The following is a 56,877-nucleotide window of genomic DNA, read 5'->3' on the forward strand; positions in this document are numbered from 1 at the left end:
CGGGCGGCACGGCCTGCGCGGGCGGCACGGCCTGCGCGGGCGGCACGGCCTGCGCGGGCGGCGCGGCCTGCGCGGGCGGCGCGGAGGTGGGCGGCGCGGCGGACGCGGGAGGCGCGGAGGTGGGCGGGGGCTGGGCGGGTGGTGGGGGTAGGGGTGGGGCGGTGGCGGTGGTGGCGGTGGTGGCCGCGGCGGCGGTGGCGGCGGCGGTGGCGTCCCCGGCGGCGATGAGGGCGCGGACCGACACCAAGCGGGCCATCTCCGCGTCGTCCGGCATGTCGAGCTCGGCGAAGCGGGCAGCCAGCTCCCACGCCCGCCGCGCCACCGTCCGGGGCGCCGCGCCCCGGGCCAGGTCGGAGCGCAGCCGCATGAGCTCGGCCCGCCGCGCCCAGGCCGCGCTCCCCCGCCGGCGGAAGTGCGTCTCGGCCCGCCTGGCCCAGTCGCGGGCCTCGTCGTGCCGCCCGGCGTCGAGCGCGCACTGGGCTCTGGCCAGCTCGGCCTCGGCGTAGTCCTGCATGAGGCGTTGCCTGCGGAAGCCGTCGATGGCCTGGTCGAGGGTGTGGCCGGCCTCGTCGGTGAGGCCGACGGCGAGCAGGGCGCGGGCCCTGTCGAGGGCGAGGACGGGCAGGAAGCCCGGGTTGACGTCCTGGTAGAGCCGCTCCACCCGGGCGAACACGCGCAGCGCGGCCGGCACGTCGCCGAGCAGCAGGTCGCAGTAGCCGTCGTTGTGCAGGGCCTTGGCGGCGATGACGGGGTGGTCGTGGGTGTGGGCGAGGTGGGCGCTTCTGCGGGCGTCGTCCCTGGCCTGGCGGATGCGTCCGGTGGTGAGGTGGATGACGGAGCGGTTGAGGAGCACTCTGGCCAGCTCGACGCGGTCGCCGTCGAGGAGCAGGGGGGCGGCGATGTCCAGCTCGCGCAGGGCCTGGGTGCTGGAGCCCATGCGCAGGTGCATGAGGCCGCGCTGGGCGTGGACGATGGCCAGCTCCCCGGCGGGGGCGCGGCGCTGGGCCTCGTCGAGGAGCTCCATCCCGAGCTCGGAGCGGCCCTGCTCGGCTTCGGCGTGCGCGAGGCTGATCAGCAGGCGCGCCACCAGCCCGTCATCTTCACCGTCATCACGACCGCTGTTCCAGGCGAGCAGGTCGAGGGCCTGGCGGAGCCGGCGGGCGGCAAGGGCCGGGCGGCCGTTGTCGGTCGCCTCGACGCTGAGCCTGTGCAGCCGCTCCGCTTGTTCGCGGAGCGGGTCCGCCCGCCCGCTGTCGCGCATCCGGCCTCGCGGTTCTCAGAGGATGAGTGAGGGTGTCACCGCCAGTATCGTCGCCTGCGCAGGATCATCAAGTCCCGGTTCATCCAGCCCCTGGCGCACCACGAGTTGCGACAGCCCGCGCGGCACCACGTCGAGCACGAACCGCCCTTGGTCGTCGGCCCTGACGACGTGGGCGCCCTCGCCGCAGCGCAGCTCGACGAGGTGGTCGCCGGGCGGGGCGAGCCAGCCGTCCACGCGGACGGCGTGCTCGTCGCGCGCGCTGACGCTGATCATGATGGTGAGGATCTCGCTGTCGAAGGTGATCGTCCGGCTGTCCTCGCCGCCGCGTACGCCGGCGGGCAGCAGGTCCTCCTCCTGCGGTCGCAGCACCTCGAACTCGGGTGATTCGAGGGCGCGTTCGAGGGCGAGAGCGAACTGGAGGCGTTCGACGAGGGTCGCGGGCACGGGATCCACGACGCGGTAGACGCCGGCGATCTCCTCGGCGAGGTGCTGGTCCTCGGGGGTGATGTGGGGGTGGTCCCCCTGGGCCGTGTTCATCAGGAACTCCAATCCGGGTCCTTCGCGAGCAGGAGGCGGAGCTTCGCGAAGCACCGGCCGCGCGTGGGCCCGATGCTGCCCAGCGGCATGTCGAGTGCGGCGGCCACCGCGTCGTAGTGGGGGCGGGGCACGAAGGCGATGATCCTGAGCAGCTCGGCGCACCGCCTGGGCAGGCTCTCGACGGCGTGCCAGAGGGCGCGGCGCCGCTCGTCGTCCACGAGCAGCTCGTCGGGGGTGAGGACGCTGTCGGGCAGTTCGTCGAACGTGTCGTCGCCGGGCAGGTCGTCCTTGCGGGAGACGCGGCTGACCCGCCAGGCCTCGCGGCGGGTGGTGGTGACGAGCCATTCGATGAGCGCGCCAGGCACGGAGATGGCGTGCAGGTGCCGCAGGAGCGTGAGCCAGGTGGTCTGGATGACGTCCTCGGCGGCCTGCTGGCTCAGGCCCTGGTTGCGGGCGGTGTGCCAGAGCACGGGGGTGAGCTCGGCGACGATGGCGTCGAGCGCGTCGCTGTTGCCTTGGCGCGCCTCGACGAGCAGCGCGGCGAGGCGGTCGCGGCGCTGGGCGCGGGCGGTGGGCGCACGTTCGAGTGCGGGGTCGCCGGTCATCAGATCGCTACGATTTCCGGCCGCGCGACCTTGTCGTTGATCATGGTGTCGATGACGGTCCTGGCCCGTTCGACCGGGTTGACGCCCACCTGTCCGATGGTCTTGGTCAGCTCGGCGGCGATGACGCCGGCGATGATGGGTGCGGCGAACGAGGTGCCGCTCCAGGCGCAGTGCGCGCCCACGGCGTCGGCGTCGAGCGAGGCGCGCTCGCCGACGCTGAGCATGGCGTTCTGGGCGCCGCGGTACTGGGGCGGGAAGGTGCTGACGACCATGGCGCCAGGCGCCCGCCACCGTACGGCGGGATGCTCGTTGCTGAAGATCGCGATCGTCCCGTCGGGGTTCTTGGCGGCGACGCCGAGCATGGGCGCGAGCGGCGGCCCCTGGACGGCGGTCTCGGAGAGGGCGGCCAGGTAGAAGGGCCGGGTGGTGGCGTAGTTGCCGGCGGCGTTGACGACGATGACGCCGCGCGCCCGTAGCTGGTTGACCTTGTCGAACAGCGCCTGCATGGCCGCGTCGCCGGTCTCGGCGAACCCGCCGAAGGAGCAGCACAGCACGTCCACGGCCTGTCCCTGGTCGAGCAGCCACAGCAGGCGGTCGAGGGCGGCGTGCACGGCCTCGCCGGGGACGACGCCGTCGCTGTGCATGACCTTGTACATCAGGACGCGGGCGTCGGGCGCGATCTGCGCGATGAGGCCGGCCAGCATGAGGCCGTGGCCGGTGTGCGAGTTGAGGGTGCCGATGAGCGGGTTGGGCAGGTGGCCGAGGTCCTGGTGGCCGACGAGCCTGGCGATGTCGCGGCCCTGGTAGGCGGGGTGGCTGTCCTGGATGAGCTGCTGCCCGTCGGGATCGACGGTGAGGAACGCGTCGGGGTCGGTCACGGGCTTGAACCAGGGGTGGTCGGCCACCCCGGTGTCGAGGGTGACGACGGTGATCCTGGGCCCGCCGAGCTCGTCGGGCGAGCGCCGGGGCGGCGGGCCCGCCACGACGGTGACGGGGATGCGGCCGTAGCCGGGCCGGCTGCCGCCGCCGGGCTCCTCGATGACGGCGTGGCCGCTGGTGGCGGGCTCGCCGCCGAGGTTGAGCGAGCCGATGCCGCTGGTGGCGGAGCCGACGAAGAGGTGGTCCAGCGAGATCTTCTCGATGCCCTCCCTGTCGGTGAGGACGTCGGGCTCCTCGCGCAGGGCTCTGCGCAGGGCCCGGAGGGCGGGCCAGGCGTCGGCCTTGACGTCGCGCTGCCCTTCGGCGACGGTCAGGACGGCCGGCTCCCAGGTCATCTCGCGGACGGGCTCTCTGCGGCGGGCGCGTTCGACGCTCTCCTCCGACAGTCGCAGCCCGACGCCGCCTAGCGCCGCGTTGATCCAGTCGGTGTCGTCGCGGCTGGCGAGCAGGTGCGCGGGTACGAGGAGCACGTCCGCGCGGTAGACCGTCGAGTCGGGCCTGGTCTCGCCGTCGTCCAGGCCGACGGCCCACGGGTCGAGCACCTTGGCTCCGTGCCGGTCCAGGATCTCCCTGGGGAGGTCGATGCCTCGCCAGGGCGGCCCGAACCTCTCGCCGTCGCCCGGCTTGGCGCCTTCGGGGATGTAGTCGATGGTCATGCGCCGTCTCCGTTCTTCCCTCTGTGGCCTACGAGAGCGGAGGAGGCGCGCCGATACCCGTTGCGAGATAACGGAATGGTCACGATCGCCGGATGATTGCATGCTTGCAGAAACTTTCCGCAAAGTCCTTGCAATGCCTGACGGCGCTAGGTAACTTCCGGGCAATCCCCCCGAAACTCCAAGAGAGTGCACCATGAAGCGACTGAAGGCAGGCATCGCCGCCCTGTTCACCATGGCGGCCGTTCTCGCGGGCACCGGCACAGCGCAAGCCGCCCCTCCCGGCGACAGGGACGTGATCGCCAACCTGTGGAGCTGGAACTGGAACTCGGTGGCCAGGGAGTGCACCGACCACCTCGGCCCGGCCGGCTACGGCGGCGTCCAGGTCTCGCCTCCCCAGGACTCCCTCACCAGGGGCGGCGCCGTCTGGTGGGACGTCTACCAGCCCGCCGGCTACACCCTGACCAGCAAGTTCGGCAACGAGAGCCAGTTCGCGGCGATGGTGCGGGCCTGCCACGCCGCGGGCGTCAGGGTCTACGCGGACGCGGTCATCAACCACATGACCGGCCAGGGCAGCACCAGCTACGGCGGCGCGAGCTTCGGCAAGTACACCTACCCGGGCCTCTACTCGCCCGCCGACTTCCACTACTACTCCGAGGACTGCGGCAACACCGACAACCTCATCCACGACGGCGACTACACCGGCAGCGCCCGCAACGTGCAGAACTGCGAGCTGGTGGGCCTGTCCGACCTGGAGACCGAGGAGGAGTACGTCCGCGGCGCCATCGCCGGCTACCTCAACAAGCTGATCGGCCTGGGCGTGGACGGCTTCCGCGTGGACGCGGCCAAGCACACCAGCCCGGCCGACCTGGGCAACATCTACGGCAGGCTGAGCGGCTCGCCGTACATCTACCAGGAGGTCATCTACGGGTCCGGCGAGGCCGTCCAGCCGGGCCAGTACACCGGGATCGGCGACGTGCTGGAGTTCCAGTACGGCCGCTACCTGCGCGAGAAGTTCTACGGCAACATCTCCGACCTGCGCACGTTCGGCGAGAGCTGGGGCGGCATGCAGCCGTCGGGCCGGTCCGTCACGTTCGTCGCCAACCACGACACCGAGCGCGGCACCGGCGCGCTCAGCTACAAGGACGGGGCGGCGTACCGGCTGGCCACCGTCTTCCAGCTCGCCTGGAACTACGGCACGCCGCAGGTGTACGACGGCTTCACCTGGAGCGACAGGGAGGCGGGCCCGCCGCACACGAACGGGTTCGTCCGCGACGCGGTGTGCGGCAGCGGCTGGGAGTGCCTGCACCGCGACCCGGCGATCACCGGCATGGTCGGCTTCCACAACGCCGTCAGAGGCACGGCGGTCGCCAACTGGAGCGCCCCGAACGGCAACGTGATCGCCTTCAGCCGCGGGACCAGGGGCTGGATCGCGATCAACAACGGCACCGGCTCGCACGCGGGCACGTTCCCGACGGGGCTGCCCGCGGGCACGTACGCGAACGTCGCCGGCTCCGGCACGGTCACCGTCAACGGCGGCGGCCAGGCGACGGTCACCGTGCCCGCCAAGGGCGCGGTCGCGATCGTCGCCGGTGGCACGACCACGCCGCCCGCCCAGGTGCCGGTCACGTTCAACGTCAACGCCACCACGACCTGGGGCACGAACGTCTTCCTGGTGGGCTCGATCGGCGAGCTGAAGAGCTGGAACCCGGCCGAGGCCGTCCCGCTCTCCTCCGCCGCGTACCCGGTGTGGAGCGCCACGGTGACGCTGCCCGCGAGCACGTCCTTCGAGTACAAGTTCATCAAGAAGGACGGCTCGGGGAACGTCACGTGGGAGAGCGGCGCCAACCGCGCCTACACGACCGGCTCCTCGGCCGCGACGATCAACGCCACCTGGAAGTGATCACGCGCCGATGGCGGCGCGCAACATGGGCAGGGCTCGTTCCAGCGCCCGCTCCCAGTAGGGCCAGGTGTGCGTGCCCGCCCCGTAGAAGTCGGTGGTGATCTCCGCGCCGGCCGCCCGCGCCCGCTCGGCGAACACCGTCGCCTGCCGCAGCAGCGCGCCCTCGAAGTCGCCCGTCGCGCCCGGCGGGTCCAGCGGCCCCGGGTCGCCGTTGCCGCAGGAGACGTAGAGCGGCACCCCGCCCAGCCTCCCCGCGAGGCGGGCGGGGTTGTGCGCGTCCCACGCCCGGCCGTCCGGCTCGCCCCACAGGGCGGTGGTGTCCTCGCCGTTCTCGCTGAGCAGCCGCCGCACGCCGGAGCGGTCGCCGGTGGTGTCGAGCACGCCGGAGAAGGACGCGGCGGCGCGGAACAGGCCGGGGTGGCGGGCGGCGTACACCATGGCGCCCAGCCCGCCCATCGACAGCCCGGCCACCGCCCGGTCGGGGCCCGCCCCGAACTCGGCCTCGATGAGCGGGATCAGCTCCTCGATGTGGAAGGTCTCCCAGCGCGGGCCGCGTACCCAGTCGGAGTAGAAGCCGACCCGGCCGCCCTCCGGCACCACCACGATGGCGGGCAGCGTGTCGGTGAGGCGCTCGGCGCCGCCCTCGTCCACCCAGCCGAGGTGGCCTGCGCCGCAGCAGCCGTGCAGCAGGTAGAGCACCGGCCACGGCCCGGAGCCCGGGGTCCAGCCGCGCGGGAGCAGCACGCGTACCGGCGTGCGGCGGCCGAGGGCGCGGGAGGACACGGTGAGCGCCCGCCCGCGCTCGCCCGCGCGCTGCTGCTCGACGATGCGCACGCCGTCCACCTGCGGCTCGGGCAGCACCGGAGCGGGCGTGCAGCCGCTGAGGGCCAGCACCGCGAGCGCCACCGCGAGCGCGGGCCCGCCCATGAACGGGGCCCTCACCGCTCGGCCAGCGGGTCGAAGCCGCGCAGCATCATGCCCTGCCCGCGCGAGTGGTGCACGTCGTCGGCGGGCCGGTCCTCGGGGTCGCGGAACTGGACGAGCAGCGTCGTGCGGGCCTCGCCCGACCGGTTGACGCCGGAGCCGTGCACGGTCAGGTAGCTGAGGAACAGCACGTCGCCCACCTCCGCCTCGACCGGCACCGCGTCCTCCAGCGGCCACCGCTCCGGCGGCAGGTGCCAGCCGCCCTCCTCGACGTGCGGCAGCGGCCCGTGCTTGTGGCTGCCCGGCACGACCCGCACGCAGCCCTTCTCCTCGGGGGCGTCGTCGAAGTGGAAGACGGCCGCGGCGACCGTGTGGCGGGTGTGGGGGAAGTGCGCGGCGTCCTGGTGCAGGGGGAACGGGGAGCCCTTCCCTGCCGGCTTGACGAAGATCTTGGTGTGGTGGAGCTGGACGTTCGGCGACCCGATCAGAGCCGCCGCCACGTCGGTGAAGCGGGGGTCGAGGATGAGCCTGGCGAACGCGGCCGAGTGGAACTGCGCGTCGTGGCAGTGCCGCAGCTCGGTCGCGCCGCCCGCCAGCCGTCTGGCGCTGCCCCACGTGGGGTCGTACGGGCGTAACCGCGACAGCACCGCGTGGCACTCCTCGCGGTAGCCGCGGGCCTCGTCCTTGCCGAGCAACCCTCTGACCAGCAGGTAGCCGTGATCCCGGTAGAACCGGGTCATCGAAGCATCACTCATCCCACACTCCCGGTGCCGCGCGGTCCTCCTCACTGTGTGCCCGCGCGGCGGCCGGGGGAAGAGTGGCGGCCCGCGCCGCCACCCCTCCTGTTCGCTACCGGCAGGTCACCGGGTAGACCGCCCGCATGGACGGCTTGTCGTGGTTGAGCACCTCCAGGACGACCGTGCCGTCCTTGCGCTCGGGACGGTCCCAGTTGGCCGCCTGGACCTCCAGGATGCCGCTCTGGCCGACCTTGAGCGTCACCGGCGCGGTGGGGTTGCCGTCCGTCACCCAGCGGAAGGTGATCTCCGTGCCGGGGGCCGCGGCGAACGCGCCGTGCGCGGTGACGTACGGGGCGTCCACGCAGTCACCGTGATAGGCGACCGGCCACAGCTCGGTGATCTCCACGGTGCCCGGGGTCCTGTCCTTGCAGGTCCAGGTGTAGGCCTCCTGCATGAACGGCTTGTTGTGGTTGAGCACCTCCAGGCGGACGACGCCCGCGCCGCTGGTGCGGGCGGAGCCGTACCAGAAGTCGCCGATCTTGCTCTTGACGCCGGGCCTGAGGGTCTCGCTCCTGAGGGGGCCGGGCTTGCCGTCGATGACCAGGCGGTACTTGACCTCGGCCTCGCGGTCGGTGGTCACCAGGCCGTCGGCGCGCAGGCCGTACGAGCTGTCGCAGACGCCGTGGAAGACGGGCGTCAGCAGGTAGTGGAAGGTCAGCTTGGCGTCGCCGGGCTGGTCGGTGCAGGTGAAGCGGAAGTCGCGCGTCACCGGCTCCGCCGGGCCGCCCTCGGTCATCAGGCCGAGCGTGTGGCTGCCGGCGCCGGTCCGCTCCAGTGACCAGGTCGCGGTGACGTCCTGGGCGCGGGGCTGGTCGGAGGCGGCGAAGTCGAGCACCTGCTGCTGCCACTTGTTGCCGTCCAGGATCCACCAGTACGTGACCTTCGCGGCGGGGCCCGCAGGGAGCGCGACGCGGCCGGTGGCCTGGTAGGCGACCGGTTCGAGGCATTCGCCCGCGTAGTCGCCGGGGGTCAGGGCCGTGATGCTCGGCACCGGCTTCTGCGCCGGGGGCGGGGTCGGGGTCTGGGTGGGGGTCGGCGTGGGCGTCGTGGGCGGCGGGCTCGTCGGCGGGGTGGTCTTACAGGTGACCTGGTACGCCGCCCGGCCCGAGTCATGGCCCGCCGTCAGCAGCCGGATCGCCTTCCAGCCGCTGGTGGAGCTGCCCACCCCCATCGGGAGCACGACCTGGCGGCTGCGCGGCCCGCCCGCGGCGAAGTACAGCGACTGCGCCGGCCCCTCCCCCGTGGCGCTGTCGATCCACTGGAAGTCCACCTCGGCGGGGGTGCGCGACACCTGGATCGTGCCGGTGAAGCGGACCGTGGCAGGGCACGCGCCGCCGTAGGAGGGCGGGTCGGCCGTCACGGACGCGGCGGCGACCAGCGGCTTGCCCGGCCGGGCGGGCAGGTGGTGCCGGTCGTCCCAGACCGTGACCGGGCCCCGGCAGGTGACGCTGAATCTGGCCTTGGCCGACAGGCCCTTCCTGCCCAGGATCTCGACCGCCTGCCAGCCGGAGGTGGTGCGGTCGAAGGTCTGGCGGTCCCGCACGACCACCTTGCGCGTGCCGCTCACGCGCACGCCCTTGACGGCGCTCCTGCTGCCGTCGCCGCGCACCCAGCGGTAGCGGACGGTGCCCGTGCCCTTGGCGGCCACCACGGCCGAGAAGCCGACGGTGGTGGGGCAGCCGCCGGACTGCTTGGCGGGGCTCGCCTTCACCTGCGCGACCTTGACGACCGGCACGGCGGCGGAAGCGCCTGTGGTGGCGGCTGTGGTGGCGGCTGTGGCGTGCGGCGGGTTGGCCAGCAGACCGCTGAGCAGTGCGGCGCCCAGCAGCAACGCTGTCCTTCTCATCTCAGGGGGTCCCTTTCTCTGCTTGTGAAGGGACCACGATCCTCAATCGGCCTTGGACGTCACTTGGAACCCTCTTGAAACCCGGGGAGTGCTTAACTGGGATCCGTAAAACGTTTCATCACGATCTTTCCGGAAGGTCACCTTTGGACTACGAACGCCAGCCGTACAGAAGGTGCGGCCGCAGCGGACTGCTCCTGCCCGCCGTGTCGCTCGGCCTCTGGCACAACTTCGGCGAGGGCAAGCCGCTGGAGACCCAGCGCGCCATCCTGCACAAGGCCTTCGACCTCGGCATCACGCACTTCGACCTCGCCGACCGCTACGGCCCGCCCATCGGCGCCGCCGAGGCCGCCTTCGGCAGGCTCCTCCCGCGGTCGCTGCGCGACGAGGTCGTGGTCACCACCAAGGGCTTCAACCCCATGTGGGACGGCCCGTACGGGGTGGGCGGCTCCCGCAAGCACCTGCTGGCCACCCTCGACCGCTCGCTGACCCGGCTCGGCCTCGACTACGTGGACATCTTCTACCTGCACCGCGACGACGAGGAGACGCCGCTGGAGGAGCAGGTCGCCACACTGGACCACATGGTCCGCACCGGCCGCGCCCTCTACGTCGGCGTCTCGAACTTCTCCCCCGAGCGCACCGCGCAGGCCGCCCGCCTGCTGCGCTCCCTCGGCACCCCGCTGCTGGTGCACCAGCCGTCGTACTCGCTGCTGAACCGGGGCATCGAGGAGTCGCTGCTGGGCGTGCTGGAGGAGGAGGGCGTCGGCTGCGTGGTGTACTCGCCGCTGGCGCAGGGCCTGCTGACCGACCGCTACCTGAACGGCATCCCGGCCGACTCGCGGGCGGCCGAAGGCCGGTTCCTGACGCCCGACCGGGTGACGCCCGAGGTGCTGTCGTTCGTGCGGTCGCTGGCCGAGCTGGCGGACTCGCGCGGGCAGACGGTCGCGCAGCTCGCGCTGGCGTGGGCGCTGCGGGACCCGCGGATCACCTCCGTGCTCGTGGGCGCCTCCAGCCCTGAGCAGCTCGAGGCGAACGTGGCGGCCGTGGACCGGCTCGACTTCACCGAGGACGAGCTGGCCGCCATCGACCGGGCCGCCAAGGAGTCCGGCGTCCAGGCGTGACCTCCCCGGCGGGCGGCCATGGCATCACCGACTCAGTGCCGCCCGCCACCCACCCGCTACTCGGCCCGCCACCCAGCCTCCCGTCCCGGCCGCGTTCAGGACGGACCGCGTTCAGGACGGGCCGCTTTCCGCCGCGATCAGGGCGCGGACGGCGGTCAGGGTGTCGCCGAGGGTGGCGTGCACGACCTCGCCCGGCCGGGCCAGCCGCGCCTGCCACCGCACGTCCGCCACCCGCGGATACCCGGGATCGGCCCCCACCACGATCCGCCGCGCCGGGTTGTCCAGCGCCGCCCCCAGCTCCAGCAGCGCGATCGGCTGCGTGCTGTCCCCCGGCGGGAACCAGAACATGGTCAGCACCTCAGGCAGGTGCAGGTGGTGGTGCTCCCAGGCGATCTGCACGGGCGTCTCCCCCGGGTCCCCGATCGGGAAGTCACGGCGGCGCGGGTTGAGCACGACCGCGCCGGCCCGCCCGAGCGCCCGCGCCGCCTCCCGCTGCCAGTCCGCCACCCCGGTGATCCCGCCGGCCAGGAACACCGCGGGCGGGTCGCCGGGCGCGGGCTCGTAGTAGTCGGGCGCCTCGTAGTACGCGCTCACGGCGGCTCCTCCGCGACTTCGGTCTCGGCCCGTACATCCATCGATGTACCGGCGATTTCGCTCCCCGGGATGACGGGGAGCGGCCCGCGCGCCAGCACCCTGGAAGGTGTGGACAGACGCATCGACGCCCTGGACGTGCTGCGCGGCGTGGCCATCCTCGGCACGCTGGGCACCAACATCTGGATCTTCACCGACCCCGCGGGCCCGCTGGCCCCGCTGAGCTTCGGCGGCGACCCCGGCGTGGTGGAGACGTTCCTGCGGTTCCTGTCCAACGGCAAGTTCCTCGGGCTGCTCACGCTGCTGTTCGGCGTCGGGCTGGAGCTGCAGTATCGCAGCGCGGCGCGCAGGGGCGTCCCGTGGCCGGGCCGCTACCTGTGGCGGGCGGCGCTGCTGCTCGCCGAGGGGGCGCTGCACTTCGTCCTGGTCTTCGAGTTCGACGTGCTGATGGGGTACGCGGTCACGTCCATGATCGTGGCGTACCTGATCGGGCGGAGCGACCGGGTCGTCACGGCCTGGATGGCGGGGGCGGGCGCGCTGCTCGTGGCGCTGGTGGGCCTGGCCACGCTGGCCCTGCTGGCGCTCCCGCCCGGCGGGACGGCGGCGGTCGCGTACCCGCAGGGCTGGCTCGACCAGGTGCGGCTCCGCCTCGACAACCTTCTGGTGTTCCGCGCCGAGCTGATCTTCATCGTGCCGCTGGGCGTCGTGCTGTTCCTGCTCGGCGCCCGCCTGCTGCGGGCCGGCGTGTTCGAGGAGCGCGGCGCGCGGCTGCGCGGCAGGCTGATGGTGATCGGCCTCGGCCTCGGCGTGCCGCTGAACCTGGTCACCTCGTTCGCGGGCCCCGCCTGGTTCATGGTGGACCGCTACCTGCTGGCGCCGCTCGTCGCGCTGGGCCTGCTGGCGCTGGTCACCTCGATCGTGCACGGCATGAAGGGCGCGCCGGGCGTGCTGCGCAGGGGCCTGTCCGGCGTCGGCCGCACGGCGCTGTCCTGCTACGTGTTCCAGAACGTGGCCGCGAGCGTGCTCTGCTACGGCTGGGGCCTCGGCCTGGCCACCCGGTTCGACGCGCTGCGGCCCTGGTGGGTGCCGGTGGCGTGGGGCGGGATCTGCGTGCTGTTCATGGCGCTGTCGTCGCTGTGGCTGCGGCGGTTCGAGCGGGGGCCGCTGGAGCTGGCCTGGCAGTGGGCGTACCAGGCGCCGTTCGGGACGCGCGCCCCCGCTGAGCGGTAGACGGTCCCGTTCGCCTGGAGGACGATCTACGTTCACAACCCAGCCCGAACCATCCCATAAATTGCCTCTTCATGACTTTTGACACTGTTTCCCGACGGTCCCTGCTCGCCGGCGCGCTCGCGGGCGCGGGCCTCACCGTGCTCGGCGGCTCCCCCGCACACGCCACGGGCCGCAGGGCGCCGCGCGTGTTCATCGCCACGAACGAGCCGTGGGGCACCTACCACGCGGCGCCGCTGCTGCCCGAGGCGCGGCGGCTGGGCTGGGAGTTGACGCAGCTCGTGCCCGACCGCACGGGCGTCAAGCCGGGCGATCCGGTGCCGGTCGCGCTGCTCGACGAGGTCACCGACGCCGACCTGCTCGTGGTGACGGGCGCGGGCGACTGGCCCGCCGACTGCGCGGCGCGGCTGCGCCGGGTGCCGCTGGTGGCGAGTTCGCTGGCCTACCAGTTGCCGGTGGAGGCGCCGAGGGCCAAGGAGTTCAGGGGACGGCTGCGCGCGATCACGGCTTCGTCGCCGGCGGAGGCGAAGGTGTTCGACGACTACCTGGGCGTGCGCCGTCCGATCGAGGTGGTGGGCTCGCCGCAGACCGACGACCTGCCCGCGTACGCACCCGAGGCGGGCACCGTCCTGGTGCTGACCAGCGTCACCAAGTCCAGCCAGACGGGCGGCTCGGCCCCGGGCACCGAGCTGCTGCTGGCCGCGGCCGAGCGGCTGGCGGCGGCGGGCAGGCACATCCTGGTCGGCCTGCACCCGCGCGAGGACCGCACGCTCTGGGAGAAGTACGAGATCAGCACCGTCGCCTCCGTGCAGGCGTCGGCCCGCGCCGAGGCCGCGATCGGCATCCCCGGCACGGTCTTCCCGCTGGTCGCCGCAGTGGGGGTGCCGCTGGTGGGCTGCACGGACCCGGCGCTGCAGATCCCGGACTACCTGCTGAGCGTCTGCTCGCACACGATCACCTCCGCGGACTCCGCCGTCACGGCCGTGCAGACGGCCCGGCCGGTCTCGCGCAAGGTGCTGTACGAGGCGGCCGGGCCCGTGGGCGGCTCGGCCCGGCGCCTGTTCAAGGTCTGGCGCAAGGCGGGCCTGCGGGCGCACGCGGCCTGAGGCGGGCGGGCGGCGGCACGCGGAGTGAGCCGAACGCGCGAGACGTGAGGCGGGCGGCGGGGTGTTGACGTGGCGTCCGCGAGCGCTTACGGTTCCGGCAGTCGGTGAAACTATCGACACAATTCCGAAACTTTCGGAAGTCGTGTCGCCGCGCCCAAGCCATCCCCACGGCACCGGAGGTCATCGGTGAAACCCTTGATCATCGCCCTCGCGCTCGTCCTCGCCGCCCCGCTCCCCGCAGCAGCCGCCCACCCGCGCCCGCCGCGCGACTTACGCCAGCTCTCCCAGCAGACCGGCATCAAGATCGGCTCAGCGGTCGACATCGCCGCGCTGCGCGCCGAGTCCGACTACCGCAAGACGCTCAACCGCGAGTTCAACCACGTCACCGCGGAGAACGCGATGAAGTGGGAGTCGGTGGAGCCGGAGCGCGGCGTCTACACCTGGGACGACGCCGACACGCTGGTCGAGAGCGCGCGCCGCAACCGCCAGCAGGTACGCGGCCACACCCTCGTCTGGCACAACCAGCTCCCCGCCTGGCTCACCGCGGGCGTCGCGGACGGCTCGATCGACGACGCCGAGCTGCGCGACATCCTGCGCGACCACATCACCACGCAGGTGCGCCGCTACAAGGGCAAGATCCGCGCCTGGGACGTGGTCAACGAGGTCGTGGAGGAGGACGGCACGATGCGGCAGACCATCTGGCTGCAGCACCTCGGCCCCGGCTACATCGCCGACGCCTTCCGCTGGGCGCACCGCGCCGACCCGCACGCCAAGCTGTTCATCAACGACTACAACCTCGAGTGGAACGCCCCCAAGATCGAGACCACGTTCTCCCTGGTCAAGGAGCTCCAGGCGCAGGGCGTGCCCATCCACGGCATCGGCTTCCAGGGCCACCTCGGCATCCAGTACGACTACCCCGGCGACTGGGCGAACGTCATGCGCCGCTTCGCCGGCCTCGGCCTGGAGGTCGCGATCACCGAGCTGGACGTGCGGATGGAGCTGCCGGTGACGCCCGAGAAGCTGGCCACCCAGGCCACGTACTACAGCCGGGCCATGACCGACTGCCTCAGCGTCAGGGCCTGCCGCGAGATGACCGTCTGGGGCTACACCGACCGGCACTCGTGGGTGCCCGGCTGGTTCGACGGGGAGGGGGCGGCGTGCCTGCTGGACGAGAACCTGGCGCCCAAGCCCGCGTACAACGCACTGCTCGCGGTCAAGAGCCCCCGCTGACGGAGACGCCGGGGCGCCGCGGCCCTCGCTGACCGGGACGCCGAGTCGCCCCGGCCCCCGCTGACCCGGACGCCGGGTCGGCACGGCTCTCCTTGACCGGGATGCCAGGTCGGCGCGGCTCCTCTTGGCCGGGATGCCGGGTCGATCGCGGTGTTCTGGATGACCGGGCACCTTCCGCCGACGGTGCCCGGTCGCCGCCCAGGTCCTCACGATCCTTCACACCCGCGTGAGGACCTGGGCCCCGCCGTCAGGGCGCCGGATCGAGCCGCTGGAGCAGCCCGTACACGAACCGGGCGCGATGCGAAGAGCCGCCGTGGCAGAAGTCGACCGTCCAGTGCTGCGGAGCGGGCCCGTCGATCTGCACGGCGCCGGGAAAGCTCGCGACGACGTCCGCCACCACGCAGGCCCAGGGCGCCAGCCCGGCGAAATCGGTCGCGACCGGGCCGGACGGGCGGACGAACCACTGGTTCCACAGCTCGCCACCGGGCCCGACCAGCGCCTCGTAGGCCAGCCCCGGCCAGGTCGGCAACGTCCAGCGCAGCACATCGCAGGTGAGACTTCCGGCAGGCCTGTGGCCGCGGTGCGGCGGCGGGCCCAGCGCCCTCCGCAGCGCGCCGGCCCCCTTGGGCGCCCTCGGCGCGTGGGTAAGCCGTGTCCAGTGGGCGTGGGCCTCGCGCAGCTCGGCGCGGGTGGCGCCGATCCGGTCGAGCGTCTCCTCGACCTTCTCGGCGTTCACGTCGCGCATGCGGTGCATCAGCGTCAGCTCGAACTCGCGTACCCCGAAGGCCATCGCCCCAGCTTGCCACCCCCTACGGGGCGTCGTGCCCGGCCAGGCCGTTGGAGCTGTCGCGGGAGGTGACGACGTCGGCGAGGGTGATCTCGCTGAGCAGCGCGTTCTCGTGGCTGCGCAGCCGGTCCCAGATCTCGGCGAGCGGCGCGGCGGCCGGGGAGAAGGGGCGCAGGGCCTGCTCTGCGCCCTCAGTGACGCGGATGACGTCGGCCAGCGCGATCTCCCCGGCCGGCCGCGCCAGCCAGTAACCGCCGTCGGGACCGCGCTGACTGCGGATGAGGCCGGCCCGGCGCAGCTGGAGCAGGATGTTGTCGCAGAAGCGACGGGGGATGTCCTGCGTGGCGGCGATGTGTTCAGCGTGCACCGGGCTGTCGGCTACGGCCAGGGCGAGCATGGCGCCCAGGGCGTATTGGGTGCGGGCGGAGATTCTCATGGGCCGGCTCAGGCGGAGGCCGTTTCCTCCTCTGTTCCCGTACGCTGGCGCAGCTCGTTCTCCACCGCCTCGACCGACTCGTTGGCCTTGTCGCGGCGGTACTCGCGCACCGAGTAGACGATCGCGGCGACCCAGATGACGGCGATGACGATGTAGGCCACGGTCTGGACGCCGCTGGAGGCGTCGATCCAGTCGCTGCGCAGCAGGGTGCGCACGTTGGTCAGCACGATCACGCCACCCACGGCCGAGCCGAGGATGCGGGGCGGGATGTGCCGGACGAGCCAGGCGGCGATCGGCGCGGCGATGACGCCGCCGAGCAGCAGGACGGCGACCCAGGAGAAGTTGATGTTCTCCGAGCCGATGCCGACGAAGAAGCCGACGCTGGCGGCGATGGCGACGAGGAACTCGCTGGCGTCGATGGAGCCGATCACCTTGCGCGGGGCCAGGCGTCCGCTGGCCAGGATGGCGGGGGTGCCGACCGGGCCCCAGCCGCCGCCGCCCGTGGCGTCCACGAAGCCGGCCAGCAGGCCGAGCGGCGCGAGGAAGCGCCTGCGCAGCGGCTTGCCCAGGTTGCCGCGCGGCAGGCCGAACGCGGTGAAGCGGATGAGGATGTAGACACCGAGGGACAGCAGGATGATCGACATGACCGGGGCTGCGATCTCGGTGGACAGGCTCGACAGGAACGTCGCGCCGGCGAAGGCGCCGACGGCTCCCGGGATGCCGATCTTCGCGACGACCTTCCAGTCGACGTTGCCGAATCGCCAGTGGGAGATGCCGGAGGCAAGCGTGGTGCCGATCTCGGCGAGATGGACGGTGGCGGAGGCGGCCGCCGCGTTGGTGCCGATGGCCAGCAGCAGTGTGGTCGACGTGACGCCGTAGGCCATGCCTAGGCTGCCGTCGACAAGCTGGGCCGCGAGGCCGACCAGCCCGAGCAGGATGAGCGCTCGCACGATCTCCCCTTCCCTACGATTCCTACTATACAAGTAGGAATCATCATTAAGGCAGACGGGCTCACTGTCAACCCTCGGTATGGGCACAGAAAGATGACGCCCAAGGGGTCGCGCCACCCCTTGACCACCAGCGGCTTCAGCGCGCCTCCGCCGCCGCCACGTCCACGGTGAAGGGGGCGGTGACTATGCGGTCGGCGGTGGCGTACTGGATCCAGGCGAGGTAGCGGCCCGGGGCGGGGAAGGTGAAGGTGAAGCGCACCCGCGATCCTGGGGTGCCCATCTCGTGGACGTGGCCGAAGAAGCCGCCGGTCTCGTCGCGGAGGAGCAGGTGGCCGGTCATGCCGAGCCACGGGCGGACACCGGGCGGGGTGTCCAGCTCGATGGTGGTGGGGCGGCCCGCGATGGGGGTGGCGGGCTGCAGGCGCGGTGTCGCAGACGTGGCGGGTGGCAGGCTCGGCGTGGCGGTGGCACCAGGATGCGGCGAGGCGGGCGTGGCGGGCTGCGGTGTGGCGATCGCATCAGGCTGCGGCGCGTCGGGCTGCGGTGAGGCGGGCGTGGTGGCGGGCGGTGAGGTGGCGGTGGTTGCCGCGACCTCGAAGTGTGCCGGGAGGAGTTGCCCGCCGGAGTCCTCCCGTTCCAGCTCGACGTACGCCAGGTAGCGGCCGGGCCGGTCGGCGCTCAGCCTGACCTCCAGCCGTCCGGGAGCGGTGCGCAGAGGATGGACGTGGCGGAAGTAGCGGCCGTCCTGGCTGGTCACGACCACGTGGGCGAGCGCCTCGTGGTGGGCGGTGAGGTCGTCCACGGGCCGCCCGGTGGAGCCGTCGATGAGATCCACCCGCAACGTGAACTCCTCCCCCGCCCCCGGCCGCGCGGGCACCGTCTCCACCCGGGACTGCACGTACGGACGCCCCTGCGCGGCAGTGGACGTGGGAGCTGCGCCGTCGGGCGGCGGGGCGGGGAGGCCGGGCTCGAACACGATCACCATGGCGGCCACCGTCACCCCGGCGGCGGCGCCGGCGGCCAGCGCCATCGCCCTGCCCGGACGGGCGGTCGCGCCGGTGAGCAGGCCGCCGACCAGCAGCATCGCGGCCAGGAACAGGCCGCCGTAGATGAGCAGCTCACCCATCGACTCGCGTTCGACCAGCACGCGGAACGGGATCACCGCCGTCTCGTCCCCCGCACGCAACGTCAGCTCGTGCGGGCCCGTCCGTTCCACCCTGAGCTGTGTGTACGCGGGATCGGCCGCCGCCTGGGCGGCACCGGTCACCGAGTGGCCGTCCTCGACCGAGCGGATCTGCAGGCTGACGGGCAGGCCAGAGACCGGCTGGTACGCGATGACGCCGACGCTCAGCGGCCCCGGCACCCGGGACGTCCCCTTGATCACCACCGTCACCTCGGCCCCGGCGATGGTCTGCGCGATCCGCAGATCCGCCCCCGCCGTGACGGTGTGCGCCGAGGCGGGGGCGGCCGGCCCGAGCACCGCGCCGGCCGCCGCCACCACAAGAGCTGCGGCCGGCCGCAACACTCGGGCGGCAAGCCACGAAGAACGGACGGGCCCTGGAGCACGCCCGACGAGCCACACCGTACGGACGGCGGGCCCTGGAGTGCGCCCGGCGAGCCGCAGCGTACGCACGGCGGCCCATGGAGCACGCCCGGCGAGCCGCAGCCTACGCACGGCGGCCCATGGAGCACGCCCGGCGAGCCGCAGCGTGCGCACGGCGGGCTCTGGGGCCGAAGCGGCGAGCCGTGGAGTGCGGGCGGCGGGCCCTGGAGCGCCGGCGGCGAGCCGTGGAGTGCGATGGATCATGCCCGCCCGGCGTCGATGGCGCCCGTCGCGGCGACCGCGTTGGGCAGGAACAGCGCCCCGAGCGCCAGCCCGATCAGCCCGGCGATGACCGGCGCCCCGGTCCACAACTCGGGCACGGCGGGCAGCCCACCAGCCGCGACCGACGAGATCCCGATGTAGAGCGTCCAGGTGGCGAACGCCGACAGCCCGGCGAACGCCCAGTAGGCGCCACGCCGCTCCCCCGACGGCCGCAGCCACCGGATCAGCAGGTCGCTGACGAGCCCGGCGACGACGAACGACACCAGCACCGGCACGTTCTGGAACTCCGTCTGGGCCCCCGGCATGAGCACGGCGATCGTGTACATGACGGTGACCGAGCCGAACGGCAGCACCCACCGGCGCGCCAGCAGCAGCACGGGGCTGAGGACGACGACGTTGGTGATGACCATGGCCAGGGCGAGCCGGTCGGCGCCCGGGTCGTCCACGGAGGAGAACGCCTCGACGATGCGGGCGGAGCGGTACTGCATGGCGTCGCCGTACGAGAGGAAGAGCGACACCAGGGTGGTGGCGAACGCGAGCCCGATCAGCGCGGGCAGCAGCCGGCCGAGTGTCGGGCGGGCGCCCACGTCGGGGGCGTTCCACACGGAGCGGAGCGGTGTGGTGATGATGAGGAGCATCGTCACGATGAGCCCCAGATGTGAGGGGCTGAAAAGAATGTCGAGGCTCGTTTCGATGCCCAGAATGGTGTGCCACATCATGTCGGCGAATCCGAAGGCGGCGAACGCGGGGATGGCCACCAGCCCGGCGAGATATCCCGTGGGCACGGCCGCCAGCCCCTGCCTGCCGTCGCGCACGTTCCGCCACACCTGCCAGAGGATCCAGCCGGAGACCACCGCGAACCCCGAGTAGAACACCGCGTGCCACGGGGTGAAGAACGTCTCCAGCTCCGTCAGATTGGTGTGTGCCCAGGCGTCGATCATCAGCCCGACCCCGAACCACACCCCGAGCAGCGCCGTCACCAGGTCAGTTCTGGGGGACACCCATCCTCGGGGCTGCCCCGAATCCACCAGTAATCGCCGGATGCCGGCGTCGGCCAATGCCACGTTGCTGACTCCTTTCCGTCAGAGTGAATCTATCTATATCGAGCGGAGAGAAGGACCAGAAAAACGGCATGCGGATTTCACGGTGCGTACCGGCACGAACACGTTTCATCGAATGTCCGGCATATCCTGTATATGGCGTCGAAGCGTATTCGGGGAATCACGTAGAGCCGGACGCCCGGCCTCACGGGTTGAGAACGGTGGGTTTCCTGCGGGATGCTGGGACGTCGGATGATGTTCACTCGGGGGTCGGATGAGGTCACTGCGAATCCTGCGCTGGCTGCCCTTCGTCGTCATGCTCGGGGTCGCCCTCACCGACCTGCTGGCCGGTGAGAACCTCGTCTTCCTGCCGCTGCTCACCCTCGGCCCCGCCTTCGCGTCCGTGTCGGGCGGCGTGCGCCGCACCGCCGCCGTCGGCGCCGTCGCGCTGGCGCTCTGCGTGCCCATGGCCGTCTACAACGACCTGCTGTTCACCTTCGAGAACAACCTCACGGTCATCAGCATCGTGGGCGTGACGGCGGCCAGCATGCTGGCCAGCCGCCTGCGCCTGCGGCGTGAGCGCGAGCTGGCCAGCGTCCGGCAGGTCGCGGAGGCCGCGCAGCGCGTCCTGCTGCGGCCCGTGCCCCGGCGGGCGGGAGACCTGCGGGTGGCGCTGTCGTACACCTCCGCGGCGGCCGAGGCCCAGATCGGCGGCGACCTGTACGAGATCGTCACGACCCCGCGCGGCGTCCGGCTGCTCATCGGCGACGTGCAGGGCAAGGGGCTGGCGGCGGTGGAGACGGCGGCGTGGGTGCTGGGGGCGTTCAGGGAGGCCGCCTACGACCAGCCCGACCTGGCCGACATCGGCGAACGGCTGGAGGCCAGCCTGGCCCGGCACCTCGGCGGGGAGCAGTTCGTCACCGCGATCATCGCCGAGATCCACGAGTCCGAGATGACGCTGGTCAACTTCGGGCATCCGGCGCCCCTGCTCATCCTGCGCGACGGCGCGCTCCACGCCGCCGAACCACCCGACCCGGGGCTGCCACTGGGGCTGGGGGCGATGGAGCCGGCGGCGGTCAAGGAGCATCGGGTGCCGTTCGGGGCCGGGGATCGGATCCTGTTCTACACCGACGGGGTCATCGAGGCGCGCAACGGGCGCGGGGAGTTCTATCCGCTGGAGGAGCGGGTGTCGTTGTTGCGGCGGGACGAGCCGCAGGCGGGGCTGGACGCGTTGCGGGCCGATCTGGTGCAGCACACGGGCGGGCCGCTGCTGGACGACGCGGCGATGTTGCTGCTGTACCGGCCGGGCGACTGACCCCCTGCCCTCGCCCGTGCGGGTGAGGGCGTCGTCACAGGTCGGGCACCAGCGGGACGGTCGTGGACTCCCGGACCACGAGGTGGCACGGCCGGGCGTGCCGTCCCGGCGAAGGGGTGCCGTTGATGGCGGCGAGCAGCATCTCGGCGGCCGTCCTGCCCAGCCCTTCCAGGTTCATGTCCACGCTGGTCAGCGGCGGCTGGCAGGCCTCGGCCATGACGTCCCAGTTGTCGTACCCGATCAACGCCACCTCGCCGGGCACCCGCCGCCCGACGGCCCGCAGCGCGTCGGCGACGCCGCGCGCGATCTGGTCGCTGCCGCAGAAGACGGCGTCGAACGAGGTGCCGCCCGCCAGCAGCATCCCCACGGCCTGCCGCCCCCAGGCCTCGCTCCACGCGCCGAACAGCGGCGGCCCCGCCAGGGCGAGTCCCGCGTCGGTGAGCCGCTGGACGGCGGCGGCCGAGCGCACGCGGGCGGAGTGGTGGTGCTCGGGCCCCGTCACGTGCGCCACGCGGGTGCGGCCGATGGCGAGCAGGTGTTCCACGGCCTTGCGCGCCCCGCCTTCCTCGTCGGGCACGACGGAGCAGTCGGCGGGGTCGGTCGAGCTGATGAAGGCGTAGACGACGGGCACGGGCAGGCGGGCGGCGATCGGCGCGCGCGCCTCGGTGCGGCGGCCCGTGACGATGATGCCGTCCACGCGCCGGCTGAGCAGCGTCTTGACGTGGTACTGCTCCCGGATCGGGTCGTCGCGCCCGTCGCACAGGAACACCGACATCTGCCCCGCGCCCAGCGCGTCCTCGGCGCCCATCAGCACCGGGATGCTGAACCGGCCGATGGTGTCCGTGGTGATCATGCCGACGGTGTACGTGCGGCCCGAGTGCAGGCTGCGGGCGCCGGCGTTCACCTCGAAGTTGAGCTGCCTGGCGGCGTCCCTGACCCGGGTGCGGGTCTCCTCGCGCAGGGACCCGCGCCCGTTGAGCGCCTTGGAGGCCGTGCCCACCGACACCCCGGCGAGCGCCGCGACGTCGGCGATCGTCGCGTGACGCTCCAATTTCCCCATACTTTCCTCCGCTTTCCTAACACCTTGCCCATCGCCACTCTACCTCCCGTTGACTCCAGCAATCCGGCGTTGCTAGCTTGAGGCAAACCTTTTCCTAACTTTCCAAGAGAGAGCTGGATGACTGCGCCGAAACCCTCAGGCAACCCCTTGGCGACCCGTGCCGCCGGCCCGGCCACCCCCGGCCCTGGCGCGCTGCACCCGCTCGGGCTGGACCACGTGCGGCTGGACGACGGCGGGCTGCTCGGGCAGTGGCGGCGGCGCAACGCCGGGCAGACGCTGCCGCACTGCGTCGAACGGTTGGAGAGCAGCGGCAACCTCGGCAACCTGCGGGCCGCGGCCGGGGAGACCGGCGAGGAGTTCGCGGGCATGTGGTTCGCCGACTCCGACGTGTACAAGACCCTGGAGGCGGCCCTGTGGGAGCTCGCCGCCCCCGGCGCAGGCCCGGGGCTGCGGGACCTGGCCGCCACCGACGCGGACCCGGGCCTGGAGGACGTCGCGGGCGACCCTGGCCTGCGCAAGTTCGTCGACGACACCGTCGCGCTGCTCGCCCGCGCCCAGCACCCCGACGGCTACCTCAACTCCTACTTCACCCTCACCGAGCCGGACCAGCGCTGGCTCAAGCCGGTCTGGAGCCACGAGCTCTACTGCGCCGGCCACCTCATCCAGGCCGCCGTGGCCGCGGGCCGCACCGGCGCCTGCCCGGAGCTGGTCGCGGTGGCCAGGCGCTTCGCGGACCTGCTGGTCGAGCGGTTCTCGCAGGTGGAGGAGGTGTGCGGGCACCCGGAGATCGAGACGGCGCTTACCGAGCTGTACCGGCTCACCGCGCACCGCCCCTACCTCGACCTGGCCAGGCGCTTCCTCCACCTGCGCGGCCGCGGCCTGCTGGAGCAGGGCCGCTTCGGCCCGCGCTACCACCAGGACCACGTGCCGCCGCGCGAGGCCACAGAGGTGACCGGTCACTCGGTGCGCCAGCTCTACCTGCTGGCGGGCATGGTGGATGTCGCGGTGGAGACGGGCGACGAGGCGCTGATGGCGGCGTCCCGCCGGTTGTGGGACGACGCCGTCGGCACCAGGACGTACGTGACCGGCGCCCACGGCTCCCGCCACCGCGACGAGGCGTACGGCGACCCGTACGAGCTGCCGGCCGACCGCGCGTACGCCGAGACCTGCGCCTCGATCGCCGCCTTCCACGTGAGCTGGCGCCTGCTGCTGGCCACCGGCGAGGCCAGGTACGCCGACGAGATGGAGCGCGTGCTGCACAACGCCGTCGCCGCGGCCGTCTCCGAGGACGGCAGGCACTTCTTCTACTCCAACCCCCTGCACCTGCGCACCGGCCACACCAACGCGGGCGAGGAGTCGGCGGGCCACCGCCTGCCCTGGTACTCGTGCGCCTGCTGCCCGCCGAACATCGCCCGCCTGATGGCCTCGCTGCCCGCCTACCTGGCCACCGGCGACGCGTCCGGCCTGCAGCTCCACCTGTACGCCGCCGCGACGATCGAGGCGGGCCCGGCCACGGTGCGGGTGCGTACGGACTATCCGTGGCAGGGCCGGGTGGAGCTCACCGTGAGCGCGCCCGACCAGTGGACGCTGGCGCTGCGCGTGCCGTCCTGGTGCTCCTCCTTCAGCGTGCTGATCGACGGCGAGCCCGCCCGCGCGTCCGTGGACGCCGGCTACCTCCGCCTGTCCAGGGCGTGGGGCGAGGGCACGAGCGTCGTGCTGGACCTGGGCATGCCTGTCAGGCAGGTGCGCCCGCACCCGCGCGTTGACGCGGTGCGCGGCTGCGTCGCACTGGCGCGCGGCCCGCTCGTCTACTGCCTGGAACAGCACGACCTGCCCGACGGCGTGGTGCTGGAGGACGTCCGCCTCGACACCGACGCCCCGCTCCAAGCGCGCCAAGCCACCGCCGCCCCGCTCCAAGCCACCGCCGCCGCCCTCGAAGCCACCGGTGACAACAGCCACCCCGTGGTGATCACCGCGTCCGGAAAGACCCTCGACGTCACGAACGCCCCTCTCTACACCACCGACCGGCGCCCGACCGGCGCCGCCCCGCTCCAGCTCACCGCCGTCCCCTACTTCCTGTGGGGCAACCGCAGCCAGGGCCCGATGCGGGTCTGGCTCCCCACGACCGGCACGCCATGACAGAACCCCTCTAGATCGAGCGAGGTACGAACGTGTCCACCCCCCGGCCGAAGCGAACCGCCGCCGTCTTACTCACCGCCGCCCTGCTCGCCTGCGGGTCACCGGCGGCCCCCGCCCACGCGGCGGGCGCGACCCTCACCGTGGACGTCGCCCGCCCGTTCCGCCCGGTCACGCACGCCGCCTCGGGCGGCCTGTACGGCCTGGCGGAGAACTCCAGACCGGCGGACTCGACGCTGCTGCCGATCAAGGTCAACTCGCTGACGCAGCCCGCTCCTGGCGTCGGCCAGCGTCCCAACGGCCAGCCGCCCGGCGGCGACTCCCTGCTCATCGCCCCGCAGGCCACCCGCGTCGGCGCGGGCCAGTTCATCAGGATGCCGGACATCTACCCCGACTTCCCCTACCGGTGGGTGAGCTGGGACGACTGGCTGGCCAAGGTGGACACCATGGTCAGGGCCAGGCTGAACGCGACCACGGTCACGAACGTGATCGGCTGGGAGCTCTGGAACGAGCCCGACTACACCTGGAACACGGCGGCGGCGGGCGGCTTCAACGACGGCTGGGTGCGTACGCACCGGGCCGTGCGCGCCCTCGACCCGCTGACCCCGATCGTCGGCCCGAGCGCGGCGGTCTACAACCGCTCCTGGATGCAGGCGTTCCTGACCCGCGCCAGGGACACCGGCACGCTGCCGGACGTCATCTGCTGGCACGAGCTGCAGGACCCGGCCAGGATCGCCTCGGACATCGCCGACTACCGCAACCTGGAGGCGTCGCTGGGGATCAGCCCGCGCCGCCTGTCGATCAACGAGTACGCCGCCCCGGCCGAGGTGGACGTGCCGGGCCGGATCGCCAGCTACGTGGCCAAGCTGGAGCGCGGCGGCGCGGAGTCGGCGCACCGCGCCTTCTGGTACGAGTACGGCACCATGAACGGCCTGGTCGTGAACAACAGCCAGCCGACGGGCACGTGGTGGCTGTACAAGTGGTACGGCGACATGGCCGGCGGCATGCTGACCACGACCCCGAGCACCCAGACGGGCCTGGACGGCTTCGCCTCCTACGACGGCACCCGCCGGATCGTGAACGTGGTGTTCGGCAACGAGGCGGGCACCAACACGGTCAATCTGACCGGTCTCGGCGCGCTCGGCTCCTCGGTGCGCGTCACGCTGCTGTCCACACCGTCGAGCGGCCGGTTCACCGCCGTGACGACGCCGGCGACGGTCTCGACCACGACCAGGACGGTCAGCGGTGGGCAGCTCAGCGTGTCCGTGCCGGACATGGTGGCCACCAGCGCCTACCAGCTCGTCGTCGAGCCGGCCTCCGGCGTGCCCGCCTACCAGCAGCGTTACGAGGCGGAGAACGCGTCGGTGTTCCGCGCCGAGCGGCTGAGCGCCGCGAGCGCGTCGGGCGGCGGGTACGTGGGCCGCATCGACAACGCTGGCACGCCACGCACCGACAGCTACGTCGACTTCGTGGTCAACGTGCCGGCCGCCCGCGCGTACACCATGACGATCGGCTACGCCAACGGCACCGGCGCCACCGCCACGCAGGGGCTGGCCTACAACGGCGGCGCCTGGAGCACGGTCAGCTACCCGCCGACCGCCGGGTGGGGCCAGTTCGGCGCCACGGTCGCCACCGCCGTCACGCTCCGCGCAGGCTACAACGTGATCCGCCTGGCCAAGGGCTCGCCGTACTTCGCGGGCGGCACCGGTTACGCCGAGCTGGACTACATCCAGCTCACCTGAGAGAGGAATCAACCGACATGGCGAGCTTCGTCCCCCGGGCGGCCTGCCTGGCCCTGGCCGCCGTCACCCTGGCGGCCTGCGGCTCCACACCTGACGCACCGGCCGCGACGAGCACCGCGTACACGATCTGGGACCCCTACCCGCAGTTCGACAAAAGCTCGGACTGGGTGAAGCTCCTGGACACCTGCGGCACCGAGGCCGGCGTGAAGGTGGAGCGCACCGGCTTCGACACCACGGACCTGACGAACAAGGCGCTGCTGGCCGCCCAGCAGGGCAACCCACCCGACGTGCTGATCGTGGACAACCCGGTGGTCTCCACGCTGGCCGAGGCGGGCATGCTGACCACGACAGAGGAGACCAGGACGGACACCTCCTCGATCGCGCCGAACCTGCTGGCCGCCGGGCAGACGGGCGGCAAGACGTACGGCGTCCCGATCGGCGCCAACACCCTGGCGCTCTACTACAACAAGGCGGTGCTGGACGAGGCCGGCGTGGACCCGGCGTCGGTCAAGGACTGGGCGACGCTGACGGCGGCGCTGGAGAAGGTGAAGGCGTCGGGCAAGAAGGGCATCACGTTCTCGGCGATCGGCACCGAGGAGGGCAGCTTCCAGTTCCTGCCCTGGTTCTGGGGCGCGGGCGCGAACCTGACCAAGCTGGACTCCGCCGAGGGCGTCGCGGCGGTGACGCTGTGGGCCGACTGGGTGAAGAAGGGGTACGCGCCCAACTCCGTCATCGGCAACACCCAGACGACGAGCTGGCAGGAGTTCGCCACCGGCGACTTCGCCTTCGGCGAGAACGGCACCTGGCAGCTCGCCAACGCCAAGAAGACCGGTTTCGAGTACGGCATCATCCCCATCCCGGCCAAGGCGGGCGGCACCGCGCCCGCGCCGACGGGTGGCGAGTTCGTCAGCGTGCCCGTGCAGGCCGACACGGGCCGCTACGCCACCTCGCAGAAGCTGGTGGCCTGCCTGACCAGCGCCGGCAACGCCTACACCACCGACACGACGCTGTCGTACATCGCCGCGACGGAGGCGGTGCAGGCCAAGCAGGTCGCCGCGAACGAGGAGCTGACGGTGTGGGTGGAGGCGGTCAAGGCCGCCAAGGGCCGCACCAGCGACAACCTCGGCACCAAGTACCCGAAGATCTCCGAGCCGATGTGGGGCGCGGTGCAGGCGGCGCTGAGCGGGTCGAAGCCGCCGCAGGAGGCGATGGCGGCGGCGCAGCAGGCGGCGGCGAGCGCCGTCCGATGAGCACCCGCATCCCGATGGCCCTGGACCGCCCGGCGGCCAGGGCCCGTCGGGCCCCGCGCCGCAGGTCGGGGCAGTGGGCGGCGTGGGCGTTCCTCGCCCCCGTCGTGCTCTACCTGCTGCTGTTCTACGCCTACCCGCTGTTCAGGAACGTGGAGCTGAGCCTGCGCAGCTACACCGTGCGCTCGTTCGTCCAGGGCGACGCGCCGTTCGCCGGGTTCGCCAACTACGCCGAGGTGTTCGCCGACGCGACGTTCTGGCCCGCGCTGTGGCACACGGTGGTGTTCACGGTGGTCTCGCTGGTCTTCCAGTTCGCCATCGGGCTGGCGCTGGCTCTGTTCTTCACGAAGAACTTCCGGCTGTCGGCCACGCTGCGGGCGTTGTTCCTGGTGCCGTGGCTGCTGCCGCTGATCGTGTCGGCCTCGACCTGGTCGTGGATGCTCAACAGCGACTCCGGCGTGGTCAACGCGGCGCTGACCTGGCTCGGCCTCGGGCCGGTGAACTGGCTGACCTCGCCGGACTGGGCGCTGTGGTCGGTGACCATCGCCAACATCTGGATCGGCATCCCGTTCAACCTGGTCGTCCTCTACAGCGGGCTGCAGGCCGTCAGCCCGGACATCCACGAGGCCGCCGCCCTGGACGGGGCGGGCGCCTGGCAGCGGTTCAGCAAGGTGACGTTCCCGCTGCTGCGCCCGGTGTCGGCGATCACGCTGCTGCTCGGGCTGGTCTACACGCTGAAGGTGTTCGACCTCATCTGGATCATGACCAAGGGCGGGCCGAGCGGGGCGTCCACCACGTTCGCCACCTGGTCCTACCGGCTGGGCTTCGGCAACCTGGTGCCCTCCTTCGGGCCGGGCGCCGCCGTCGGCAACCTGCTCATCGTGATGGCGCTGGTGTTCGGGCTGGTGTACGTGAGGAGGCGGTCCCTGGCATGAGCCGCGTCAAGACCGCGATCGGCCTGCTGCTGACGGCCGTGATGTTGTTCCCGGTCTACTGGATGATCAACGTGTCGTTCACCCGGGACACCGACCTGCGCAAGTCGCCCCCCGACTGGTTCCCCGTCAACGGCACCCTGGACGGCTACCGCACGGTCCTGGACCAGCAGCTCCCCTACCTGGGCACCAGCCTGGCCGTCGGGCTCGGCACGGTGGCGCTGACCCTGGCCGTGGCCGCGCCCGCCGGGTACTCGCTGTCCAGGCTGCGTCCGCGCGGCGGCCGGGCGCTGAGCTTCGTGCTGCTGGTGGCGCAGATGATCCCGGGGATCATCATGGCGATGGGCTTCTACGCCATCTTCCTCAACACCGGCCTGCTCAACACCGTGCCCGGCCTCATCGTGGCCGACTCCACGCTGGCCGTGCCGTTCGCGGTGCTGATCTTCACCGCCTTCATGTCGGGCATCCCCGAGGAGCTGCTGCAGGCGGCGCGCACCGACGGGGCGGGGGTGGTGCGCACGTTCGTCTCGATCGTGCTGCCCGTCTCCCGCAACTCGATCATCACGGTGTCGCTGTTCGCGTTCCTGTGGGCGTGGTCGGACTTCATCTTCGCCTCCACGCTCGACCAGGGCGGCGACCACCAGCCGATCACGCTCGGCATCTACCACTACATCGGCAACAACAACCAGGAGTGGAACGCCATCATGGCCACCGCCGTGGTGGCCTCCGTCCCGGCGACCGTCCTGCTCGTCATCGCCCAGCGCTACGTCGCCGCCGGCGTCACCGCCGGCGCGGTGAAGGACTAGCCACGCATGTCAGGACCGCCGTTCAGCGTTCAGGTGTCCGCCCGCAACGCGAAGTGCACGATCCTCTCGTACGCGGGCAGGTGCCTGACCAGCCCGGTGACCCGGTGGAAGGCGATGGCCGTGTCGAACGACGCCCGCGAGAAGCCGATGCCCTCCGGGATCTCCGTGCGCATCAGCTCGGGCAGCTCGGCCAGCGCCCTGGGGTCGATGCCCTTGAGATAGGCCGTCAGCAGCTTGACGATCTCCTCCGGCGGGGCCTGGTGGATGTGCCGCTGGGCCCGGCCGAGGGCGCGCTGGAAGGCGGCGACCTCGCGGGGTTTCTTGTCGATGATCCGCTGGGTGGTGAACACGACGCCGTGCGCGGTCCGTTCCAGCCCCGGCACGTCGCCGGCGGCGGGCGAGATGTAGCGGGTGCCGATGCCGGCCGCGGCGGCCTGCTGCGCGATGGGCTGGAAGAAGGCGAGCGCGTCCACCCGGCCGGCCTTCAGCGCGCCCAGCGCCGAGGCGGCGGTGCTGCCGAGGTTGACCAGCTCGCAGTCGGTGGCGGGGTTCAGGCCGGTCCTCGCGAACAGGTAGGTGACCAGCGCCTCGGTGCCGCTGCCCGGCCCGGTGATGCCGATCTTCTTGCCGCGCAGGGCGCGGATGCGCGCGTCGAGCGGGTCGGACGGGGACGCCCCGGCGAACGAGGTGCCGACCACCACGTCCACGTAGTAGCGGTCCACCAGGTTGGCGACCAGCCTGCCCTTGTCGTCGATCCTGGCCAGGTTGAGCGCGTCCGTCATCACCCCTGCGCCCAGGTCGATGCTGCCCGACTTGAGGGCCGCCGCCACCTTCGCGCCGGTGCCCAGCCGGGGCCGCTCGCCCAGCTTGACCCCCTCCTGGGTGAAGTAGCCGTTCTGCTCGGCCACGAACAGCGGGAAGAAGGCGATGGAGTTGCTGATCTGGCCGACGTTCAGCACGCCGGGCGGCGTGGTCGAGGTGCGTTGCGCGCAGCCGGTCAGCGCCAGCGCCAGGGCGGCCAGGATCGCGGCGGTCCGCCTCACTGCCTGGCCTCCATCGGCTTCCACCGGCCGGCCCTGCGGTCCAGCAGGCCGACGAGCAGGTTGAGCAGGGCGGCGATCACGCTGAGCACGACGAGCGTGGCGAACACGCCGGCGGTGTCGAACTGGGCGGCGGCGTCGTTGATCAGGTAGCCGAGCCCCCGGTTGGAGGCCACCAGCTCGCCGATCACGGCGCCGATCAGCGCGTACGGGATGGCCACCTTGAGCCCGGTGAGCAGCCCCGTCATGGACGACGGGACGACCACCTTGACCATGATGGTGCGCCGGCCGCCGCCCATCAGGCGGACGGCGTCGATGAGGCCCCTGTCCACCTCGCGCACGCCCGCGGCCGTGTTGAGGAAGACCAGGAAGAACACGGTGGCGGCGGCCAGCAGCACCTTCATGTGCATGCCGATGCCGAACCAGACGATGAACAGCGGCGCCAGCGCCACCTTCGGGATCGCGTACAGGGCCATCACGAACGGGTCGAGCACCCGGTAGAGCGCCCGTACGGAGGCCACCAGGAAGCCGGACAGCGCGCCGGCGACCGCGCCGACGAGGAACCCGTACACCACCTCCTGCACGGTGATCCAGGTGTTGGACCAGAGCGTGCCGTCCTGGTTCCACTGGACCAGGCGGGTCCAGATGTCGCTCGGGCGGCTGGTGAAGGTGAGGTCGAACCACCGCTCGGCGGTCAGCTCCCACACCACCAGCAGCGCCACGACCAGCAGGGCCCGGATCGACCACACCGTGGCGGTGCCGCCGTGCCTGTTCCACCAGCTCCTGTCGAGCCTGACCGTCTGGATGGTGGCGGTCATCGGGCTCCCTCCCGCAGCGCCTGGCTCAGCTCGCGGTGCAGGGCCACGAACTCCGGGTCCACCCGCAGCTCGTCGGCGTCCCTTGGCCTGGGCAGGCCGATCGGCCGGTCGAGCACGACGCGGCCGACCCGGCCGAGCACCACGACGCGGTCGCCGAGCAGCAGCGCCTCCTCGATGTCGTGCGTCACGAACACCACCGTCTGCCCGCTCTCCCCCCACAGCCGCAGCAGCTCCGCCTGCAGCTCGGCGCGGAGCTGGGCGTCGAGGGCGCCGAACGGCTCGTCCATGAGCAGCGTCTCCGGATCGCCCGCCAGCATCCTGGCCAGGCTGACCCGGCGGCGCATGCCGCCGGACAGCTCGCGCGGGTAGTGCCGCTCGAACCCCTGCAGCCCGACCTTCTCGATCAGCTCGGCCGCGCGTTCCCTGCGCCGCTGGGCGGGCACGCCGCCGATCTCCAGGGGCAGCTCGACGTTCCTGTGCACGCTGCGCCACGGCATGAGCGTGTCGGACTGGGTGAGGTAGCCGACCTCGGTACGCGGCCCGGCGACCGGCCTGCCCCGGTAGGCGATCGTGCCGGAGGTGGGCGTGGTCAGGCCGGCGAGCAGGTTGAGTACGGTCGACTTGCCGCAGCCGCTGCGGCCCAGCACGGTGACGAAGCCGCCCTGCGCGATCTCCAGGTCGAGGTCGCGCACGGCCACGATGCCGAGGTCGTCCTTGACGAACTGCTTGGTGAGGCCGCTCACCTCGATGACGGCGGGGGCGCTCATGCCGCGCCCGCCAGGCGGCGGGAGTTGTCCACGGCCATGGTGCGCACGTCCTTGTCGGTGAAGCCTTCGGCCAGCAGCCGGTCGGCGAGCAGGGCCAGACCGTCCTCCACCGGCGGGTTGAACGGCTGGCCGAGGTCGCTGGAGAGCACGGAGTGCTCGGGGCCCGCGGCTTCGATGTTCGCGAGCCAGGTCTGCCAGGAGATCTTGCCGCTGTGCGGGGTGGTGAAACAGCGCTCCAGCAGGGCGCCCTTGGCGGCCAGCGCCCGCTGCCGGTCCACGGCGACGCGCTGGGAGGTGAACTCGGGATGGGTGATCACGATGCGCCGCACGCCCGCCGCCACGGCCGCGTCCACGACGGTGTCGATCTCGCCGGCGCTGAGGTGGCCGGTGGCGAGCGTCAGGTCGTGCTCGGCGATCAGCCGCAGCACCTGCCGGGTGCGTTCGAGCACGCCGCCGCCTGGCGCGACGACCTCCACCGGGTCGGCGGCCATGCCCGCTTCGCGCAGCTCGTCCTGGAGGCGGGCCCACATGGGCGGGGTGGCCCCTTGGGGGTCGGCGGCGGTGCAGGCCCGCTGGTTCGCGCTGTCCACGGTGGGCAGCCAGACGACCTGCGCGCCGCCGCGGGCGGCGATCTCGACGGCGATCGGGTTCATGCCGCCGACGGAGGCGTTGAGGGTGATGGCGCCGACCGCGCCGAAGCCGGGGACCGCCGCGCGGACCACCGCGGCGCGCTCCGCTGTGGGGACGTAGTGGGACTTGAGGACGAAGCCGGCGAGCCCGACCTCGGCGAAGCGGGCCGCGAGCGTCAGGTCGTCGATCCGCCTGCGCATCACGTCGGGTGCCACGTGGATGTGGCAGTCGTAGGCGCCCGCGACCAGGTCACGGGCTCGTGCGGAGGGTTTGGGATGATCGGGCATGCCTGTCTCCCATGTGTTGCCGTACTACCCCAGAGATTGTTAACAATTTCGGCGACAACCGTCAACAATCTTCACAAGCCGCGTCCAAGCCGGTTCCCAGAAGGACTGCCTAGCTTTCTCTCATCGGCCACGACCAAGGAGAGACATGCGCACCACCAGACCGGCTCAGCTCCTCGCCGCGATCACGCTCGCCACCACGGGTTTCATCAGCGTCCCCGGCGCCGCGTGGGCCTCGGCGGAGCCCATCACCCAGGACTTCCAGACCTCCAGCGGCAGCATCGGCGCGCTGAACCACAAGACCGTGACGCTCAAGTGCCCGTCCACGCTGCCCTACATCGTCAGTTTCGGCGCCAGCACGGAGATCAACTCCGACGGGGACGAGTCGCACACGCACCTCATCGACGCGACGGCCAACGAGGCCAACCGGTCGGTGTCGGTGAGCTTCACCAACTCGGAGCCGCTGAACACCAAGCCGCCGGCCGACGTCTCCATCAAGCTCCACGTGACCTGCTCCAACGTCAAGCCGCCGCAGCCGCCCTCGGTTCACTTCACCAAGAACGTGACCGTGCCGATCCTGGGCACCTTCTCGTCGTTCGTGATCTGCCCGGTGAGCCATCCCAAGCTCGTGCAGACGCACGAGGGCCACGACTCCAACGTGACGCTGACCAAGCTGAACAACGTCCCCGGGAGCATCGGCGGCGGCGCCACGTGGGAGAACAACGACGGCTTCGCCCCGCATCCGGCCTGGGTCCGGGTGTACTGCACGACCTGACCCTCAGCGTCCTCAGCGGACCGGCAGCCCCGTGACCGCCCGGCCGATGATCAGCCGCTGGATCTCGCTCGTCCCCTCGAAGATCGTATAAATCTTGGCATCCCGGTGGAAGCGCTCCACCGGATGCTCCCTGGTGTACCCGGCCCCGCCCAGGATCTGGATCGCCTGCTCGGTCACCCACACCGCCGTCTCCCCCGCCACCAGCTTCGACATCGACCCCTCGGCCTGCTCGAACTGCCTGCCGTTGCGGGCCATCCAGGCGGCCCGCCAGGTGAGCAGCCGGGCCACGTCCACCCGCGTGGCCATCTCGGCGAGCAGGAACGCGATGGCCTGGTTCTCGCCGATCCTGCGGCCGAACTGCTCGCGCTCGCGCGCGTAGTCCCTGGCGTACTCGAAGCCGGCGCGGGCGATGCCCACCGCCATCGCGGCCACCGACGGGCGGGTGGTCTCGAACGTGCGCATCGCCGCCTGCTCGCCCGCCCGCTCCCCCTTCCGTACGCGCGCCAGCCTGGCCTCCAGCTTCTCCGGACCGCCGAGCAGGCACGAGCCGGGCACCCGCACGTCCTCCAGGACGACCTCGGCCGTGTGGGAGGCGCGGATGCCGTGCTTGCGGAACTTCTGCCCCATCGACAGCCCGGGGGTGCCCGGCGGGATGACGAACGACGCCTGCCCCCGGGTGCCCAGCGCCGGGTCCACCGCCGCGACGACCACGTGGACGTTCGCGATGCCGCCGTTGGTGGCCCAGGTCTTGACGCCGTTGAGCACCCAGTCGCCGCCGTCGCGGACGGCGCGGGTGCGGATGGCGCCGACGTCGGAGCCGGCGTCGGGCTCGGACGCGCAGAACGCGCCCAGCTTGACGTCGTTCTCCGTGCCGAACATCTGCGGCAGCCACTCCCCCATCTGCTCGGGGGTGCCGTTGGCGGCCAGCGCCGCGGCGGCCAGGCCGGTGCCGGTGATCGACAGGCCGATGCCGGCGTCGCCCCAGAAGATCTCCTCGAACGCCGCCGGCAGCGCCAGCCCGCTCTCCTCGAACCACTGCGTGGCGAAGAAGTCGAGCGAGTACAGCCCGATCTTGGCCGCCTCCTGGATGACCGGCCAGGGGGTCTCTTCGCGTTCGTCCCATTCGGCGCCCGCGGGGCGGATCACGTCGCGGGCGAACGCGTGCACCCAGTCACGCACCTGCACGACGTCGTCGCTCGGCTCCGGGCAGAACCCCGCCATGTGCCCCCCTTAGGTTACCGGTGGTAACACCTTACCGGCCGGTAGCGCGCCACCGGAACGCCTCGCCTCTCATTCCTGGACGGCCTTTCGCCCCGTCCAGGTGGAGACCAGGACGAAGAGGGCGGACAGCGCCATGCCGGTCGCGAGGCCGTACATGAGCGGGGTGAAACCGCCGAACGCGGCGGCCACCTGCGGGCCGGCGCTGCCGCCGACCGCGAGCGCGGCGGAGAACAGCGCCAGCGCCGTGCCGCGTGCCTGGCCCGCCTCGGCGGAGATCGACTCGTTCATGCTGGGCAGGCCGCCGGTGATGGCGGCGACGTACAGGGCGAGCAGGAGCACCAGGACGGCGGTGCCGGTGAAGCCGATGACGGCGAGCGTGAGCGCGGCGGCCCCCATGAACACGATCGCCCTGGTGGTCCTGCGGATCCTGGCCAGCCAGGGCATGAGCAGCGGCATCAGCACGATCGACGGGAGGCCGGCGGCGCGCAGGGCGAGGAGCTCGGACGGGGAGCTGACGCCGTAGATCTGCAGGCCGGTGTAGACGGCGACGAAGCCGGCCATGAGCATGATCGTGGCCAGGTACCGCAGGGTCAGCACGCGGTGGACGAGGAGGCCGGGCAGCGGCCGGTAGGCGGAGAGCAGGGATCCGAGCGCCCGGCGCGGCGCACGCTCGGGGTCGGCCTCCGCCCTGGGCAGGTCGGGCAGCATGACCGCGCGCACGCCCAGCGCGGCGAGGACGAACCCGGCCGCCGAGAGGCCGAACAGCCCGCGCCAGCCGATCACGTCCACCAGGAGCTGGGCGGCGACCTGCAGCACCACGGCGGAGGCGAGGAACGCCCCGGTCACCGCCGCGATGGCGACCACCCGGCGGCGCGGCTCCAGCCGCTCTCCGAGGTACGCCATCCCGGCGGGCGGGAACATCGCCACCGCGATCCCCTGCACCGCCCGCAGCCCCATCGCCACCTCGGGCGACGGGCTCAAGGCGACCAGCGCCGTCGTCAGCGCGGCGAGCGGGAGCCCGATCGTCAACAATCTGCGCCGCCCATAGCGGTCGGAAAGCGGCCCGAACACCAGGAATCCGATGCCGTAGCCGATGCCGAACGCGGTCACCAGCCACGTCAGCCCGCCGGGCGAGGTTCCCCAGCCGGTGGCCATGTCGTGCAAAAGGGGGATCACCACGTACAACTGGCCGCTGACCAGGACGGCGGTGAGAGTGAAGGCCGTCATCGTGCTGGCGAAGGGGGCGGTGGCGGGGGTCGGCGGCCGTAGCCGTGGGGTGCGGGAAAGCGTGAGTGTCATGAGGCCGGACGCTAGCCAACCAACCGGTTGGATGTCAACTGTTCAGTTGGTTTGCAACCAACCGGTTGGTGGCTAAGATGTCGTCATGGCACCCAAGGTCTCGACCGCCGCCACCCGCGCCGCCCTGCTGGAGGCCGCGCGGGAGGAGTTCGCCGCGTACGGGGTGGCGGGCGCGCGCGTGGATCGCATCGCCGAGCGCGCCGGCGTCAACAAGGAGCGCATCTACGGGCACTTCGGCAGCAAGGAGAAGCTGTTCGACGCGGTCATCACGGAGGCGCTCGACGACCTGACCACCCAGATCGCCCTGCCCGGAGCCGATCCCGTCGAGTACGTGGCCCAGTTGACCGACTACTACCGCTCGCATCCCGACACCGTCCGGCTGCTGATGTGGGAGGCGCTCAACTACCGGGGGCCGGAGCTGCTGGAAGGCCAGGAGACGCGGGTGGAGCGGTGCGGTCGCAAGAAGGCGTCGCTGGCCGAGGGGCTGGGTGAGACGGAGCCGTCCAGCGCGACCGCCCGGCTGTTGTTCATGCTGACGGGGCTGGCGCTGTTCCCGGCGATGATGCCGCAGCTCGGGCGGATCATCCTGCGTGACGCGGCCGACGATCACGACGCCATCCGCGACCAGATCGCCGCCTTCGTCGCCGCCGCCCTGAAGTGACGCCTTGGCCGGTTCCCGGCCGGTCAGGCGTCGATGGTGAGCATCGGCGGGCGTTCGCCGATCCCGACGTCCCTGATCAGCACGTCGTGCCCGTCCTGCCCCCTGCGGAACTGGGCCAGCCGCACCGACGGCTCCTCGAACGCCCGGATCTTCCCCTGCCGCTCCAGCCGCGACCAGGCGGCGAGCATGATCTGCCCCGCCATCCCTCCCAGCGCCTCCGTGGACTGCGGGGCGTGCTCGCGCGAGCCCAGGTCCACCTGCGCGAACGCGTCCAGGCCCGCCAGCTCCAGCAGATCGATCAAGAGCCCCAGCTCTACCCCGTATCCGGTCACGAAGGGCACCCGTTCCAGGGCTGAGCGCCGCCCCGCGTACTCCCCCGCCAGCGGTTGCACGAAACCCGCCAGCTCGGGCCAGTGCAGGTTGATCAGTGGCCGGGCGACCAGCTCCGTGACGCGCCCGCCGCCGTTGCCCGCCCCGTTGAGCGGACGGTCATAGCACCCCTTCGTGTACGCCACGGTCGGGTCGCCCAGCAGCGGCCCGAGCACGCCAAGCACCAACGAAGCACGAAATTTCCGGATATCGGCGTCCACGAACACCAGCACGTCCCCCGACGTGACGGCCAGCGACTTCCACAGCGCCTCCCCCTTGCCGTCGAGCGGCTTGAACTGCGGCAGGATCTCGTCCTGGGCGTGCACCCTGGCCCCCGCCCGGGCCGCCACCAGCGCGGTGTCGTCGGTGGAACGTGAGTCGATGACGACGAGCTCGTCCACGAGCCCGCCCAGCTCCCGCCGGATCACCTTGACGATCTCCCCGACGGTCTCCCGCTCGTCGCGAGCCGGGAGCACCACGCTGACGGTGGTCTCTCCCTTGGCGGCCAGCAGGTCCCGCAGTGGCCAGTCCCCGGCGGACGAAGTACGGCGCCGCAACCAGCCGTGCACTTCAGGCAGCATGCGACACTTCCCCCCGAATCCCCATATTTCAGCATTTGTCCGGTGTCGCTCCCCTCCCCCTATCTACCCTCCCCGGGGAAGCGCCCACCGCCTCACCAATCCAGTTCGTCGCAGCCCCGATGGTCGGCCGGCTCGACCTGGAGGGTGGCGTGCGCGACGCCGTGCCGCCGCCGCAGCACGTCGCGGGCCTGGTCCAGCACGGCATGGCTGTCACCCTGCTCGCCGGTGACGAGATGCGCGGTGGCGACGTTCATGCCGGACGTCAACGTCCACAGATGCAGGTCGTGCACGTCCCGCACCCCCTCGATGGCCGCCAGATCCTTGGCCACGGCAGCCGCGTCGATCCCTTCAGGCACGTGCTGCCCCAGCACCGCGAAGACCTGCCGCCCGAGCGAGACCGCCCGCACGGCGACGAAGACGCCGATGGCCAGCGCGATGACCGTGTCCCACAATGCCTGCCCGGTGACCGCGATGAGCCAACCGGCCACGATGACACCGACCGACCCGGCGGTGTCGGCCACCACCTCCAGGTACGCGCCCCTGACGTTCAGGCTCTCGCCCGCCCCCGAACGCAGCATCAGCAGCGCGACCAGGTTGACCAGCAGGCCGAGCGCGCCGACGACCAGCATCGGCCCGGACGACACCTCGGCGGGCCCGCCGATCCGGCCGATCGCCTCCAGCACCACGTACAACGCGACCCCGAGCATGAGCACGACGGCCAGCAGCGACGCGAACACCTCGGCCCGGTACGAGCCGTAACTGCGCCTGCCCGTGGTGTCGGGGCGGGTGGCGATCCTGGTGGCGACCAGCGCCGCGCCGAGCGTCACGACGTCGGCGGCCATGTGCCCGGCGTCCGACAGCAACGACAGCGAGCCGGACAGCAGCCCGAAGACCAGCTCCACCACGAAGAACGCACCGATCAGGACGAACGAGACCGCCAGCCGCCACCGGTGACGGCCGCCCGCGTGACCGTGCCCATGACCGTGCCCGTGCCCGGTCCCCATCAGGCGTCCCCCTCGCGCTCGGGGTGCAGGGCCTCGGTGTGCTCGGTGTGGGCGAGCGCCAGGTCGAGCAGCATGCGTACGTGCGGGTCCTCAAGCCGGTAGTACGCCATCCGCCCGGAGCGGCGGGCGGCCACGATGCGGTGGGCGCGCAGCAACCGCAGGGCGTGGGAGACCGCCGACTCGCTCTGCCCCGTCACCGCCGCCAGGTCGCACACGCACAGCTCGCCGTCCAGCAGCGCCACCAGCAACCGCAGCCGGTTCGTGTCGGACAGCAGGCCGAAGATGTCGGCGGTGTCGGCCAGGTCCTCGGCGGGCGGCATGCGCTCGTGCACGGCGGCCACTCTGTCGGCGTCGACCACGCGGGTGGAACAACTGTCCATCGCCAAGACCTTGTTATCTGAAGAGGTATTCATATGAACAACATAGGGCTTGGCCCTGACGCGGTGTCAAGACGGCACGCCTCTGCGTCAACCGGCCGGGGGCACGGCTGAGGGCCCGCCTGGGGGCCCCTCTGCGGGCACAACCACGACGTGCACGCCTTGCGCCTTGAAGGGCTCCACGGCCTCGGCGGTGGCGGTCGCGTCGGTGACGAGCGTCCAGGTCTCGGGCATGCGCGCCCAGGCGTGGAACGGCCTGCGCCCCAGCTTGGCGGCGTGCACCAGCAGGTAGACGTGCCGGGAGCGGGCCATCATCAGCTCCTTCATGCGCGTCTGCTGGAGGCTGGCCTCGCAGATGCCGTCGTCGGCCGTCACCCCGTCGGCGCCCAGGAAGACCCGGTCGAACGTCATCCGGCTCAGCGCCGCCTCCGCGAGCGGCCCGACGAAGCCCTGGCTGACCTGCCTGAGCGTGCCGCCGAGACACTCCACGTGCACGCCCGTGGCGCCCACCAGCTCCTGGAGGGCGTTGAGGCCGGTGGTGGCGATGGTGAGGTCAGCCGCGTGCCGCAGCTCGTGGGCCAGGGCGCCGGTGGTCGAGCCCGCGTCGAGCAGGATCGTCTCGCCGGGACGGATCTGCGCGGCGGCCCAGGCGGCGATGGCCCGCTTGGCCTCGAACGCCTCCCCGATGCGCTGCCGCAGCGACGCCTCCGGGTGGGTGACGACCGCCATCGCGCCGCCGTACGTGCGGGCCAGCAGCCCGGCCGCCTTCAGGTGGGCCAGGTCGCGGCGGATGGTGGAGGCGGTCACCCCGAGCTGGGCCGACAGCTCCTCGACACTGGCCAGCCCGGTGGTGGTGGCCAGGCGGACGATCTCGTCGCGGCGGTTCTGTGCTGCGCGGCCCATCGGCGGCCCCCTCTCCCTCACACGCCCTGTCCCTCACACGTCCTGCGCGGACGACAGCTCGGCCGCCTGGCGGAGGGCCTCGATCATGCTACCGGCGTCGGCCACGCCCTTTCCCGCGATGTCGAACGCGGTGCCGTGGTCGACCGACGTCCTGATGACGGGCAGCCCGACGGTGATGTTGACGCCCGCCTCCAGACCGAGGATCTTGACGGGGCCGTGCCCCTGGTCGTGGTACATGGCCACGATGAGGTCGTAGTCGCCCCGTCCGGCCAGGAAGAACGCCGTGTCGGCGGGGAGCGGACCGTGCACGTCCATGCCCTCGGCGCACAGCCGCTCGACCGCCGGGACGATCTTCTCCGCCTCCTCTCCGTACCCGAACAGGCCGTTCTCACCCGCGTGCGGGTTGATGCCGCACACGCCGATCTTGGGACGGTCGAGGCCGGAGCCGCGCATGGCGGCGTGCCCGCGCCTGATCGTCCGCTCCACCAGGCCGGGCTCGATGCGGGCCACCGCGTCGATGAGACCGATGTGGGTGGTGACGTGAATGACCTTCACCTTGGCGGTGGAGAGCATCATCGACACCTCCTCCGTGCCGGTCAGGTGCGCGAGCAGCTCGGTGTGGCCCGGGAAGAGATGGCCGGCGGCGTGCAGGGCCTCCTTGTTCAGCGGCGCCGTGCAGATGGCCCGCACCTGGCCGGACATCGCCAGCTCGCCGGCCAGCCGGACGTACTCGTAGGCCGCGCCCCCCGCCACCGCCGACACCTCACCCCACGGCAGGTCGCCGGGCAGCAGGCCGGGGTCGATGACGTTGATCCGGCCCGGCTCGAACACCGCCCCGGCCACGCCGTCCACCGTGACGACCTCCGGCCGCACGCCGAGGCAGGCGGCGGCCTTGCGCAGGCGTCCCGCGTCCCCGATGACGACCGGGCGGCAGAACGCGGCGGTCTCGGGGGCGAGCAGGGCACCGACGATGACCTCGGGGCCTACGCCGGAGCCGTCCCCCATGGTGAGGGCGATGAGAGGTGTGCTCATGTCAGCCTTTCTGGTGCGAGATGGGCGGCGATGCGGAGGAGGCTGTCGCGGTCGCCGAAACTGCCCGGCCTGGTGACCACCGAACGGCCCTCCGGGGTGTGGCAGTGGACGGCGCCGTGGTGGATCTGCCCGACGGGGGTGAGCTCGCGCACCTTGAGCGCGTCCAGGACCCGTCTGGCCGTTTCACCACCGGTCAGGACCAGGTCGGGGGCGCGGTCGCCGGTCAGCGCGGTGGCGACGATCTCGGCCAGGGCTGCGGCGGCGTCCGGCGGACCCTGGCCGGTGAGCGTCAGCACGACCAACGCGGTGGACGGGCTCAGGGCTGCGCGCAGGTGGTGCGCGAGGTGCGCACGGCGGGTGGGGGCCAGGTCTGTGGTGGCGTCGAGGGTGAGAGGGCGGGCGCCGTACGGGAGGAGGCGGCGCGCCTGGTCGGCGGCCCCTGGCTCGGCGGTGCCGACGACGATCAGGAGGGGACGGTCTTGGCTGGACTGGCGTGGGGTGATCGGGAAGCGGCCGTCCACGATGCGGCCGGAGACAGTGGCCTGGATGCGGTCGCTGTCCACGACGCGGCCGGAGGCGGTGGCCTGGATGCGGTCGCCGACCAAGGCCGAGGTGCGGTCGCCGTCGAAGGCCAGGGCCCGGCCGAGGGCGGTGGCCAGGCCGCCCGCACCGATGAGGCGGGCGCGCGGGTCGGCTGTGTGGGCGGCGGCCACGATCGCGTCCAGGTCGGCGTCCGTTTCCGCGTCGCACACGGCGACCCGTCCCGCCGTCCGCGACAACGCCCGCACCAGCGTGGCGCGGTCGGCGCGGACGGTGGCGAGCGGCACGAGCGCGACCGGCACGCCGCCCAGCGCGTCGCCGATGGAGGCCGGTGCGGGGCGGGCCTCGACCTGCCAGGCGCGCGTTTCGCGCAGCGCCAGCCCGCCGATGTACGGAACGCCACCGACGGTCACGCGCCCGGCGGAGGGCAGCGCGGGCGCGAACACGACCAGCGCAGGGTCAGCCGGACGCCGGACCGCCGCGTCCGGGGTCACCACACCCGGGGCAGCCGCGTCCGAGGCCACTACACCCGGGGCAGCCGCGTCCAAGGTCACCACACCCAGGACCGCCGCGTCCGACGTCGCCGCACCCTGAGCCGCCGCATCCAAGGTCGCCGTGCCCAGGGCCGCCGCACTCAAGGTTGCCGCCGTCATGGCGCTCACCTCACCCCGGAGCAGGGAGTCGATCTTCACGAAGACCCGGCGCTCCCCCACGTGCCGCAACGCCTCCCGCACCACCTCCCCCGCCCCCGCCCGATACCGGCAGTCCAGATCGGCCACCACCACGGGCGCCGATGACGCGTACGGCGGCCCGGAGAGCGCGATCCGCGCAGGACGCCCGGACGACATGAGCACGGCCGCCGTCTCCGCCGCCCCCGACAGATCATCGGCCAGGCCGAACACGGAAGGAGCCCGCACCGCTCACACCTCCACCCCACCACCAGAATTGCGCAAGACGCGCACCAAGCATTGCACGAAACACGCACGTTCTGCCACAGTTGACCACAGACCACCCGCGCCGCCCAGCACCCCGAGAGGAGCCCTGCGATGACCGTCGAGCCCGTGCTCGGAACCATGACCTTCGGCGACACCGTGAACGCGGACACAGCAGGCCGGATGCTGGACCTGGCGCTCGACGCGGGCGTCACCGGCGTGGACACCGCCAACGGCTACGCGGCCGGCGCGTCCGAGGAGATCCTCGGCACCCTGCTGCGCGGACGCAGGAGCCGCGTCAAGCTGGCGACCAAGGCGGGCATCCCGCACCCGGACGCCGCTGGGCACGCGCCCCTCTCCCCCACCGGCCTGCGGCTGTCGCTGGAGGGCAGCCTGCGGCGGCTCGGCACGGATCACGTGGACCTGTTCTATCTGCACCAGCCCGACCGGGCCACGCCCCTGGGGTCCACGCTGGCCACCGTCGCCGACCTGATGGCGGAGGGCAAGATCGGCAGTCTGGGCGTGTCCAACTACGCCGCCTGGCAGATCGCGCTGCTCAACCCGCGCCCGGTGGTCGCCCAGCAGCTCTACAACCTGCTGGCGCGGCGCGTCGAGGACGAGTACGCCGAGTTCGCCGTCACCTCGGGTCTGCGGACGATGGTCTACAACCCGCTCGGCGGCGGCCTGCTGACCGGCCGGCACCGCTTCGACCAGGCTCCGGGGGCGGGCCGGTTCGGCGACTCGCGGCTGGCGGCGATGTACCGGCAGCGGTACTGGGACGCCGAGCTGTTCAAGGCGGTCGAGGCGCTCGGCGCGATCGCGCTGGAGGCCGGGGTTCCGCCGGCGGAGCTGTCGCTGCGCTGGCTGCTCGGCAAGCCGATGGTGAACGCGGTGCTGCTCGGCGCCTCCGACCCCGGTCACCTGCGCGCGAACCTGTCCGCCCTGGCGGCGGGCCCGCTGCCCGCCGACGTGTCCGCCGCCTGCGACGCCGTGGGCGACGCGCTGCGCGGCCCCATGCCCGCCTACAGCCGCTGACCGACACCCGAGAGCACGACCGAGGAGACCTGAGCCATGACCGCAGCCGAGTTCGCCGCCAGGATCCGCAACCGCGAGCAGTGCGTCGGCTACTGGGTGGTGCTCGACGCCCCCGTAGCCACCGAACGGCTGGCCAGGCTCGGGTACGACTACGTCGCGCTGGACGCCCAGCACGGCCTGATCGGCAACGCCGGCCTGCTGAGCAACCTCATGGCCATCGACGCGGGCGGCCGGTCGATCGGGCTGGTCAGGGTCGAGTCGGCCGAGCCGGCGGCCATCGGCAGGGCGCTCGACTTCGGCGCGGGCGGCGTGATCGTGCCGCTGATCGACACCCCGGAGGACGCGGCCCGCGCGGTGTCGGCCGCCCGTTACCCGGCCGGGGGGCGCCGCTCGTACGGGCCGATGCGGTCCATGCTGCGCATCGGCCCCACCCCGGCGGAGGCGGACGAGAGCGTGCTGGTCCTGGCCATGATCGAGACGCCGGACGGGCTGGCGAACCTCGACGCCATCTGCGCCGTCCCCGGCCTGGACGGCGTGTACGTCGGCCCCTCCGATCTGTGCCTGGCCGTGGGCGGCAGGTTCCCGAACGATCCCGGGGTGGCGGACGTGTTCGAGGCGGCGCTGGAGCGGGTCCGCACGGCCGCTGGGCGGGCGGGCATCGCGGCCGGCATCCACAACCCGACCGGCGAGCAGGCCGCGCGCCGCCTGGCCGAGGGGTTCACGTTCGCCACGGTCGCCTCCGACCTCGTCCACCTGGAGCAGGCCGCCGCCGCCCATCTCCAGGCGGTCCGGGCGGAAAACCGTTGATCGCGGCCTCGACGGCGGGTAACGTCCTTCCTTGGTGACGATCACATGTTCGAATCATCACCGAGACGCATTCGCCCCTCCCGAGAGGATCGCATGAGAAGTCGAACATCCGCCCTCTTATCCATTCCCCTGCTCGCCTCCCTCCTCCTCGCCACCCCGTCCCCGGCCGCCGCCGACAACGTGGTGACCGCCCCACTGGCCGCCTCCCAGACAGCCGCGGCCGAGGTGGCGACCTTCTGGCTGAGCGACAACGGCGCCAACCTCACGGCCGCCACCCCCTACGACGTCCAGACCGCCGTCAGTAAGATCATCACCAAGGGCGGCGGCGTCACACCCGACACCAAGCCCGGCTCCGTCTCACCCATGGCGCCCGTCACAGGCGAGGCCGCCACCTCGGGCAAGGTGTTCTTCCTCGGCGCCGACGGCCTGCCGCACTGGTGCACGGGAACCTCCGTGCAGTCCCAGTACCGCAACGTCGTGGCGACCGCCGCGCACTGCGTGTTCGACACCGAGACCCCGGGCTCCCGGCTCGGCAAGTGGGTCTTCGTGCCCGGCTACGCCGACGGCGCCGCCCCGTCCGGCCTCTACGTCGGCAAGCAGGTCTTCGGCCACTACGACTTCGACGTCTACGGCGACTACGACCGCGACTACGCCTTCGTCAACGTCTACGGCGGCGTCGTCTCCTCGGCCACGGGCGAACTGGCCAACTTCGGCAGGCTGGGCGACAACGTCGGCGGCCAGGGCCTGGCCTGGAACCAGCCGCTGGGGTCCACGGTCGAGGTCTTCGGCTATCCGGCCGGCCCGCACCCCGACGGACAGCGGCCGTACACAGGCGAGACCCTTGAGACGTCCAGCGGCCTGCCCGTCACCGCCATCGCGCCGGAGGTGAAGGGCGAGGAGTTGCTCGCCGTGGACTCGCCGTTCACCGGTGCGGGCTCCCTCGGCTCCTCCTGGCTGCTGCGCTACGACGAGGCCAGCGGCAGGGGCTACCTGAACGGCCTGACCCTCAGCGTCACCGACACCGACGCCGACCAGCGCTACGACACGAGCCTGTCGCCGTACTTCGACGGCGAGCTGGCCGGTATCTATAAGGCTGCCGCCACGCTCTGGACGGGTGCGGCCCTTCCCGGGTGAACCAGGACTTCTTTGAGCCACCACCGGACCCCGGCGGTGGCTCAATTCATTTCTGAACACCTTTTACCCGATCTCCCGGAAATGCTAAATTGAAACCCTCGTAAACGCGTCGCTCCAGGGCGCCCGAGAAAGGTGCGTGGCATGACTCCGGCGCCCGGCGGCATCCCTTTGTTATGGAGCAACCGCTTGCAACTCTGCACCTTCGGTTGCTCTTTCGTCTTCGCCATCTGCGCCATCCTCCAGGGCTGGCTGATCATCAACGAAGAGACCGTGAGATTGTCGTTGCACCTGGCCGGAAGGGCGACGGTGGAGGCCTCGGGCTTCGTCGCCCAATTACGCGTGATCACCGCCTACTACGTGCTCGGAAACACGCTCGGCATGTTCGCGCTGCGCGGCTCGAATTGGGCTTTCTGGACGACGCTCCTGATCAATCTCACCCAGATCACCGGCCCGCTGGGATTGATCCCCGCCCAGGTTCACCGGGCGGCGCTGGAACTGCACGGAATAACGGGCCTGCTGCCGACCGCGGTGCTCTGCGGCGGTGCGCTGGTGCTCACCGTCACGCTCATCTCGCGCATCATTCCCGCCCGGCAGATCTGGGCCGATCTGAAGGCCGCCAGAATGGTCGGCGACAACTGACCGCAATCGCTCACGGCGCCAGCGGCTGCACCGACGGGTCGCCGCTCGCCGCCGTGGCGAGGGGCTGCGAGCGGGGGCCGGGGCGCGCGGCGACGGCCGGGACGAGCCAGGCCGCGACCGCCGCCGCGCCGAGGATCGCGACCCCGACCCACAGCGAGGCGCGCAGGCCGGAGACGAAGAGCGCCGGCGTGCCGTACCCGCCGGTGGCGGCGAACACCCCGGCCAGGACGGCCACGCCCATCACGATGCCGATCTGCCGCATCGCGTTGTTGACGCCGGCGGCCAGCCCCTCCTCGGCGGGTGCGACGAAGTCGAGCGGCTGCCTGGCCGCCACCGCGTAGAACAGGCCCATGCCGGCCCCGGCCACGACCATGCCGGGCCACAGCAGCGAGTACGGCACGGCGGGCGCCACCACCACGGCGAAGCAGGCCAGCGCCGCCCCTTGCAACACCGCGCTGGCCACCATGAGCCGCCTGACCCCGAACCGGTCGCCGAAGACGCCGGCCAGCGGGGCGACGAGGGCGGGCAGCAACGTCCACGGCAGGGTGCACACGCCCGCGTCGAGCGGCCCGTAGGCGAGGACGACCTGCAGGAACTGGGTGAGCAGGAACACCGCGCCGAGCATGCCGCCCTGCACCAGCGTGGAGGCGAGGTTGGAGAGCGTGAACCCGCGGCTGCGGAACAGGCGGGGCGGCAGGACGGGCTCGGCGGCCACCCGCTCCCACCAGGCGAACACTCCCAGGACGGCCACGCCGGCCGCGAGCGGCAGCAGCACCTGGACGTGCGACCAGCCGAGCGTGACGCTGCGGATCAGCCCGTAGACCACCCCGAACAGCCCCGCCATGAGCAGCAGGACGCCCCGCACGTCGAGCCGCCGCTGGGTGCGGCCGCCGTCGGCGAGGAGCAGCGCGGCCAGCGGCACGAGGACCAGCCCGACCGGCACGTTGATCCAGAACACGGCCTGCCACGACCCGAGCTGCACCACGGCGCCGCCGATCCAGGGGCCGAGCGCGATGCCGAGCCCCACCATGCCGCCGAGCCCGGCGATCGCGGCGCCGCGCCGCTCGGGCCGGGTGGCGCCGACCAGGAGCGTCAGCGCCAGCGGGATGATCATGGCGGTGCCGAGCCCCTGGATCGCGCGCGCGAGCACCAGCATGCCGATGGAGCCCGCCATCGCGGCAGCCGCGGAGGAGCCGGTGAACAGCACCAGGCCCAGGACGAACACGCGTTTCCTGCCGAACCTGTCGCCCAGCGCGGCGGCGGCCAGCAGGAAGACGGCGTAGCAGAGGGTGAAGACGTTGACCGTCCACTCCATGCTCTCCAGCGACGCGCCGAACTGCTCCCGGATCGTGGGCAGCGCCGTGGTCACGACGAGGGTGTCGAGTGCCGCCATGAAGCTGGCGACGCCCGCGATCAGGAATGTGCGCACCGCGGCCTCCCTGAGTATGGATAGTTAAGCTTACCACTATCTACACTCGTGCGGCAGACCAGGGATAGGTGGCGGACTCACCGAGGGCCTGGTACTTGTTGACCGCGTCGATCCGCGACACGGCGCCCAGTTTGTGGAAGATGTTGCGCAGATGCCGCTTGACGGTCCCCTCCGTCACCGACAGGTGCGTGGCGATCTGGCGGTTGCTCATGGCCGCCGCCACGAGCGTGATGACCTCCTTCTCGCGCCTGGACAGCGGCCCCGTGTCCGCGTCCAGATTGGCGATCGTGCCGTGCGGCACCGTCAGCGTCACCTGCTCGCCGGCCCCCGCCACGCTTCGCAGTGATGCCACCAGGTCCCGCCGTGTGATGCCCTTGTGCAGGTAGCAGCGCACCCCGGCCCTGATCATCTCCTGCACGATCCGGGCGTCGTCGTACATGCTCAGCACCGCCACGACCGAGCGCGGCGAGGCCTCCCGCAGCCGCCGCACCACCCCGCCGGGGCTGCCGTGCGGCTTGTCGATGTCGATCAGTACGATGTCCGGCCTGGTCCTGGCGATCAACGCGACGGACGACTCGAAGTCCGCCGAGTCCGCCAGCACGCAGAAGTCGTCCTCGGCCAGCAGCACCTCTCCCAGGACCTCGCGTAGCAGCGTGTGCTCGTCGACGATCACGATCCTGATCCCCGCCGGCCTGGGGAACCCCCCGTTCCATCCATGCGCTAACGATGGAGATTTCGTTCCCATTGCCTGTTCAGCCCACCGTTCTACAATTGGCAATTCAACTAGCGAACGTAAGCCTGTACATAAAGAAGAATAGCCAAAACGTCATCGGCGGGGCAATACTCCGAATGCAATTCTAATATGAAGATTGTCGATATCTTTATGTCCTTGATGTTTCCAATCATGAAAGAGAGCCCGTCCACCTGCGCACAGGTGGACGAGCTCGGAAAGGCGTCAGTTCCGGACGGCCGAATCAGGGACAGGGAGGGGTGGCGTCACGGTGACGACGCTCTGCTCGGGCTCGGGCATGCCGTGCCGCTCCCACCAGCGGGCGAGCGGCCGCGGCGACCACCACGCCCAGTGGCCGAGCAGCTTCATGGACGCCGGGACGAGCAGCCCGCGCACGATGGTCGCGTCGACCACGAGCGCCACGACCACCCCGACGCCGATCATCTTCAGCACGGTGACGTTCGTGATCACGAAAGCGCCCACCACCACGCCGAGCAGCAGCGCGGCGGCCGTCACGATGCGGGCGGTGTGCTGCACGCCGACCGCCACGGACTCCACCGGGTCGTGGGAGGCCAGGTAGTGCTCGCGGATCCTGGCCAGCATGAAGACCTCGTAGTCCATGGCCAGGCCGAACGCGATCGCCGCGATCATGACGGGCATGTTGGCGTCGATGAACCCCGGCGCCGTGAACCCGAGCGGCCCCGCCAGGAACCCGTCCTGGAAGATCAGCACCATCGCGCCGAACGCGGCCGACAAGGAGAGCAGGTTCATCAGCACGGTCTTGATGGGCAGCGTGACCGATCCGAACGCCAGGAACAGCACCACGAACGTGACCACCGAGGTGATGAGCAACATCCACGGCAACCCGTTGCCGATCATGGTGAGCATGTCCACGATCGCCGCCGGCCGGTTGGCGAACAGCGCGGTGGCGCCCGGCGGCGGCGGTTCGGCCCGCAGCTTCACCACCACGTCCCTGATCTCCTGCCCGTACGGGGACAGGGAGTAGCCCAGGGTGATCCGGGCCAGGTCGCCCTCGGTGCCGGTGACCTGGGCGCGGTCGACGCCCTCGATCCGGTCGAGCCGCTGGGCGAAGGCGTCGAGCTGCGCCTTGGCCTCCGGCGTGTCCGCCGGGCCGGGCATCCGCACGACCGTGCTGATCACCTTCGTCGGGTCGTACGGGAACTCCTCGGCGAGCTGCCTGGTCACCACGACGCTGTCGGTGTCGGCGGGCAGCGCCCACTCGGCCGGCCGCGTCCAGACCGCGCTCAGCAGCGGCACGCCCAGCGCGCCCAGCGCGAGGGTGATGCCGACCACGACGGTGACCGGGCGGCGCATGACGCGGTGCGCCGTGCGGTACCACCGGGTGCCCTCGGCCTCGGGGCGGCGCCGTCCGAGCAGCGGGATGCGCAGCGAGTCGATGCGGCGGCCGGCCACCGACAGCAGCGCGGGCAGCACGGTCAGCGCGCTGATCACGGCGAACAGCACCACGCTCACGCCCGCGTAGGCCAGCGAGGTGAGGAACCGGGACGGGAAGACGATCAGGCCGCCGAGCGTGACCGCGACCGTGATGCCGGAGACCGCGACGGTGCGGCCGGCCGTGGCGGTCGCCCGTACGACAGCGTCCTCGACCTCGCGCCCGGCGGCCAGCTCTTCCCTGAATCTGTTGACGATGAGCAACGCGTAGTCGGTGGCCAGCCCCAGCCCCAGGATCACCACCACGTTGATCGCGGCAGTGGACAGATCGACCAGCCCGCCCACGATGCGCAGCACCACGAGCGACCCGACCGCCACCAGGATGGCGATGGCCAGCGGCAGCGACGCGGCGACGAGGCTGCGGAAGACCACCAGGAGCAGGATGATCAGCAGCGGGAACGACAGCAGCTCCGCCCTGGCCAGGTCGCGGTTGCTGATCGCGTTGAACTGCTGGCCGACGGCGGTCAGCCCGCCGAAGCGCTCGGTGAGGTCCGGCGCGTCGAACAGCGGCAGGATCTTGTTGTAGACGACGACCTGCTGTTCCTCGACGGCGCCGGGGAGCTGCAGGGCCACGTAGGTCTTGTGCCGGTCTTGCGAGACGTAGTCGGTGGAGCCGGTGGAGTAGTAGCTCTCCACCCATTCGTAGGAGTCCTTGGGCAGCTTGGCGACGACCGCCTCGACCTGCTGCTTGAACCCCGGGTCGTCCACGGACATGGTCTGGCTCTCGTACATGACCACGACGTCCGCGACGTGCCGGCCGAGCGTGCCGGCGAGCAGGCTGTTGGCCTGGGAGGACTCGCCATGGGGGTTGTCGAGCCCGGCGCCGCCGCCCAGGACGCCGCCCGCACCCGAGCCCCAGACGCCGCCCAGGACGACGAACAGGATCGCGGCCACGAACACCCAACTTCGGCGCCTGACTACGAAGCGGCCGATGGTCGCAAACATCATCTCTCCCTCGACGAGGTGATCCAGATACCGATAGTAGAGCTTTCCACTATCGATAAACAAGTGGCCGGGCCGCGAGCATGCCGAGCAGGCCGCCGAGCAGCACGGTCAGCACGACCGTCCCCGCCCACATCTCCGGGGACCAGCGCACCCCCGCCGCGAGATGCAGGCCGAGGAGCTGGCCCGCGCACACCAGCCCCGAGTAGAGCGCTCCGGCCACGGGCAGCCGCAGCACCGCCGCCGGCCCGCGTACGGCGTCGAGACGCACCAGCAGGGCGTCGGCGAGCAGGGCCGCGGCCACCGCGCCCGCGGCGACGGCGAGATGCGGCTGCGGGAACTCGTTGATCACCATCAGCCTGATCGCCACCCCGAGGATCAGCGCGGTGCCGGCGAACATGGTGGCGCGCCGCCGGTGCATCATGAGCAGCGGGATCGCCACCAGCAGCGTGGTGATCAGGTAGCTGAAGACGCCCTGCACGACGAGGAACTCGTCCGGCGTGTCGATGATGCCGCCGTAGTCGCCCAGCACGGGCTCGTAGGGGCGGGTCGGCGCGATCGTCATGATCGACGCGCCGTAGTTGAGCAGCACCAGCATGCCCATCACCGCGTACGTCATGGCGGCCACGCCCGCCGCCGCGCGCAGGCCGCCCTCCCCCGACGCCCACCAGGAGCGCAGCGGGCTGGTGCCCAGGATGATGCCGCCGAGCGTGGCGATGATGTGCGTCGGGCTGAAGGACGGCAGCAGGCCGATCTCGATGCCGATCGTCTGGTGCCAGATCATGTCGCCGAACCCGCCGGCGAAGAAGACGAGCGCGCCGATCGCGCCCAGCCGGTAGCCCTCCGGCCAGCCGTCGCGCCACCACTGCGGGTGGCGGTCGCGCCGCACGTACGCCAGCCGGAACGTCCAGGCGGCGGTGAGGCCGTAACCGAGGTAGAGCACCGCGTGGTACGGGGTGAAGAACCCCTCCAGGGTGTCGATGACGTTCTTGTGCGCCCAGCCGTCGATGGCCAGGCCGGAGATCATGAGGGTGCCGCAGAGGACGGTGACGAGGTCCTCGCGCACGGTCGCCCGTTCTGTCGTGGCGACGGGGGCGGTCGTCGTGGTCATCGGGGCTGCCCTCGGCGCCGCAGGGCGGGTTCGAGCAGCTCGGGCGGCCGCCAGCCGGTGTCGGCGGCGTTGATCGTCAGCCCTGGCGGCACGATCTCGTCGATGGCGTCCAGCACGTCGGACGTCAGCGTGACGTCGAGGGCCTGGAGGTGGCTCTCCAGGTGGTCCATGGTGCGCGGGCCGATGATGGCCGCCGTCACCGCGGGGTGCTGCATGACGAACTGCAGCGCGAGCTGGACCAGCGAGATGCCCGTCTGCTCGGCCAGCACGGCCAGCCGCTCGGCGGCGGCGAGCTTGCGCCGGTTCTCCTCCAGCGCCATGTCGTAGCGGGCGGGCAGCAGCACGGAACGCCTGCTCTGCGGCAGCTCGGCGCCCTCGCGGTAGCTGCCCGACAGCCAGCCGCCCGCCAGCGGGCTCCACGCCAGCACGCCCATGCCGTACTCCCGGCACACCGGCAGCACGTCGGCCTCGACCGCGCGGGCCAGGATCGAGTACGGCGGCTGCTCGCTGGCGAACCGCTCCCGCTGCCGCCGCTCGCTGACCCAGTGCGACTCCACGACGCGGTGGGCGGGGAAGGTGGAGCAGCCGATGTAGCGCACCTTGCCGGCGCGCACCAGGTCGGTCAGCGCGCCGAGCGTCTCGTCGAGGTCGACGGACGGGTCGGGGCGGTGGATCTGGTAGAGGTCGATCCGGTCCGTACGCAGACGGCGCAGGCTGTCCTCGACGGCCCGCATGATCCAGGCCCGGCTGTTGCCGCCGCGGTTGGGGCCCTCGCCCATCTGGCCGTGGACCTTGGTGGCCAGCACGACCTCGTCGCGCAGGCCGCTCTCGGCCAGGTACCGGCCGATCAGCTCCTCGGACTCACCGTTCGCGTAGACGTCGGCCGTGTCGATGAAGTTGACCCCGGCGTCCAGGGCCCGCTGGATGAGTTTTCCGGTCTCTTCGGGGCCGTTCTCGCCCCACCAGCCGAACATCATCCCGCCGAGACAGATCGGACTTACCTTCAAGCCAGTCCGACCAAGTGGTCGGTAGTCCATTACGATCAACTCCCAGGCCGGTCGAAAAATGGATACGAGAACTGTCTACTATCCTTTTCGATGGGTTGGCAAGGGCCAGCTCGTGGGTACGAGTTGGGCGGAAGGGGAGGAACCATGCGCATCGCGGAGCTGAGCCGCAGGGCCGACGTGCCCGTGCCGACGATCAAGTACTACCTGCGCGAAGGTCTCCTGTCCCCCGGCGAGCGCACCAGCTACAACCAGGCGCAATACACCGACGAGCACGTCCGCAGGCTCCGGCTCGTACGGGCGCTGCTGGAGGTCGGCGGGCTCAGCGTCGCCGCCACCCGCGACGTCCTGGAGAAGATGGACGCCCCCGGCATGAGCCTCATCGACCAGGCCGGAAAGGCCCAGTTCGCCATGACCGTCAGCCCCAAAGTGGTCAAGGACGAGGCGTGGAAGGCGGCCGAGGAGGAGACCGAGGAGCTGATCGAGCGGCTCGGCTGGAACGTTCGCGCGACCAACCCCGCCCGCCTGACGCTCGCCTCCGCGCTGGCCACCCTGCACCGGCTCGGCAAGACCGACCAGCTCAAGCTGCTGGAGATCTACGCCAGGGCCGCCCGCGAGGTCGCCGAGGCCGAGCTGGGCCAGCTCATCACCGACTCCGAACCCGAGGCGATCCTCGAGACGGCCGTGGTCTGGACGGCGCTCGGCGACGTCGTCTTCAGCGCGCTGCGCAGGTTCGCCCACGAGGACGTGGCCTATGGCGACGCCCAGCTCGACTGACCCCAGCGCCTAAGGGGAGGTCACTCGCGACTGGCCGAGCAGCGCGTCCAGCTCCTCGGCCGCCGCGCCCGCCTCGGCGAACTCGATCGCCTGCCACCCGGCGGCCCTGGCCCCCTCGCAGTTCTTGGCCAGGTCGTCGATCAGCACGCACTGCGCCGCCGGCACGCCCGCCCGGCGCGCGGCCAGCTGGAAGATCTCCGGGTCGGGCTTGCGGCAGCCGACCTGCGCCGAGTTGACCACGTCGTCGAAGACGCCCTCCGGGGGGACCATCCGCCGCCAGTGCTCCTCCCACGCCGGCGGCATGTTCGACAACATCCCGACGAACAGCCCCCGCTCGCGTACCCGGTGGAGCTGCGCGAGCCATTCGACGTTGGTGCGCCGGCCGTCGAACCAGGCGTCGGCGAAGCTGATCATCGGGGCCTCGATGCCCTGCGTGGCCAGCTCGGCGGCGATCTGCCGCAGCCACTCGTCCTCGGTGACCAGGGGCGTGTCCAGCGGCAGCATGAAGTCGTCGGTGCCGTAGCGGGCGGTCACGTTCGCGACCGCGATCAGCAGCGGGTCAGGCGGCAGCCCGGTCTTGGCACAGAACGCGCTGAACGTCTCACCGACGGGCGGCGTGAGCACCCCGCCGAAATCCGTCCAGACTGCTTTTATGGAAATCGTCACGCTTATACGGTGCCGCATTTCCCTCAGGCTCCCGTCAGGCCCTCATCAAAGCCCGATCACGTCCGGATCAAGGCCATTCTCATCGTTTCCCGGCCTGGTTACATTACTCCGCATGATTCCCTTTGCAGAGACCCTCGGGGAGTTAGTCGCTTTCCGGGCCCGGGAGAACGCCGCCAAAGTCGTCTACCGCTTTCTCCCGGACGGCGAGCGTGAATCCCACTCGCTCACCTTCGCCCAGCTCGAACTGGAGGTTCGCGCGCTCGCGTCCCGGCTCGCCGAACACGCGGCGCCGGGCGATCGCGCCCTGATCCTGGCACCCGACTCGGCCGATTTCATCCGCGCTTTCCTGGCCTGCCAGTACGCGGGGGTCATCGCCGTCCCCATTTATCCGCCGATGCCGTTCGACGCCCGGCGCGGCACGTCGAACCTGCGGGCCATCGCGCAGGACTGCGCGCCCGCGGCGGTCCTCTTCGCCGGACCCGACGGGTACGAGCGCTACATCCGCGACAACTCACCCGAGATCGCGGCGCTGACGTGGATCGGGGCCGACGAGGTCGACGAGTCACGGGCCGGCTTCCCGCCGGTGCCCGCCGACCCGTCCGGCATCTCGTTCCTGCAGTACACCTCGGGATCCACCGCCTCGCCGAAGGGCGTCATGGTCAGCCACCGCGCGCTGCTGGCGCAGGAGCGGCTGCTGCACGAGATCGGCGACTTCAGCCAGGACTCCGTCATCGTGAGCTGGCTGCCGCTCTTCCACGACATGGGCCTCATCGGCAACGTGCTGCTCGCGCTGTACGCGGGCTGCGAGGCCGTGCTCATGCCGCCGCTGGCGTTCGTGCAACAGCCGGCCCGGTGGCTGCGGGCCATCACCAAGTACCGGGCGACCGTGTCCGGCGGACCCAACTTCGCCTACGAGCTGTGCGTGCGGCGCGTGCCCGTACAGGATCGGCAGGGCCTCGACCTGAGCAGCCTGCGGGCCGCGTTCAACGGCGCCGAGCCGGTGCGGGCCGGCACGCTGGAGGCGTTCACCGCCGCGTACGCGCCGCACGGGCTCGACCCGAACGCCCTCTACCCCTGCTACGGGCTGGCCGAGGTCACGCTGATGGCGACCGGCTCGCCCGTCGGCGGCGGCCCCGTCACCCTGGACGTGCACCTCGACGCCTTGCAGGAGGGCCGCCTGGTCACCGGCGGCGGCCACCGCATCGTCGGCTCCGGCCGGCCGGGCCCGCGCCGCCGGCTGGAGATCGTGGACCCGGAGACCTGCCTGCCGGTACGGCCCGGCCACGTGGGCGAGATCTGGCTCGCCGGGCCCGACGTGACCGACGGCTACTGGGGCAGGCCGGAGGAGACCGCGGAGGTCTTCGGCGCCCGCCTGACCGACACCTTCGAAGGCCCGTTCCTGCGCACCGGCGACCTCGGCGTCCTGCACGACGGCGAGCTGTTCGTCTCCGGCCGCCTCAAGGACCTGATCATCGTCGGCGGGCGCAACCACTACCCGCAGGACCTGGAGGTGACGGCCGAGTCGGCGCACCCCCTGGTCAGGCGCGGCTGCGTGGTCGCGTTCGGCGACGCGCCGCTCGTCGTGGTGGCCGAGGTCAAGCCCGACGCCACCGAGGAGCAGCTCGCGCAGGTCCGCGCGGCCGTGCGCACGGCCGTCGCCGCCGGGCACGGCGTCCAGGTGGACGAGGTCGTGCTGATCGCCCCCGGCACCATGCCGAAGACGTCCAGCGGCAAGCTGCAGCGGCGCGCCTGCCGCGCCGCCTTCGAAGGCGGCGCGCTGACGGCCGCCGTGCCCGCACTCCAGCTCGAAGGAGCGTCATGACCACGCACCAGGAGACCGTCGAGTGGCTGCTGCGGCGCACCGCCGAGCTGCTGTCGGCGCCGGTGTCCGACCTGTCGCCCGACACGCCGTTCTCCCAGCTCGGGCTCTCGTCCATGCAGGCGGTCGAGCTGGCGGGCGACCTCGAACGGTGGAGCGGCCGGTCGCTGTCGCCGACGATCGCCTACGACTACCCGACCGCCGACGCGGTCGCCGCCTACCTGATCTCGACGCAGGAGCAGCAGGACGCACGCCCCGAGCCTGCGCAGGAAGAGTCGCGGGACGTCGCCCGCAGTGAGCCGATCGCGATCGTCGGCATCGGCTGCCGCCTGCCGGGCGCCGACGGTCCTGAGAGCTTCTGGGACGCGCTGCGCGCGGGCAAGGACGCCATCCGCGAGGTGCCCGCCGAGCGGTGGGACGGCGAGGCGCTCTACGACCCCGACCCCGACCGGCCCGGCCGGATGAACACCCGATGGGGCGGCTTCCTCGACGACGTCGAGAGCTTCGACGCCGACTTCTTCGCGATCTCGGCACGGGAGGCCGGGCGGATGGACCCGCAGCAGCGCCTGCTGCTGGAGGTCGCCTGGGAGGCGCTGGAGGACGCCGGCGTGCCCGCCTCCGGCCTGTCGGGCGCGCGGGCCGGCGTCTTCGTCGGCGCCTCCACCTACGACCACGGCGCCTCCCTGCTCAGCTCGGGCGCCGAGCCCGAGGCCTACGACGGCACCGGCGCGGCGCTCAGCGTCATCGCCAACCGGCTGTCGTACTGCCTGAACCTGCGCGGGCCCAGCATGGTCGTCGACAGCGCCTGCTCCTCCTCGCTCGTCGCCGTGCACCTGGCCTGCCAGGCGCTGCGGGCCGGCGAGGCGGACCTCGCGCTGGCCGGCGGCGTCAACGTCATCACCAGCCCGCGCATCGCGCTCAGCTTCAGCAAGGGGCGGCTGATGGCGCCCGACGGGCGGTGCAAGCCGTTCGACCACCGGGCCAACGGCTACGTGCGCAGCGAGGGGGCGGGCGTGGTGCTGCTGCGTCCGCTGTCCGCCGCGCTGGCCGCCGGCGACCGGATCT

Annotated in this window: 52 protein-coding genes (1 of these 52 only partly in view); 20 read left to right on the forward strand and 32 right to left on the reverse strand. The window is 71.8% G+C overall.

The genetic code is table 11. From position 1 onward, the window contains the following. The 4 genes from ABD331_RS22325 to ABD331_RS22340 all read right to left on the reverse strand — a co-directional run. On the reverse strand, positions 1–1,261 hold a 1,261-nt coding region (locus ABD331_RS22325), incomplete at its 3' end, for a tetratricopeptide repeat protein (RefSeq protein WP_344477779.1). 15 nt (positions 1,262–1,276) lie between these two features. Then, positions 1,277–1,798, reverse strand: a complete 522-nt coding sequence (locus tag ABD331_RS22330; protein WP_344477781.1) for a hypothetical protein — start codon at positions 1,796–1,798, stop codon at positions 1,277–1,279. After that, positions 1,798–2,403: an RNA polymerase sigma factor gene (locus ABD331_RS22335; RefSeq protein WP_344477783.1), complete on the reverse strand. Its 606-nt coding sequence runs from the start codon at positions 2,401–2,403 to the stop codon at positions 1,798–1,800. The genes ABD331_RS22330 and ABD331_RS22335 overlap by 1 nt, the downstream gene beginning before the upstream one ends. Then, positions 2,403–3,998: a S8 family peptidase gene (locus ABD331_RS22340; protein WP_344477785.1), complete on the reverse strand. Its 1,596-nt coding sequence runs from the start codon at positions 3,996–3,998 to the stop codon at positions 2,403–2,405. Before ABD331_RS22340 ends, ABD331_RS22335 begins: the two co-directional genes overlap by 1 nt. A gap of 193 nt (positions 3,999–4,191) precedes the next feature. Between ABD331_RS22340 and ABD331_RS22345 the strand changes: the two genes are divergently transcribed. Further along, the gene (locus ABD331_RS22345; RefSeq protein WP_344477787.1) at positions 4,192–5,898 is read left to right on the forward strand and encodes a carbohydrate-binding module family 20 domain-containing protein; all 1,707 of its coding nucleotides are present in this window, start codon (positions 4,192–4,194) and stop codon (positions 5,896–5,898) included. On the opposite strand, the gene ABD331_RS22350 is transcribed toward ABD331_RS22345, so the two are convergent. From ABD331_RS22350 to ABD331_RS22360, 3 genes are all read right to left on the reverse strand, one after another. Continuing rightward, entirely contained in the window at positions 5,899–6,825 is a 927-nt protein-coding gene (locus tag ABD331_RS22350) for an alpha/beta hydrolase (RefSeq protein WP_344477790.1), read from the reverse strand. Positions 6,826–6,836: 11 nt separating this feature from the next. Further along, positions 6,837–7,577 carry a phytanoyl-CoA dioxygenase family protein gene (locus tag ABD331_RS22355; protein WP_344477792.1) on the reverse strand — a complete coding sequence of 247 codons (741 nt, stop codon included), beginning with the start codon at positions 7,575–7,577 and terminating at the stop codon, positions 6,837–6,839. Between the two features lie 94 nt (positions 7,578–7,671). Next, positions 7,672–9,465, reverse strand: a complete 1,794-nt coding sequence (locus ABD331_RS22360; protein WP_344477794.1) for a hypothetical protein — start codon at positions 9,463–9,465, stop codon at positions 7,672–7,674. Positions 9,466–9,608: 143 nt separating this feature from the next. Here ABD331_RS22360 and ABD331_RS22365 point away from each other — a divergent pair, with 143 nt between their 5' ends. Then, positions 9,609–10,583: an aldo/keto reductase gene (locus ABD331_RS22365; RefSeq protein ID WP_344477796.1), complete on the forward strand. Its 975-nt coding sequence runs from the start codon at positions 9,609–9,611 to the stop codon at positions 10,581–10,583. A 111-nt stretch (positions 10,584–10,694) separates the two neighbouring features. Here the strand turns inward: ABD331_RS22365 and ABD331_RS22370 are convergent, their stop codons facing one another. Then, entirely contained in the window at positions 10,695–11,177 is a 483-nt protein-coding gene (locus tag ABD331_RS22370) for a nucleoside 2-deoxyribosyltransferase domain-containing protein (protein ID WP_344477798.1), read from the reverse strand. 108 nt (positions 11,178–11,285) lie between these two features. Here ABD331_RS22370 and ABD331_RS22375 point away from each other — a divergent pair, with 108 nt between their 5' ends. The 3 genes from ABD331_RS22375 to ABD331_RS22385 all read left to right on the forward strand — a co-directional run bounded on the left by ABD331_RS22375 (position 11,286) and on the right by ABD331_RS22385 (position 14,737). Next, on the forward strand, positions 11,286–12,404 hold the full coding sequence (locus tag ABD331_RS22375) for a DUF418 domain-containing protein (protein ID WP_344477800.1): 1,119 nt from the start codon (positions 11,286–11,288) through the stop codon (positions 12,402–12,404). A gap of 71 nt (positions 12,405–12,475) precedes the next feature. After that, a complete protein-coding gene (locus tag ABD331_RS22380) occupies positions 12,476–13,507 on the forward strand; it encodes a hypothetical protein (RefSeq protein WP_344477802.1) in 1,032 nt (343 codons plus the stop codon). A gap of 186 nt (positions 13,508–13,693) precedes the next feature. Next, the gene (locus tag ABD331_RS22385) at positions 13,694–14,737 is read left to right on the forward strand and encodes an endo-1,4-beta-xylanase (RefSeq protein WP_344477804.1); all 1,044 of its coding nucleotides are present in this window, start codon (positions 13,694–13,696) and stop codon (positions 14,735–14,737) included. 247 nt (positions 14,738–14,984) lie between these two features. On the opposite strand, the gene ABD331_RS22390 is transcribed toward ABD331_RS22385, so the two are convergent. The 5 genes from ABD331_RS22390 to ABD331_RS22410 form a co-directional block, all read right to left on the reverse strand. Continuing rightward, complete coding sequence (locus tag ABD331_RS22390) at positions 14,985–15,527, reverse strand: hypothetical protein (RefSeq protein ID WP_344477806.1); 543 nt, start codon at positions 15,525–15,527, stop codon at positions 14,985–14,987. Positions 15,528–15,546: 19 nt separating this feature from the next. Continuing rightward, a complete protein-coding gene (locus ABD331_RS22395; protein ID WP_344477808.1) occupies positions 15,547–15,960 on the reverse strand; it encodes an RrF2 family transcriptional regulator in 414 nt (137 codons plus the stop codon). A gap of 8 nt (positions 15,961–15,968) precedes the next feature. Beyond that, positions 15,969–16,910, reverse strand: a complete 942-nt coding sequence (locus tag ABD331_RS22400; RefSeq protein WP_344477810.1) for a sulfite exporter TauE/SafE family protein — start codon at positions 16,908–16,910, stop codon at positions 15,969–15,971. Between the two features lie 136 nt (positions 16,911–17,046). Beyond that, positions 17,047–18,717, reverse strand: a complete 1,671-nt coding sequence (locus ABD331_RS22405; protein WP_344477812.1) for a hypothetical protein — start codon at positions 18,715–18,717, stop codon at positions 17,047–17,049. Then, positions 18,714–19,736, reverse strand: coding sequence for a hypothetical protein (locus ABD331_RS22410; protein WP_344477814.1), 1,023 nt, complete (start codon positions 19,734–19,736; stop codon positions 18,714–18,716). Before ABD331_RS22410 ends, ABD331_RS22405 begins: the two co-directional genes overlap by 4 nt. 313 nt (positions 19,737–20,049) lie before the next feature. On the opposite strand from ABD331_RS22410, the gene ABD331_RS22415 reads away from it, so the two are divergent. Beyond that, positions 20,050–21,090 (forward strand): PP2C family protein-serine/threonine phosphatase, encoded by a 1,041-nt coding sequence (locus ABD331_RS22415; RefSeq protein WP_344477815.1) that lies wholly within the window; start codon positions 20,050–20,052, stop codon positions 21,088–21,090. Positions 21,091–21,124: 34 nt separating this feature from the next. On the opposite strand, the gene ABD331_RS22420 is transcribed toward ABD331_RS22415, so the two are convergent. Further along, complete coding sequence (locus ABD331_RS22420) at positions 21,125–22,150, reverse strand: LacI family DNA-binding transcriptional regulator (protein ID WP_344477817.1); 1,026 nt, start codon at positions 22,148–22,150, stop codon at positions 21,125–21,127. Positions 22,151–22,267: 117 nt separating this feature from the next. Here ABD331_RS22420 and ABD331_RS22425 point away from each other — a divergent pair, with 117 nt between their 5' ends. From ABD331_RS22425 to ABD331_RS22445, 5 genes are read left to right on the forward strand one after another with little or no spacing between them, the layout of a single operon-like run. Next, positions 22,268–24,289 carry a glycoside hydrolase family 127 protein gene (locus tag ABD331_RS22425; protein ID WP_344477819.1) on the forward strand — a complete coding sequence of 674 codons (2,022 nt, stop codon included), beginning with the start codon at positions 22,268–22,270 and terminating at the stop codon, positions 24,287–24,289. 32 nt (positions 24,290–24,321) lie between these two features. Then, positions 24,322–26,028: a CBM35 domain-containing protein gene (locus tag ABD331_RS22430; protein WP_344477821.1), complete on the forward strand. Its 1,707-nt coding sequence runs from the start codon at positions 24,322–24,324 to the stop codon at positions 26,026–26,028. Positions 26,029–26,045: 17 nt separating this feature from the next. Next, the gene (locus ABD331_RS22435; protein WP_344477823.1) at positions 26,046–27,278 is read left to right on the forward strand and encodes a sugar ABC transporter substrate-binding protein; all 1,233 of its coding nucleotides are present in this window, start codon (positions 26,046–26,048) and stop codon (positions 27,276–27,278) included. Then, positions 27,275–28,210, forward strand: coding sequence for a carbohydrate ABC transporter permease (locus ABD331_RS22440; RefSeq protein WP_344477825.1), 936 nt, complete (start codon positions 27,275–27,277; stop codon positions 28,208–28,210). Before ABD331_RS22435 ends, ABD331_RS22440 begins: the two co-directional genes overlap by 4 nt. Continuing rightward, positions 28,207–29,013 (forward strand): carbohydrate ABC transporter permease, encoded by an 807-nt coding sequence (locus ABD331_RS22445; RefSeq protein ID WP_344477827.1) that lies wholly within the window; start codon positions 28,207–28,209, stop codon positions 29,011–29,013. The genes ABD331_RS22440 and ABD331_RS22445 overlap by 4 nt, the downstream gene beginning before the upstream one ends. Before the next feature lie 29 nt (positions 29,014–29,042). Here the strand turns inward: ABD331_RS22445 and ABD331_RS22450 are convergent, their stop codons facing one another. From ABD331_RS22450 to ABD331_RS22465, 4 genes are read right to left on the reverse strand one after another with little or no spacing between them, the layout of a single operon-like run. Continuing rightward, positions 29,043–30,056 (reverse strand): ABC transporter substrate-binding protein, encoded by a 1,014-nt coding sequence (locus ABD331_RS22450; RefSeq protein ID WP_344477829.1) that lies wholly within the window; start codon positions 30,054–30,056, stop codon positions 29,043–29,045. After that, the gene (locus ABD331_RS22455) at positions 30,053–30,871 is read right to left on the reverse strand and encodes an ABC transporter permease (RefSeq protein WP_344477831.1); all 819 of its coding nucleotides are present in this window, start codon (positions 30,869–30,871) and stop codon (positions 30,053–30,055) included. Before ABD331_RS22455 ends, ABD331_RS22450 begins: the two co-directional genes overlap by 4 nt. Next, the gene (locus tag ABD331_RS22460) at positions 30,868–31,638 is read right to left on the reverse strand and encodes an ABC transporter ATP-binding protein (RefSeq protein WP_344477833.1); all 771 of its coding nucleotides are present in this window, start codon (positions 31,636–31,638) and stop codon (positions 30,868–30,870) included. The genes ABD331_RS22455 and ABD331_RS22460 overlap by 4 nt, the downstream gene beginning before the upstream one ends. After that, positions 31,635–32,555 carry a DUF6282 family protein gene (locus ABD331_RS22465; protein WP_344477834.1) on the reverse strand — a complete coding sequence of 307 codons (921 nt, stop codon included), beginning with the start codon at positions 32,553–32,555 and terminating at the stop codon, positions 31,635–31,637. The genes ABD331_RS22460 and ABD331_RS22465 overlap by 4 nt, the downstream gene beginning before the upstream one ends. Positions 32,556–32,700: 145 nt before the next feature. Here ABD331_RS22465 and ABD331_RS22470 point away from each other — a divergent pair, with 145 nt between their 5' ends. Then, positions 32,701–33,327, forward strand: coding sequence for a hypothetical protein (locus ABD331_RS22470; RefSeq protein ID WP_344477836.1), 627 nt, complete (start codon positions 32,701–32,703; stop codon positions 33,325–33,327). A gap of 12 nt (positions 33,328–33,339) precedes the next feature. On the opposite strand, the gene ABD331_RS22475 is transcribed toward ABD331_RS22470, so the two are convergent. Together ABD331_RS22475 and ABD331_RS22480 are read right to left on the reverse strand one after the other, a co-directional pair. Beyond that, positions 33,340–34,548, reverse strand: coding sequence for an acyl-CoA dehydrogenase family protein (locus tag ABD331_RS22475; protein WP_344477838.1), 1,209 nt, complete (start codon positions 34,546–34,548; stop codon positions 33,340–33,342). Between the two features lie 69 nt (positions 34,549–34,617). Beyond that, on the reverse strand, positions 34,618–35,847 hold the full coding sequence (locus ABD331_RS22480) for an MFS transporter (protein ID WP_344477840.1): 1,230 nt from the start codon (positions 35,845–35,847) through the stop codon (positions 34,618–34,620). Between the two features lie 85 nt (positions 35,848–35,932). On the opposite strand from ABD331_RS22480, the gene ABD331_RS22485 reads away from it, so the two are divergent. Next, positions 35,933–36,508: a TetR/AcrR family transcriptional regulator gene (locus tag ABD331_RS22485; RefSeq protein WP_344477842.1), complete on the forward strand. Its 576-nt coding sequence runs from the start codon at positions 35,933–35,935 to the stop codon at positions 36,506–36,508. Positions 36,509–36,531: 23 nt separating this feature from the next. Here ABD331_RS22485 and ABD331_RS22490 read toward each other — a convergent pair whose 3' ends face one another. The 6 genes from ABD331_RS22490 to ABD331_RS22515 form a co-directional block, all read right to left on the reverse strand. Further along, the gene (locus ABD331_RS22490; protein WP_344477844.1) at positions 36,532–37,458 is read right to left on the reverse strand and encodes a glucosyl-3-phosphoglycerate synthase; all 927 of its coding nucleotides are present in this window, start codon (positions 37,456–37,458) and stop codon (positions 36,532–36,534) included. A gap of 92 nt (positions 37,459–37,550) precedes the next feature. After that, a complete protein-coding gene (locus tag ABD331_RS22495; RefSeq protein WP_344477846.1) occupies positions 37,551–38,462 on the reverse strand; it encodes a cation diffusion facilitator family transporter in 912 nt (303 codons plus the stop codon). Next, the gene (locus ABD331_RS22500; protein WP_344477848.1) at positions 38,462–38,842 is read right to left on the reverse strand and encodes an ArsR/SmtB family transcription factor; all 381 of its coding nucleotides are present in this window, start codon (positions 38,840–38,842) and stop codon (positions 38,462–38,464) included. Before ABD331_RS22500 ends, ABD331_RS22495 begins: the two co-directional genes overlap by 1 nt. 87 nt (positions 38,843–38,929) lie before the next feature. Further along, positions 38,930–39,742: a DeoR/GlpR family DNA-binding transcription regulator gene (locus ABD331_RS22505; protein ID WP_344477850.1), complete on the reverse strand. Its 813-nt coding sequence runs from the start codon at positions 39,740–39,742 to the stop codon at positions 38,930–38,932. Between the two features lie 33 nt (positions 39,743–39,775). Then, positions 39,776–40,774, reverse strand: coding sequence for a 4-hydroxythreonine-4-phosphate dehydrogenase PdxA (pdxA, locus tag ABD331_RS22510; RefSeq protein ID WP_344477852.1), 999 nt, complete (start codon positions 40,772–40,774; stop codon positions 39,776–39,778). Beyond that, positions 40,771–42,231, reverse strand: a complete 1,461-nt coding sequence (locus tag ABD331_RS22515; RefSeq protein WP_344477854.1) for a four-carbon acid sugar kinase family protein — start codon at positions 42,229–42,231, stop codon at positions 40,771–40,773. The genes pdxA and ABD331_RS22515 overlap by 4 nt, the downstream gene beginning before the upstream one ends. A 129-nt stretch (positions 42,232–42,360) precedes the next feature. On the opposite strand from ABD331_RS22515, the gene ABD331_RS22520 reads away from it, so the two are divergent. The 4 genes from ABD331_RS22520 to ABD331_RS22535 all read left to right on the forward strand — a co-directional run bounded on the left by ABD331_RS22520 (position 42,361) and on the right by ABD331_RS22535 (position 45,861). Next, a complete protein-coding gene (locus tag ABD331_RS22520) occupies positions 42,361–43,281 on the forward strand; it encodes an aldo/keto reductase (protein WP_344477856.1) in 921 nt (306 codons plus the stop codon). A 36-nt stretch (positions 43,282–43,317) separates the two neighbouring features. Then, positions 43,318–44,088 carry an HpcH/HpaI aldolase family protein gene (locus ABD331_RS22525; RefSeq protein WP_344477858.1) on the forward strand — a complete coding sequence of 257 codons (771 nt, stop codon included), beginning with the start codon at positions 43,318–43,320 and terminating at the stop codon, positions 44,086–44,088. Positions 44,089–44,181: 93 nt separating this feature from the next. Beyond that, entirely contained in the window at positions 44,182–45,222 is a 1,041-nt protein-coding gene (locus ABD331_RS22530) for a trypsin-like serine peptidase (RefSeq protein WP_344477859.1), read from the forward strand. A gap of 141 nt (positions 45,223–45,363) precedes the next feature. Next, complete coding sequence (locus tag ABD331_RS22535) at positions 45,364–45,861, forward strand: hypothetical protein (RefSeq protein ID WP_344477860.1); 498 nt, start codon at positions 45,364–45,366, stop codon at positions 45,859–45,861. A 10-nt stretch (positions 45,862–45,871) separates the two neighbouring features. Here ABD331_RS22535 and ABD331_RS22540 read toward each other — a convergent pair whose 3' ends face one another. From ABD331_RS22540 to ABD331_RS22560, 5 genes are all read right to left on the reverse strand, one after another. After that, positions 45,872–47,290, reverse strand: coding sequence for a DHA2 family efflux MFS transporter permease subunit (locus ABD331_RS22540; protein ID WP_344477861.1), 1,419 nt, complete (start codon positions 47,288–47,290; stop codon positions 45,872–45,874). A 40-nt stretch (positions 47,291–47,330) separates the two neighbouring features. Beyond that, positions 47,331–47,963 carry a LuxR C-terminal-related transcriptional regulator gene (locus tag ABD331_RS22545; protein ID WP_344477863.1) on the reverse strand — a complete coding sequence of 211 codons (633 nt, stop codon included), beginning with the start codon at positions 47,961–47,963 and terminating at the stop codon, positions 47,331–47,333. Positions 47,964–48,245: 282 nt separating this feature from the next. After that, on the reverse strand, positions 48,246–50,438 hold the full coding sequence (locus ABD331_RS22550; protein ID WP_344477864.1) for an MMPL family transporter: 2,193 nt from the start codon (positions 50,436–50,438) through the stop codon (positions 48,246–48,248). A 49-nt stretch (positions 50,439–50,487) separates the two neighbouring features. Next, on the reverse strand, positions 50,488–51,546 hold the full coding sequence (locus ABD331_RS22555) for a hypothetical protein (protein ID WP_344477866.1): 1,059 nt from the start codon (positions 51,544–51,546) through the stop codon (positions 50,488–50,490). Next, a complete protein-coding gene (locus ABD331_RS22560) occupies positions 51,543–52,553 on the reverse strand; it encodes an aldo/keto reductase (RefSeq protein WP_344477868.1) in 1,011 nt (336 codons plus the stop codon). Before ABD331_RS22560 ends, ABD331_RS22555 begins: the two co-directional genes overlap by 4 nt. Positions 52,554–52,697: 144 nt before the next feature. Here ABD331_RS22560 and ABD331_RS22565 point away from each other — a divergent pair, with 144 nt between their 5' ends. Beyond that, positions 52,698–53,327 (forward strand): MerR family transcriptional regulator, encoded by a 630-nt coding sequence (locus tag ABD331_RS22565; protein ID WP_344477870.1) that lies wholly within the window; start codon positions 52,698–52,700, stop codon positions 53,325–53,327. Between the two features lie 9 nt (positions 53,328–53,336). On the opposite strand, the gene ABD331_RS22570 is transcribed toward ABD331_RS22565, so the two are convergent. Next, on the reverse strand, positions 53,337–53,993 hold the full coding sequence (locus tag ABD331_RS22570; protein ID WP_344477872.1) for an HAD family hydrolase: 657 nt from the start codon (positions 53,991–53,993) through the stop codon (positions 53,337–53,339). A gap of 112 nt (positions 53,994–54,105) precedes the next feature. Here ABD331_RS22570 and ABD331_RS22575 point away from each other — a divergent pair, with 112 nt between their 5' ends. Further along, entirely contained in the window at positions 54,106–55,815 is a 1,710-nt protein-coding gene (locus tag ABD331_RS22575) for a fatty acyl-AMP ligase (protein ID WP_344477874.1), read from the forward strand. After that, a protein-coding gene (locus ABD331_RS22580) for an SDR family NAD(P)-dependent oxidoreductase (protein ID WP_344477876.1) crosses the window boundary here: on the forward strand, positions 55,812–56,877 show its start. It continues 4,724 nt past the right edge of the window; the window shows 1,066 of its 5,790 coding nt (coding positions 1–1,066); its start codon is at positions 55,812–55,814; its stop codon lies off the right edge, out of view. Before ABD331_RS22575 ends, ABD331_RS22580 begins: the two co-directional genes overlap by 4 nt.

The sequence above is a fragment of the Nonomuraea monospora genome (assembly GCF_039531895.1).
In the GTDB taxonomy this organism is placed as follows: domain Bacteria; phylum Actinomycetota; class Actinomycetes; order Streptosporangiales; family Streptosporangiaceae; genus Nonomuraea; species Nonomuraea monospora.

Coding starts and splice junctions, on each gene's coding strand:
- ABD331_RS22475 (WP_344477838.1), bottom strand. CDS start 34,548: ATGGCGGGGTTCTGCCCGGAGCCGAGCGACGACGTCGTGCAGGTGCGT.
- ABD331_RS22525 (WP_344477858.1), top strand. CDS start 43,318: ATGACCGCAGCCGAGTTCGCCGCCAGGATCCGCAACCGCGAGCAGTGC.
- ABD331_RS22460 (WP_344477833.1), bottom strand. CDS start 31,638: ATGAGCGCCCCCGCCGTCATCGAGGTGAGCGGCCTCACCAAGCAGTTC.
- ABD331_RS22575 (WP_344477874.1), top strand. CDS start 54,106: ATGATTCCCTTTGCAGAGACCCTCGGGGAGTTAGTCGCTTTCCGGGCC.
- ABD331_RS22555 (WP_344477866.1), bottom strand. CDS start 51,546: ATGACCACGACGACCGCCCCCGTCGCCACGACAGAACGGGCGACCGTG.
- ABD331_RS22390 (WP_344477806.1), bottom strand. CDS start 15,527: ATGGCCTTCGGGGTACGCGAGTTCGAGCTGACGCTGATGCACCGCATG.
- ABD331_RS22360 (WP_344477794.1), bottom strand. CDS start 9,465: ATGAGAAGGACAGCGTTGCTGCTGGGCGCCGCACTGCTCAGCGGTCTG.
- ABD331_RS22565 (WP_344477870.1), top strand. CDS start 52,698: ATGCGCATCGCGGAGCTGAGCCGCAGGGCCGACGTGCCCGTGCCGACG.
- ABD331_RS22335 (WP_344477783.1), bottom strand. CDS start 2,403: ATGACCGGCGACCCCGCACTCGAACGTGCGCCCACCGCCCGCGCCCAG.
- ABD331_RS22480 (WP_344477840.1), bottom strand. CDS start 35,847: ATGACACTCACGCTTTCCCGCACCCCACGGCTACGGCCGCCGACCCCC.
- ABD331_RS22380 (WP_344477802.1), top strand. CDS start 12,476: ATGACTTTTGACACTGTTTCCCGACGGTCCCTGCTCGCCGGCGCGCTC.
- ABD331_RS22455 (WP_344477831.1), bottom strand. CDS start 30,871: ATGACCGCCACCATCCAGACGGTCAGGCTCGACAGGAGCTGGTGGAAC.
- ABD331_RS22485 (WP_344477842.1), top strand. CDS start 35,933: ATGGCACCCAAGGTCTCGACCGCCGCCACCCGCGCCGCCCTGCTGGAG.
- ABD331_RS22505 (WP_344477850.1), bottom strand. CDS start 39,742: ATGGGCCGCGCAGCACAGAACCGCCGCGACGAGATCGTCCGCCTGGCC.
- ABD331_RS22495 (WP_344477846.1), bottom strand. CDS start 38,462: ATGGGGACCGGGCACGGGCACGGTCATGGGCACGGTCACGCGGGCGGC.
- ABD331_RS22330 (WP_344477781.1), bottom strand. CDS start 1,798: ATGAACACGGCCCAGGGGGACCACCCCCACATCACCCCCGAGGACCAG.
- ABD331_RS22535 (WP_344477860.1), top strand. CDS start 45,364: ATGACTCCGGCGCCCGGCGGCATCCCTTTGTTATGGAGCAACCGCTTG.
- ABD331_RS22420 (WP_344477817.1), bottom strand. CDS start 22,150: ATGGGGAAATTGGAGCGTCACGCGACGATCGCCGACGTCGCGGCGCTC.
- ABD331_RS22500 (WP_344477848.1), bottom strand. CDS start 38,842: ATGGACAGTTGTTCCACCCGCGTGGTCGACGCCGACAGAGTGGCCGCC.
- ABD331_RS22520 (WP_344477856.1), top strand. CDS start 42,361: ATGACCGTCGAGCCCGTGCTCGGAACCATGACCTTCGGCGACACCGTG.
- pdxA (WP_344477852.1), bottom strand. CDS start 40,774: ATGAGCACACCTCTCATCGCCCTCACCATGGGGGACGGCTCCGGCGTA.
- ABD331_RS22465 (WP_344477834.1), bottom strand. CDS start 32,555: ATGCCCGATCATCCCAAACCCTCCGCACGAGCCCGTGACCTGGTCGCG.
- ABD331_RS22355 (WP_344477792.1), bottom strand. CDS start 7,577: ATGAGTGATGCTTCGATGACCCGGTTCTACCGGGATCACGGCTACCTG.
- ABD331_RS22470 (WP_344477836.1), top strand. CDS start 32,701: ATGCGCACCACCAGACCGGCTCAGCTCCTCGCCGCGATCACGCTCGCC.
- ABD331_RS22530 (WP_344477859.1), top strand. CDS start 44,182: ATGAGAAGTCGAACATCCGCCCTCTTATCCATTCCCCTGCTCGCCTCC.
- ABD331_RS22550 (WP_344477864.1), bottom strand. CDS start 50,438: ATGTTTGCGACCATCGGCCGCTTCGTAGTCAGGCGCCGAAGTTGGGTG.
- ABD331_RS22490 (WP_344477844.1), bottom strand. CDS start 37,458: ATGCTGCCTGAAGTGCACGGCTGGTTGCGGCGCCGTACTTCGTCCGCC.
- ABD331_RS22340 (WP_344477785.1), bottom strand. CDS start 3,998: ATGACCATCGACTACATCCCCGAAGGCGCCAAGCCGGGCGACGGCGAG.
- ABD331_RS22350 (WP_344477790.1), bottom strand. CDS start 6,825: ATGGGCGGGCCCGCGCTCGCGGTGGCGCTCGCGGTGCTGGCCCTCAGC.
- ABD331_RS22405 (WP_344477812.1), bottom strand. CDS start 18,717: ATGATCCATCGCACTCCACGGCTCGCCGCCGGCGCTCCAGGGCCCGCC.
- ABD331_RS22425 (WP_344477819.1), top strand. CDS start 22,268: ATGACTGCGCCGAAACCCTCAGGCAACCCCTTGGCGACCCGTGCCGCC.
- ABD331_RS22395 (WP_344477808.1), bottom strand. CDS start 15,960: ATGAGAATCTCCGCCCGCACCCAATACGCCCTGGGCGCCATGCTCGCC.
- ABD331_RS22415 (WP_344477815.1), top strand. CDS start 20,050: ATGAGGTCACTGCGAATCCTGCGCTGGCTGCCCTTCGTCGTCATGCTC.
- ABD331_RS22440 (WP_344477825.1), top strand. CDS start 27,275: ATGAGCACCCGCATCCCGATGGCCCTGGACCGCCCGGCGGCCAGGGCC.
- ABD331_RS22445 (WP_344477827.1), top strand. CDS start 28,207: ATGAGCCGCGTCAAGACCGCGATCGGCCTGCTGCTGACGGCCGTGATG.
- ABD331_RS22345 (WP_344477787.1), top strand. CDS start 4,192: ATGAAGCGACTGAAGGCAGGCATCGCCGCCCTGTTCACCATGGCGGCC.
- ABD331_RS22435 (WP_344477823.1), top strand. CDS start 26,046: ATGGCGAGCTTCGTCCCCCGGGCGGCCTGCCTGGCCCTGGCCGCCGTC.